At 45.1% G+C, this 57,671-nt stretch carries 51 protein-coding genes (1 of these 51 running past the window's edge); 20 read left to right on the top strand and 31 right to left on the bottom strand.

Annotated elements, in window-relative coordinates; translation table 11 throughout:
• Positions 1 to 231, bottom strand: partial view of an NADH:ubiquinone reductase (Na(+)-transporting) subunit B gene (locus R7P64_RS21280; protein WP_318118822.1) — the 5' portion only. 1,014 nt of this gene lie to the left of the window's left edge; the window shows 231 of its 1,245 coding nt (coding positions 1–231); it begins with the start codon at positions 229 to 231; its stop codon lies off the left edge, out of view.
• Between the two features lie 159 nt (positions 232 to 390).
• Between R7P64_RS21280 and R7P64_RS21275 the strand changes: the two genes are divergently transcribed.
• The 3 genes from R7P64_RS21275 to R7P64_RS21265 all read left to right on the top strand — a co-directional run bounded on the left by R7P64_RS21275 (position 391) and on the right by R7P64_RS21265 (position 3,367).
• The gene (locus R7P64_RS21275; protein ID WP_017635517.1) at positions 391 to 1,779 is read left to right on the top strand and encodes a cytochrome ubiquinol oxidase subunit I; all 1,389 of its coding nucleotides are present in this window, start codon (positions 391 to 393) and stop codon (positions 1,777 to 1,779) included.
• Positions 1,780 to 1,789: 10 nt separating this feature from the next.
• Complete coding sequence (gene cydB / locus R7P64_RS21270) at positions 1,790 to 2,788, top strand: cytochrome d ubiquinol oxidase subunit II (protein WP_005374173.1); 999 nt, start codon at positions 1,790 to 1,792, stop codon at positions 2,786 to 2,788.
• A gap of 174 nt (positions 2,789 to 2,962) precedes the next feature.
• Positions 2,963 to 3,367 (top strand): cystatin, encoded by a 405-nt coding sequence (locus tag R7P64_RS21265; protein WP_213911830.1) that lies wholly within the window; start codon positions 2,963 to 2,965, stop codon positions 3,365 to 3,367.
• 47 nt (positions 3,368 to 3,414) lie between these two features.
• Here the strand turns inward: R7P64_RS21265 and lhgO are convergent, their stop codons facing one another.
• From lhgO to R7P64_RS21250, 3 genes are all read right to left on the bottom strand, one after another.
• Positions 3,415 to 4,641: an L-2-hydroxyglutarate oxidase gene (lhgO, locus tag R7P64_RS21260; protein WP_262658180.1), complete on the bottom strand. Its 1,227-nt coding sequence runs from the start codon at positions 4,639 to 4,641 to the stop codon at positions 3,415 to 3,417.
• Positions 4,642 to 4,649: 8 nt separating this feature from the next.
• Positions 4,650 to 6,773, bottom strand: coding sequence for a TRAP transporter permease (locus R7P64_RS21255; protein WP_005374183.1), 2,124 nt, complete (start codon positions 6,771 to 6,773; stop codon positions 4,650 to 4,652).
• An 88-nt stretch (positions 6,774 to 6,861) separates the two neighbouring features.
• Positions 6,862 to 7,872, bottom strand: a complete 1,011-nt coding sequence (locus tag R7P64_RS21250) for a TAXI family TRAP transporter solute-binding subunit (protein ID WP_017635521.1) — start codon at positions 7,870 to 7,872, stop codon at positions 6,862 to 6,864.
• An 836-nt stretch (positions 7,873 to 8,708) separates the two neighbouring features.
• Between R7P64_RS21250 and brnQ the strand changes: the two genes are divergently transcribed.
• The gene (gene brnQ / locus R7P64_RS21245) at positions 8,709 to 10,019 is read left to right on the top strand and encodes a branched-chain amino acid transport system II carrier protein (protein WP_258473594.1); all 1,311 of its coding nucleotides are present in this window, start codon (positions 8,709 to 8,711) and stop codon (positions 10,017 to 10,019) included.
• A gap of 103 nt (positions 10,020 to 10,122) precedes the next feature.
• On the top strand, positions 10,123 to 11,331 hold the full coding sequence (locus R7P64_RS21240) for a GGDEF domain-containing protein (protein ID WP_054576191.1): 1,209 nt from the start codon (positions 10,123 to 10,125) through the stop codon (positions 11,329 to 11,331).
• A gap of 43 nt (positions 11,332 to 11,374) precedes the next feature.
• Here the strand turns inward: R7P64_RS21240 and R7P64_RS21235 are convergent, their stop codons facing one another.
• Positions 11,375 to 12,724 (bottom strand): sigma-54-dependent transcriptional regulator, encoded by a 1,350-nt coding sequence (locus tag R7P64_RS21235; protein WP_005384179.1) that lies wholly within the window; start codon positions 12,722 to 12,724, stop codon positions 11,375 to 11,377.
• A gap of 178 nt (positions 12,725 to 12,902) precedes the next feature.
• On the opposite strand from R7P64_RS21235, the gene R7P64_RS21230 reads away from it, so the two are divergent.
• The 3 genes from R7P64_RS21230 (at position 12,903) to R7P64_RS21220 (ending at position 17,899) form a co-directional block, all read left to right on the top strand.
• Positions 12,903 to 14,975 (top strand): sensor histidine kinase, encoded by a 2,073-nt coding sequence (locus R7P64_RS21230; protein ID WP_318118820.1) that lies wholly within the window; start codon positions 12,903 to 12,905, stop codon positions 14,973 to 14,975.
• Between the two features lie 213 nt (positions 14,976 to 15,188).
• Positions 15,189 to 16,316 carry a conjugal transfer protein TraF gene (locus tag R7P64_RS21225; protein WP_005384181.1) on the top strand — a complete coding sequence of 376 codons (1,128 nt, stop codon included), beginning with the start codon at positions 15,189 to 15,191 and terminating at the stop codon, positions 16,314 to 16,316.
• A 191-nt stretch (positions 16,317 to 16,507) separates the two neighbouring features.
• Complete coding sequence (locus R7P64_RS21220) at positions 16,508 to 17,899, top strand: glycoside hydrolase family 1 protein (protein WP_005384182.1); 1,392 nt, start codon at positions 16,508 to 16,510, stop codon at positions 17,897 to 17,899.
• A gap of 99 nt (positions 17,900 to 17,998) precedes the next feature.
• Here R7P64_RS21220 and R7P64_RS21215 read toward each other — a convergent pair whose 3' ends face one another.
• Complete coding sequence (locus R7P64_RS21215) at positions 17,999 to 20,035, bottom strand: PhoX family protein (protein ID WP_213962992.1); 2,037 nt, start codon at positions 20,033 to 20,035, stop codon at positions 17,999 to 18,001.
• A 266-nt stretch (positions 20,036 to 20,301) separates the two neighbouring features.
• Here R7P64_RS21215 and R7P64_RS21210 point away from each other — a divergent pair, with 266 nt between their 5' ends.
• A complete protein-coding gene (locus R7P64_RS21210) occupies positions 20,302 to 20,640 on the top strand; it encodes a YggL family protein (protein ID WP_005374208.1) in 339 nt (112 codons plus the stop codon).
• Positions 20,641 to 21,976: 1,336 nt separating this feature from the next.
• Positions 21,977 to 22,876, top strand: coding sequence for a LysR family transcriptional regulator (locus tag R7P64_RS21205; protein ID WP_005384184.1), 900 nt, complete (start codon positions 21,977 to 21,979; stop codon positions 22,874 to 22,876).
• Here the strand turns inward: R7P64_RS21205 and R7P64_RS21200 are convergent.
• Together R7P64_RS21200 and R7P64_RS21195 are read right to left on the bottom strand one after the other, a co-directional pair.
• A complete protein-coding gene (locus R7P64_RS21200) occupies positions 22,844 to 23,188 on the bottom strand; it encodes a DUF5329 family protein (RefSeq protein WP_234499197.1) in 345 nt (114 codons plus the stop codon). The genes R7P64_RS21205 and R7P64_RS21200 overlap by 33 nt on opposite strands.
• Before the next feature lie 130 nt (positions 23,189 to 23,318).
• A complete protein-coding gene (locus R7P64_RS21195; protein ID WP_017819715.1) occupies positions 23,319 to 24,332 on the bottom strand; it encodes an MBL fold metallo-hydrolase in 1,014 nt (337 codons plus the stop codon).
• 155 nt (positions 24,333 to 24,487) lie between these two features.
• Here R7P64_RS21195 and R7P64_RS21190 point away from each other — a divergent pair, with 155 nt between their 5' ends.
• The 3 genes from R7P64_RS21190 (at position 24,488) to R7P64_RS21180 (ending at position 26,831) form a co-directional block, all read left to right on the top strand.
• A complete protein-coding gene (locus R7P64_RS21190) occupies positions 24,488 to 25,102 on the top strand; it encodes a TetR/AcrR family transcriptional regulator (protein ID WP_021035906.1) in 615 nt (204 codons plus the stop codon).
• A gap of 329 nt (positions 25,103 to 25,431) precedes the next feature.
• On the top strand, positions 25,432 to 26,337 hold the full coding sequence (gene rimK, locus R7P64_RS21185; protein ID WP_005374224.1) for a 30S ribosomal protein S6--L-glutamate ligase: 906 nt from the start codon (positions 25,432 to 25,434) through the stop codon (positions 26,335 to 26,337).
• 65 nt (positions 26,338 to 26,402) lie between these two features.
• Positions 26,403 to 26,831, top strand: coding sequence for an ATP-dependent zinc protease (locus R7P64_RS21180; RefSeq protein ID WP_005384193.1), 429 nt, complete (start codon positions 26,403 to 26,405; stop codon positions 26,829 to 26,831).
• 66 nt (positions 26,832 to 26,897) lie between these two features.
• Here the strand turns inward: R7P64_RS21180 and R7P64_RS21175 are convergent, their stop codons facing one another.
• Entirely contained in the window at positions 26,898 to 27,623 is a 726-nt protein-coding gene (locus R7P64_RS21175; RefSeq protein ID WP_021035905.1) for an MBL fold metallo-hydrolase, read from the bottom strand.
• 323 nt (positions 27,624 to 27,946) lie between these two features.
• Between R7P64_RS21175 and speA the strand changes: the two genes are divergently transcribed.
• The 4 genes from speA to R7P64_RS21155 all read left to right on the top strand — a co-directional run bounded on the left by speA (position 27,947) and on the right by R7P64_RS21155 (position 34,870).
• Positions 27,947 to 29,857 carry an arginine decarboxylase gene (speA, locus tag R7P64_RS21170; RefSeq protein WP_031777220.1) on the top strand — a complete coding sequence of 637 codons (1,911 nt, stop codon included), beginning with the start codon at positions 27,947 to 27,949 and terminating at the stop codon, positions 29,855 to 29,857.
• A 1-nt stretch (position 29,858) separates the two neighbouring features.
• A complete protein-coding gene (gene speB / locus R7P64_RS21165; RefSeq protein WP_005374233.1) occupies positions 29,859 to 30,779 on the top strand; it encodes an agmatinase in 921 nt (306 codons plus the stop codon).
• A 409-nt stretch (positions 30,780 to 31,188) separates the two neighbouring features.
• Positions 31,189 to 32,394 (top strand): multidrug efflux MFS transporter EmrD, encoded by a 1,206-nt coding sequence (gene emrD / locus R7P64_RS21160; RefSeq protein ID WP_017635532.1) that lies wholly within the window; start codon positions 31,189 to 31,191, stop codon positions 32,392 to 32,394.
• 310 nt (positions 32,395 to 32,704) lie between these two features.
• On the top strand, positions 32,705 to 34,870 hold the full coding sequence (locus R7P64_RS21155; RefSeq protein WP_318118817.1) for a S9 family peptidase: 2,166 nt from the start codon (positions 32,705 to 32,707) through the stop codon (positions 34,868 to 34,870).
• 218 nt (positions 34,871 to 35,088) lie between these two features.
• Here the strand turns inward: R7P64_RS21155 and R7P64_RS21150 are convergent, their stop codons facing one another.
• From R7P64_RS21150 to R7P64_RS21060, 19 genes are all read right to left on the bottom strand, one after another.
• Positions 35,089 to 36,084: a porin gene (locus R7P64_RS21150; protein ID WP_054579207.1), complete on the bottom strand. Its 996-nt coding sequence runs from the start codon at positions 36,082 to 36,084 to the stop codon at positions 35,089 to 35,091.
• 215 nt (positions 36,085 to 36,299) lie between these two features.
• A complete protein-coding gene (locus tag R7P64_RS21145) occupies positions 36,300 to 37,169 on the bottom strand; it encodes a metal ABC transporter solute-binding protein, Zn/Mn family (RefSeq protein WP_054579206.1) in 870 nt (289 codons plus the stop codon).
• Between the two features lie 22 nt (positions 37,170 to 37,191).
• On the bottom strand, positions 37,192 to 38,067 hold the full coding sequence (locus R7P64_RS21140) for a metal ABC transporter permease (RefSeq protein ID WP_005374244.1): 876 nt from the start codon (positions 38,065 to 38,067) through the stop codon (positions 37,192 to 37,194).
• On the bottom strand, positions 38,067 to 38,795 hold the full coding sequence (locus R7P64_RS21135) for a metal ABC transporter ATP-binding protein (protein ID WP_017635536.1): 729 nt from the start codon (positions 38,793 to 38,795) through the stop codon (positions 38,067 to 38,069). Before R7P64_RS21135 ends, R7P64_RS21140 begins: the two co-directional genes overlap by 1 nt.
• The gene (locus R7P64_RS21130; RefSeq protein ID WP_171344285.1) at positions 38,795 to 39,721 is read right to left on the bottom strand and encodes a metal ABC transporter solute-binding protein, Zn/Mn family; all 927 of its coding nucleotides are present in this window, start codon (positions 39,719 to 39,721) and stop codon (positions 38,795 to 38,797) included. The genes R7P64_RS21135 and R7P64_RS21130 overlap by 1 nt, the downstream gene beginning before the upstream one ends.
• A 22-nt stretch (positions 39,722 to 39,743) precedes the next feature.
• Positions 39,744 to 40,295 (bottom strand): DUF6162 family protein, encoded by a 552-nt coding sequence (locus R7P64_RS21125; protein WP_047102839.1) that lies wholly within the window; start codon positions 40,293 to 40,295, stop codon positions 39,744 to 39,746.
• The gene (locus tag R7P64_RS21120) at positions 40,292 to 40,612 is read right to left on the bottom strand and encodes a hypothetical protein (RefSeq protein ID WP_005374251.1); all 321 of its coding nucleotides are present in this window, start codon (positions 40,610 to 40,612) and stop codon (positions 40,292 to 40,294) included. The genes R7P64_RS21125 and R7P64_RS21120 overlap by 4 nt, the downstream gene beginning before the upstream one ends.
• Before the next feature lie 42 nt (positions 40,613 to 40,654).
• A complete protein-coding gene (locus tag R7P64_RS21115) occupies positions 40,655 to 41,485 on the bottom strand; it encodes a DUF4198 domain-containing protein (protein WP_005374252.1) in 831 nt (276 codons plus the stop codon).
• Positions 41,486 to 41,500: 15 nt separating this feature from the next.
• On the bottom strand, positions 41,501 to 42,040 hold the full coding sequence (locus R7P64_RS21110; RefSeq protein WP_017635538.1) for a DUF2271 domain-containing protein: 540 nt from the start codon (positions 42,038 to 42,040) through the stop codon (positions 41,501 to 41,503).
• Positions 42,041 to 42,061: 21 nt separating this feature from the next.
• On the bottom strand, positions 42,062 to 42,691 hold the full coding sequence (locus tag R7P64_RS21105; RefSeq protein WP_318118814.1) for a PepSY-associated TM helix domain-containing protein: 630 nt from the start codon (positions 42,689 to 42,691) through the stop codon (positions 42,062 to 42,064).
• Positions 42,692 to 42,824: 133 nt separating this feature from the next.
• Complete coding sequence (locus R7P64_RS21100) at positions 42,825 to 43,997, bottom strand: tetratricopeptide repeat protein (protein WP_005374255.1); 1,173 nt, start codon at positions 43,995 to 43,997, stop codon at positions 42,825 to 42,827.
• The gene (locus R7P64_RS21095) at positions 43,994 to 44,614 is read right to left on the bottom strand and encodes an energy transducer TonB (protein ID WP_005374256.1); all 621 of its coding nucleotides are present in this window, start codon (positions 44,612 to 44,614) and stop codon (positions 43,994 to 43,996) included. The genes R7P64_RS21100 and R7P64_RS21095 overlap by 4 nt, the downstream gene beginning before the upstream one ends.
• Positions 44,614 to 45,018: an ExbD/TolR family protein gene (locus tag R7P64_RS21090; protein WP_005374257.1), complete on the bottom strand. Its 405-nt coding sequence runs from the start codon at positions 45,016 to 45,018 to the stop codon at positions 44,614 to 44,616. Before R7P64_RS21090 ends, R7P64_RS21095 begins: the two co-directional genes overlap by 1 nt.
• Positions 45,015 to 45,569 (bottom strand): MotA/TolQ/ExbB proton channel family protein, encoded by a 555-nt coding sequence (locus R7P64_RS21085; RefSeq protein ID WP_017635540.1) that lies wholly within the window; start codon positions 45,567 to 45,569, stop codon positions 45,015 to 45,017. The genes R7P64_RS21090 and R7P64_RS21085 overlap by 4 nt, the downstream gene beginning before the upstream one ends.
• The gene (locus R7P64_RS21080; protein WP_318118812.1) at positions 45,569 to 46,936 is read right to left on the bottom strand and encodes a MotA/TolQ/ExbB proton channel family protein; all 1,368 of its coding nucleotides are present in this window, start codon (positions 46,934 to 46,936) and stop codon (positions 45,569 to 45,571) included. Before R7P64_RS21080 ends, R7P64_RS21085 begins: the two co-directional genes overlap by 1 nt.
• A complete protein-coding gene (locus R7P64_RS21075) occupies positions 46,937 to 47,704 on the bottom strand; it encodes a DUF3450 domain-containing protein (protein ID WP_213987657.1) in 768 nt (255 codons plus the stop codon).
• 74 nt (positions 47,705 to 47,778) lie between these two features.
• The gene (locus R7P64_RS21070; protein ID WP_318123936.1) at positions 47,779 to 49,875 is read right to left on the bottom strand and encodes a TonB-dependent siderophore receptor; all 2,097 of its coding nucleotides are present in this window, start codon (positions 49,873 to 49,875) and stop codon (positions 47,779 to 47,781) included.
• 207 nt (positions 49,876 to 50,082) lie between these two features.
• Positions 50,083 to 51,456, bottom strand: coding sequence for a sensor histidine kinase (locus tag R7P64_RS21065; RefSeq protein WP_213899774.1), 1,374 nt, complete (start codon positions 51,454 to 51,456; stop codon positions 50,083 to 50,085).
• Positions 51,456 to 52,121: a response regulator transcription factor gene (locus R7P64_RS21060; protein ID WP_005386018.1), complete on the bottom strand. Its 666-nt coding sequence runs from the start codon at positions 52,119 to 52,121 to the stop codon at positions 51,456 to 51,458. The genes R7P64_RS21065 and R7P64_RS21060 overlap by 1 nt, the downstream gene beginning before the upstream one ends.
• 229 nt (positions 52,122 to 52,350) lie before the next feature.
• On the opposite strand from R7P64_RS21060, the gene R7P64_RS21055 reads away from it, so the two are divergent.
• Positions 52,351 to 53,061, top strand: coding sequence for a glycerophosphodiester phosphodiesterase family protein (locus R7P64_RS21055; RefSeq protein ID WP_005374268.1), 711 nt, complete (start codon positions 52,351 to 52,353; stop codon positions 53,059 to 53,061).
• 35 nt (positions 53,062 to 53,096) lie between these two features.
• Here the strand turns inward: R7P64_RS21055 and R7P64_RS21050 are convergent, their stop codons facing one another.
• Positions 53,097 to 53,579, bottom strand: a complete 483-nt coding sequence (locus R7P64_RS21050; protein WP_005374271.1) for a L,D-transpeptidase family protein — start codon at positions 53,577 to 53,579, stop codon at positions 53,097 to 53,099.
• 242 nt (positions 53,580 to 53,821) lie between these two features.
• Between R7P64_RS21050 and R7P64_RS21045 the strand changes: the two genes are divergently transcribed.
• Both R7P64_RS21045 and R7P64_RS21040 read left to right on the top strand, forming a co-directional pair.
• Positions 53,822 to 54,817, top strand: a complete 996-nt coding sequence (locus tag R7P64_RS21045) for a 2-hydroxyacid dehydrogenase (RefSeq protein ID WP_033906222.1) — start codon at positions 53,822 to 53,824, stop codon at positions 54,815 to 54,817.
• 85 nt (positions 54,818 to 54,902) lie between these two features.
• A complete protein-coding gene (locus R7P64_RS21040) occupies positions 54,903 to 55,259 on the top strand; it encodes a YibL family ribosome-associated protein (protein WP_005374274.1) in 357 nt (118 codons plus the stop codon).
• A gap of 163 nt (positions 55,260 to 55,422) precedes the next feature.
• Here R7P64_RS21040 and R7P64_RS21035 read toward each other — a convergent pair whose 3' ends face one another.
• Together R7P64_RS21035 and R7P64_RS21030 are read right to left on the bottom strand one after the other, a co-directional pair.
• Entirely contained in the window at positions 55,423 to 56,454 is a 1,032-nt protein-coding gene (locus R7P64_RS21035) for a hypothetical protein (RefSeq protein WP_033906221.1), read from the bottom strand.
• Between the two features lie 103 nt (positions 56,455 to 56,557).
• Positions 56,558 to 57,319 carry a cytosolic protein gene (locus R7P64_RS21030; protein ID WP_213866828.1) on the bottom strand — a complete coding sequence of 254 codons (762 nt, stop codon included), beginning with the start codon at positions 57,317 to 57,319 and terminating at the stop codon, positions 56,558 to 56,560.
• Positions 57,320 to 57,671: the final 352 nt, after the last annotated feature.

Raw genomic sequence — 57,671 nt, 5'->3', positions numbered from 1 at the left:
CTGGCCTATGTTGTACATACCCCAGAACATGGCAGGGAAGACAGCCAACCACACCATGATCATAATACGTTTTAAATCGATGCTATCTCGAACGTGAGTCATGCCCTGGTTTACCTTACCAGGCGTGTAAAAAATGGTTTCGACAGCTTCGAAAAGTGGGTAGAACTTGTGATACTTCCCACCTGGACCAAACTTAGGTGTCGCTTTCTCAAAGTAATGTTTAAGGCTCATAACACTCCTCCTTTATCTAAAAGATGGTACGCACATGTGTAAAAAGCGATCGTTTTTTAATCTCTTCGTCTTCCTTCTTCGTATTTCACCTTGTTCGCCACTCTTCTGTCTCCTCTTTAAATCCAGCGAACAGTTTATCCAACGAAAAAGGGACCGCTCATGGACACACTCGCCATTGACCTAGCTAGATTCCAATTTGCCTTTACTGTCTCTTTCCACATTATTTTTCCAGCTTTTACGATTGGTTTGGCAAGTTATCTCGCTGTATTAGAGGGCTTGTACTTAAAAACGGGCAACAAACAGTACATGCAAATCTATAAGTACTGGCTCAAAATCTTTGCCATCAGTTTTGGTATGGGTGTGGTGAGTGGCATCGTGTTGAGCTATCAATTCGGTACTAACTGGAGCGTGTTTGCCGACAAAACAGGCCCAATCCTAGGCCCGCTAATGGGTTATGAAGTTTTTACTGCGTTTTTCCTCGAAGCGGGGTTTTTAGGCGTGATGCTTTTCGGTATGGATAAGGTGGGTAAGAAGCTTCACTTCGCCGCGACTTGTATTGTTGCATTCGGGACGTTTTTGTCTGCGTTTTGGATACTTTCTGTTAATAGTTGGATGCAAACACCAGCGGGCTACAGTATCAACGAAGCCGGACAGTTTATCCCAGAAGACTGGTGGGCGATTGTCTTCAACCCTTCCTTCCCTTACCGGCTCGTTCATATGTTGCTCGCCGCTTACCTTACTACTGCTTTTGTTGTAGCCGGCGTTGCCGCTTATCACTTGCTAAAAGCAAACCATAACCCTCTAGCCAGAATTATGTTCTCGATGGCAATGTGGATGGCTGCCATCGTGACACCAATTCAAATCGTTGCTGGAGACATGCATGGTTTAAACACCCTTGAACATCAACCCGCCAAAGTCGCCGCGATGGAAGGGCACTATGAGTCTCACCAAGGCGCGCCATTGATCCTCTTCGGTATCCCTAACGATGAAGAAAAACGTATGGAATACGCACTGGAAATCCCCAAACTCGGTAGTTTGATTTTAACTCATGACCTCAACGGTGAAGTGAAGGGATTAGATGCTTTTCCAGAGGAGGAACACCCTCCTGTCTCTATCGTTTTCTGGTCTTTCCGAGTCATGGTCGCGCTTGGTTTTGGCATGCTTGTTATTGGTTTGTGGAGCCTTTGGCTAAGAAAACGTCGCAAACTTTTTGATTCGAGGGCACTTCAACGTATTTGTGTGCTGTTTGCCCCAGCGGGGTTCATTGCAGTTTTAGCAGGCTGGATAACTACCGAAGTCGGTCGACAGCCTTACACCGTATACGGTCTTTTAACCACAGCCAATTCGGCATCGCCTATTGATGCCGCCGCGGTGAGCGTCTCCCTGACGGCGTTCATCGTGGTTTACTTTGTGGTTTTTGGAGCTGGCTTCTTCTATCTCCTACGTTTGATGCGCAAGTCTCCAACTCGATATGAAGAAGGTCTAGATAGCCGACTTCCTGATGGCACGAAAACCGATGCCATCACACACTCTAACCATCTAACCTAGGAGCTTACTCATGGATTACGCATTAATTTGGTACGCTTTGATTGGGCTCGCTGTTCTGATTTATGTCGTGTTAGATGGCTTTGATCTCGGTATTGGTATCCTATTTCTCAGCGCTAATGACGATGAAGAGCGCGACATGATGATGAACAGCATCGCTCCTGTTTGGGATGGGAATGAAACTTGGCTAGTTCTTGGCGGTGGTGGGCTTTTTGCCGTGTTCCCCCTCGCCTACGCGGTCATTATGCCAGCACTCTATGCTCCTCTGATTTTAATGCTGCTCGGGTTAATTCTGCGCGGGGTTTCTTTTGAGTATCGCTTCCGAACACAACGCGGAAAGTTTTTATGGGATAGCGCTTTTTTCATTGGTTCACTCACCGCGGCATTGATGCAAGGCATTATGCTCGGAACCCTGCTCCAAGGTATAGAGGTTAGTGAACGAGCATACGCAGGTGGATGGTTTGATTGGCTTTCACCATTTAGCGTATTTTGTGGCCTGGCGCTTGTTTGTGCTTATATTCTGCTCGGTTCATGCTGGTTATTAATCAAGCTTCCAGAAGAGCTGATGGGGCGCTATTACGTGGTCGCGCGACGATGGGGACTAGCGATGGTAGCCTGTATATTCATCGCCAGTTTGTGGCTGCCATTGAGCCAAAATATCGTATTTGAACGTTGGTTCTCATTACCAAACTCGCTACTGTTTTTCATTTTACCAATTATTGCAGCGGCACTTATTTGGCAGTTATTCAAAGCCTTACTCGACCACAAAGCCGTCCGAGCCTACGTTCTTGCGATCGGCCTGTTTCTTGTGTCCGCGATGGGTTTCGGTGTCAGTACATTCCCTTACTTGGTCCCATTCGCACTCACTTATCAAGACGTCGCCGCGCCAGACAAAAGTTTGGCATTTTTACTTGCCGGTGCGGTGGTATTACTTCCTCTGATCATAGCCTACACGGCTTATTCGTACTGGGTGTTCCGCGGCAAGATGAAACGTGGAGAAGGATATCACTGATGAAACTAAAGCCCATTTTGTGGTTCATTGGCATTTGGCTGGCAAGCGTGGTCGCCTTGTTTATCATCAGTTCGTTGATACGAACTGCGATATTGTAGGCACAGAGTCTACTGCACCACATCTGAAGCCATTGAGGTCTATACTCAAGCAAGAGTAAAACAACGGAGTGTTTTTATGACCTTAAAGCGGTTTCTGGTAACTTTGATTCCTTTGACGGTTCCACTGTTTTCACCAAATGCTTTGGCCGTAGACAAGCAGATGTCATCCGCCATGAAAAGTAAAATGCGGTCTATTTGCTCCGCAACAAACGAGCAGGGCCATTGGCAACTTGCTGAGGCAACTCCTGACGCCAGACGCTCACTCAACATGGTGCTTTATCAAATGAATGCCGATGATAAATTGAAAGCAATTCATGAGGTGAGAACCAAAATGGTCGGCGGCACCCATTATGCGTTTGAGTTCGAGTTGCAAGATGGTCAAGTCTGGAATGCAATTGTATTGCACAGTGCCCGAGGCGATTACATGATCGAAAGACACGCCAAGAAAGGCGAACTCTGCCCTAAAGATGGCAACTCCTAAATCCCAGATTCAAATACAATAAAGGCGACCGTTACGTCGCCTTTGTTTTATACCGTTTTCGCCTCTATCTTTTCATTCACTTTATCGCAAATGTATTCCCCAATCGGCATTGCCGATGTCGCTGCGGGAGAGGGGGCATTGCAAACGTGTAGGCTTCTTGCGCTTTCGGCAAACAAGAAGTCATGAACCAAGGTTCCGTCGGATAACACCGCTTGCGCACGAATACCCGCAGGATATGGTTTGAGATCGTCTACCTTGATGCTTGGGCAGTATTTATTGACCAGCTTGAGATAGCCTGGCTTCCACCACGAGTTCTTAAACTCATCCAATCCGGTTTTTAGATGCTTTTGTGTCACCTTCCAGAAACCGGAGAAGCTCAGCATTTGCATGGTATCTTGCAAGCTGAAGTTAACCTTGTCGTACCCTTCCCGCTTCCAGCCTTGCACCGCATTTGGACCTACGGTCACACTGCCATCAATCATGCGAGTCAGGTGGACGCCCAAGAATGGCAAATCAGGGTCGGGAATTGGATAAATAAGATGATTCACCACTTGGTCGTGTTTGCTATCTAAGCGGTAGTATTCACCACGATAAGGGATGATCTGAAAGTCAGTTGGAATACCCATCATCTTGGTCATGCGATCCGCCATCAAGCCGCTGCAAGTAACCAAGAACTTGGTATTAAGCTGCATCGTTTGACCGTCTGAAATGCAGGTCAGTTGGACTTTCTCGTCCTTCTCTTCGGCAGCCACCACTTTGGTTCTCAAGCTGATTTGACCCCCGAGCTTTTTGAACTCTTCCGCCATCTGCTCAGTGACCAAACGATAATCGACAATGCTAGTGGTTTTGACATAAATCGCGCCCAATCCCGTGATGTTTGGCTCAGCCAGCTTAAGTTGAACTTCATCGAGTAGCTTTACGTCGATGCCGTTGACATGGCAGCGCTCATAGAGGGCATTCATGCGTTCGACTTCTTGCTCATTGGTCGCAACCAGTAACTTGCCACAGTTCTCCACCGGAATATCGTGCTGAGCACAGAACGAAATGGTTCGCTCTACCCCACGCTTACAAAAATCGGCTTTTAAGCTGCCCGGTGCGTAGTACACCCCAGCATGAATCACGCCGCTATTGTGTCCGGTTTGGTGCTTGGCAAAACCGGACTCTTTCTCAACCAATAAAATGGATTTGTCTGGGTGACGTTGCTGCAGTTGCCATGCTGTCGACACACCAACGATACCGCCACCAACAATGATGTAGTCATAGACTGATTTCATACGACCTCTTATAAAACCGATAGTTGAGATTGTTGCAATTTGAACTTGCGACCACTGTAAATGAACACCGCGACAAATACCGCGCAGCTTGCCACACGAACCAACATTGGGATGTCGTGCCAAACCAGCAATGTACCCACCACTACCAACAAGAGACGCGTCAGAATGTTTAGAGGACCTTCCAAGTAGCCTTCAATCGCACCAATCAATGCATAGGTACCGATGATGGCAAAGAAGCCTACGGTAATCACTGACGTCACATCCCAACTGACTAAGCCTGTGTAGGCAATAAGTAACGGAACAAGATACAAACCTTTAGCGATTTTCCACGCCATCAGGCCGGTACGCATTGGCGGTGTTTTCGCGATGGTTGCTGCTGCAAAAGCGGTCAAACAGACTGGAGGCGTAACGTTACTGTCTTGCGATAACCAAAAGATGATGAGGTGAGCAGCCAGCAATGCCAAGCCTACCGCTTCCATACCCAAACTTTGCTCTAGTAGGGTTTCCATAAAGTCTGCAGGTACTAACGCCACCATTTCTTTCGCAGTTTCCAACGCCATTGGTGCATTAAGCAGTTCCAACTTTTCTGGCGCTGCCAACATAAAGATGGCTTTTGCTTGTTCAGGCAATTGACCCGATACCATCAATTCAAGCAATTGGTTTTCCGCAATCAACTTGTAAAGCGCAGGGGCAGACAGTGTACCCAATACAATATACGCCGCTGTCACGGGTAAACCCATACCCAAAACAAGAGAAGCGAGCGCAATCAGAACGATCATGATGAACAAGTCACCATTCGCCCAACCGTCGATCATCAATGAGAAGGTGTTGCCGATGCCTGTTGTACTGATCACGTTGATCACCAAACCAATACCCACCAGCAATACGGCGGTTGTCGCCATGTTTTTCGCACCTTGTGAAAGTGCTTCGATGATCGCTTTTGGTCCCATCTTATGATCTTTCGAGAACCAAGAAGCCACCACTACTGAAATGATCGACAAGCCCGCAGCGTAAGTCGGTGTAAAACCTTGAACCAACAAAGTAACCAATACCGCCAGCGGGATAAGGTTGTGCCAACCGCTGATCAACACTTTCAGTAGAGATTCATCGCTGGTCGTGATTTTTTGAACGCCGCTGCGTTTGGCTTCGATACGCACAAAGAACGCCACAGACAAGAAATAGATAAGAGCAGGAATGAAAGAAACGGCAATAATATCAACATAAGGAATTTGCGTGTAAGACGCCATTATGAAAGCACCCGCGCCCATCACTGGTGGCATCAACTGACCACCTGTCGATGCCGCTGCTTCAACGCCCGCCGCGAAGCGCGAAGGAAAACCTGCTTTTTGCATCAAAGGAATACTGATAACACCGGTTGAAACCGTATTTGCCACACTAGATCCAGATACTGAGCCCATCAATCCCGAGCCAATCACTGCGATAAAACCGGGACCACCGATGATTTTACCAGCCGCAGCACGTGCCACATTGATGATGTAATCACCAACACCAGAGCGAACAAGAAACGCACCAAACAGAATGAACATGAATACGAAAGTCCAACTGATGCGCGAGATAGAGCCAAACATGCCCTCAGAAGAATAGAAGCTGCGGTAGAGCAAGGTTTCCATGCTCAAACCCGGGAAGTGGAAAATACCTGTCGCCCATTTCCCCCAAAGCACAACGTAGCTTAAACACACCACAATCAGCACTGGAATGAACCAGCCCATGGTGCGTCGGATAAGCTCAATCACAATCAGGATTGCCATGATGGCGAAGACCCAATCGCTGGTCACGAACTTCACGCCACGTTCGTACAGCGCATCTTCGGCATAGGGAATGTAGAGCAAACACGCGACCGCGCCCATAGCAATTAACACATCGATGCCGAGTGCAAGCTTACTCTGCTTGAGAGAGATATGAGCCGGATACCAAAGCGCACAAATCACCGCAAAGCCAGCAAAGTGGGTCGCGGAAATCCATAACTCTGGTAACGTCGATAAGGTATTAAACCAAATGTGCAAAGCAGACAACACCACGCCAAACACTGTGATTGTGGTGGTTACCCACGGAAAATCAGTGCGCGTGGGCAGCTCAAACTTCTGCAATTCCTTTTCTATTGAGTCGCTCATCTCATACTCCAAGCTCTGGCGGCTTTTTCCATCTTAGAAATCGGTAGGGATAAAATGCCCCGAGCCGAAACTCGGGGCGAAGTTGGCGTTATTTCGCCATTAGGTCTGATGGGATTTCGATGCCCATTTCTTTGTAGTAACGCACCGCACCTGGGTGAAGAGGCACTGGCAAGCCAGCGATCGCTTTCTCAATCGCCATTGCTTTTGTTGCTTTGTGGATGCCTTGTAGGAAAGGCAGGTTCTCGTAGATCGCTTTGGTTAGCTGGTAAACGTCTTCTTCCGAGATATCTTCACGAACTGCCAAGAAGTTAGGCTGTGCAATGGTGGTGATCGGCTTATCTAGACCCGGGTACGTGTTCGCTGGGATCTCGTACTTCGTCCATAGGTTGTAATTGCCGTTCGCCTCTTTGATTTGTTCGTCAGTAAACGAAAGAATCGAAATGTCTTTACCCAACGCAGCAAAAGCTTGAGTGACCGCACCAACAGGTACACCCGCAGGCGTGTTCATGCCGTCAATGGTGCCGTTTTGAAGTGCGCTCGCACTGCCGCCGTAACCCATGTAAGCAAGATTGAATTTATCAGGGTCGACCTTCAGACCTTTCATGATTTGGCGACCAGAGTTCTCAGTACCTGAGTTCTTCTTACCGATAGAGAACTTCTTGCCATCTAGGTTGTTCAGATCAGTCACTGTGCCCGTTTTTGCTAGGTCAGAGCGAACAATAAAGTGCTCAACGTTTTGCCACAGCATAGAGACTGAACGCAGCTGCTCTTGGCGACCGCTCTTCTCATAAGGACCTTCGCCAGACCAAGCCCATGCACCGTAAAGACCTTGCAGAATCGCGAACTGTGCTTCGTTTTCGTTCAGCAGTTTGACGTTTTCACCAGAGCCCGCAGAGCTGATTGCAGAAAGGGAGAAGTGGTGCTTTGGTGCCAATTTCACTTTGCTTAACGTCGCCAACGCTACGCCCACAGGGTAGTAAGTACCACCTGTCGATGCCGTTGCAAGAATGTAGCTACGATCTTCTGCCGCAGCGTTAGCAGCAATACCAAAAGAAGTCACAGCGACAGCCAAAGCTTTTACCAGCTTATTCATTTTCATTATTACTCTCCGTGTAGTCGTTTCACGATTGGGGATTTACATCATGTTAAATCTTTATTAACAACACATTCCCTGAAGCAATTGAAATGCCAACTTTTAACCCTTTGTATTTATTGAACTAAGTGCTGAAAGACATCAAAAATGAGCAAAATTATGCTGATTTGATAGCAAAGTAATGAGCAAGATCTTGCTCATTGAAGAGAAGAAGGTTGCACGCCTAGATCGCAAAAGGTTAAAAAAATGTGATCAAGACAAAATAAATGCACGATTCACTAATAAGCAATATTTTGCCGATGCAATTTTGGATTGAACTGCAACTAATGAGCGTCTTAACAATAAGAAGAAAAAGCGCATCATTCTAAGCTGCTCACTTTATCAGCGGAGGTTTATAGCCTAAACGACTACAAATAGCACAAAAATACAGCAAAACAAGCCATGTTAAAGAAATGAAAAGTCATTTATTCTAATTTTGAATTTAAAAACCAGTTCGATCCACCAGTTAAGAAACAAACATTGACCGTATCAACTTATTTTCTACTTCGGGGTTGTGCCAATAGCCCTATGTTCGTTAGGGTAACAACACGCCAAGGCAAACGTATTCCTTGGTATTTTTTCGTCATTAAGGATCATCCATGTCAGCAACCGCGCAATTACAATTCGCTTTAAAACGCCCATCTGGCGTTGCTGCTGCGATCCTCCTGCTCTCTCTGGAACTGATTCAGAGCTGACAGGCTATATCTAAACTTTCTGTCAGCTTGAGAAGAAGCTGACGGGAACACCACATACTCCTCCCATTCCTTTCAGTTTCTTCCAAGCGAAACATAAGAGGAATAACAATGTTAAGCGCACGCAATATCGCCGCTTTGGGCTTCATGACTTTCGCCATGTACTTAGGCGCGGGTAACCTGATCTTCCCTCCATTTTTGGGTTACCAGGCAGGTGAAAACTTTCTGAGCGGGATGTCTGGCTTCCTCTTAACGGGCGTAGGCCTGCCTGCAATGGCACTGGTGATGGTGGCTATAGTAAACGGTTCAGACAAACTAACCGCCGCCCTACCTAAACCTTTGGCAACCAGTTTTTGGGTGATGGTATTTATTGTGATTGGTCCTGCGTTCGTGATCCCACGTGCGATTACCGTAGCTTACCAATTTAGCTTTGCACCAATGTTTGGTGATGCCGCTTTGGTGCCTTTCACTATTGCCTTCTGTGCTATCACCATTCTATTTGCCCTATATCCGGGTAAGTTGGTCGACAACCTAGGCAAGATCTTAACGCCTGCATTGATGGCGATCTTAATCATCATGTCTGTGACGGCTTTGGTTTCTCCTGCAGGCGAGCTAACTGCCGCAACGGGACCATACGTATCTGGCGCATTTGCTGAAGGCTTGACCCAAGGCTACATGACCATGGATGCGCTAGGTTCTATCGGTTTTGGTTGGATCATCTTCCGTGCGATTCGCAGCATGGGTGTAGATTGCCCGAAAGCGACCGCAAAATACACGCTAATTGCAGCTTTGATGTACGCGGTTGCCATGGCATTTGTTTACATCTCATTGGCTTACATTGGTTCGACAAGCTCATACTTGGGTTCTGAGTTCAGCAATGGTGGCGACATTTTAACGGCGTTCACCTTCAGCCACTTCGGCGCATTTGGCTCACTATTACTAGGTGCCGTGATGGTATTAGCGTGTTTGACTACTGCTATCGGCGTAACCACTGCAGGCAGTGAGTTCTACGACAACACTTTCAGCAAAGTGAACTACAAAGGCTGCGTTATCACGACCATGGTATTGGCTGGTTTGATCGCCAACGTAGGTCTAGAGCAACTATTGGCGATCACATTGCCAGCGGTTGTGGCGCTTCACCCAGTCGCGATTGCGTTGATGATCATGGCACCAGTGCGCAACAAGATGTCGCAAATCATGGTGGTCGCGACCGCATTCACTGCTCTAGCGTTTGGTTGTGTTGATGCGCTGCACATCCTAGGCTACATGCCAAGTTCCACTGATGAGTGGATGGGTAATTACATGCCTCTGTACAATGACTTTGCTAGCTGGATTGTGCCTAGCGTATTTATGATGATTGTTGGTCTGCTGTTTACGACGAAAGCCAACCAAACCGAACAATTCAAGCTGGTGAATGAATAGCCGTTTAACATAAGACATCGCTCAATAAGTGAGTTACTATGTAGCTCGCTTATTGATATCAGGCAAAGGAGTTGCCTGAATGAAAGATTGATATGGGTCGCCTATGGATAATCAGTATCTAGACATCAGAACACTGAACTTTATCGTTATTCTGTTCTCTTGCATTTACTCTATTAGTCTGCTTTGTTATCAATACACTCAGGGTAGAGTCAAAGGCCTAAAAACCTTCTCGATATCACTACTGTTTATTGGTTTAGGTCCTTTTTTACTTGGCTTTAGAGGCTCTGCGCCAGACTGGCTGACCATCGTCATAGCCAACACTCTCATATTAGTCGGCTTCTTGCTTACGCTATATAGCGTAAGCATTTTTCGTCAATACCCTTTAAAATTGGCTCACTGTCTCACCTTGTTAACACCTGTTTTTAGTGGTTCATTTTACTATTTCACCTTCCATGACCCTTCTATCAAAAGCCGTATTATTTATCTGAGCATGTATATTTGTATCGTCACCTTCTTTAGTGGTGTCGCTATGCTTAAAGGTACCCAAAAGGACTTAAAGCTCCCTGTTAAAGCAATGGCTTACTCTTTCTTTGGATTTAGTTTTTTTATGGGATTTAGGGCGCTTTGGAGTACTTTTTCAGGTGAGTTACCAAGCTTTATGGTCGCAGGCCTTATCCATCAGCTGACTTTCTTATTTAGCATCTGCCTGATCGTTGCTTTGAGCTTTAGTATGCTGTGGTTAATTAACGGACGCTTGGTGCAATCCATTAATGATCTCTCTCATTTAGATGCACTCACAGGGCTATATAATCGTCGAGCCATGGAAGAAATCGTTCCAAACTTGGTTAATAAAGCACATAAAAAAAGCCAAGCAATCAGCATTATTATGACTGATGTAGACAAGTTCAAAGCGATTAATGATCACTATGGTCACACGGTTGGCGACTCCGTCATGGCAACGATCTCCACTATTTTTAAAAAGCATCTTCCTGAGTCAGCCTGCATTGTGCGATTTGGTGGTGACGAGTTCATGATTGTTTTGCTCGAAAAAGCACAGCAAGCCAAAATTTTCGCAGAGCAAATTCGCCTTGCGGTCGAAACTGAAACCGCTTTGCAATCATTTAAAACTGAAGTGACCATGAGCTTTGGTATCAGTCAGTTATCTGAGGGGCAATCACTTCAAGAGGCGCTTGCTGAAGCAGACGAAGCGCTATATAGCTCTAAACATACTGGAAGGAACCTCGTTACCTTGTTTGGAGAAGGGAAAGACCTAAATTATAAGTTTGTCCCAGCTCCAGCCAAAAGCGCATAACGTGTTTGTTATGCCAGTAATTTCGAATTAGCTAGAAATCGCACTAAGTATAGTCGGAGCGATTCAAACCAAACTTCTGCATCTTTTGGTTAAGGGTTCGACGTGGTAAATCCAACTCCTGCATCACCTCATTGATGCGTCCATGATGCCTGACTAAAGAATCATGTAGCACCTTACGTTCAAAGTTATGTAGCTGAATCGCCAACGGCACGCCCGCATGCGTCTCTTCAGTTGTTGAGGATGGTCGACTGGAGAGAATTTCCATCACGGAGACGGTTTCATCCAATGCAAAACGCATCGCGACATTCCTTAGCTCACGCACGTTACCGGGCCAAGCGTAAGCAAGAATGGCTTTTCTATCAGCTTCACTCAGTGGACGACTCTCAGGGTTACTTTTCAGAGCAAAGTGTTCGAACAAGATCAACGCGTCTTCTTCTCGCTCACGTAGCGGTGGCAAATAGATCTGCGCCACATTAAGACGATAGTACAAATCCTGACGAAACTCGTCATGATCATTGAGATCTTCTTTCGCGGCGGCGATCACTCTCAAATCAACCGAGATCTGCTGATTACCCCCAACACGCTCAACCGTATGTTCCTGCAATGAACGCAACACTTTCACCTGCATAGACAGCGGCATACTCTCGATTTCATCAAAGAATAAAGTGCCTTTATCCGCGTATTCCAACTTACCAATGCGCTTTTTACCCGCTCCGGTAAATGCCCCTGCTTCATGCCCAAACAGCTCACTTTCAAACAGGTTCTCAGGAATAGCGCCACAGTTGATTGGCACAAAATGATAGGATCTGCGTTGGCTTTCATTATGCAAACTGGTCGCCACCAGCTCTTTACCACAACCTGTTTCGCCGTAAATGATCACGTTAGTATCAATGCGTGCTAACTTGGCTACTTGTTCTCTAAGCTGTTGCATCACTCGGCTTCGGCCAATCAGCATTTCTTCTAAGCCGCTAACGCTAGATAGATACTCTTGGCGATCTTGAGTAGACGTTTGTGCGCGATAACTCTCGACCGCATCGGTCACTCGCTGGGATAGGCGCTCAGGTTGGAAAGGTTTCTCGATAAAATCAAACGCACCGTTTTGCAACGCCCCAACTGCCATATCGACATCACCATGTCCGGTGATCAAGATAACCGGCGTTGGAATGTGATTGGCAATCAGGCTTTCTAGTATCGACAAGCCGTCGGTGTCCGGCAGGCGAACATCACTGACAATCGCATCAAATTCTTGGCTAAGAATGGCGGCTTTGCCCTCCTCCCCCAAACTAAACGCGGTCACGTCGAACCCCGCGAGTTGCAGCCACTGACTGGTAGCCTGACGAACAATGTCATCGTCTTCGATAAGTGCAATTTTAGGGATGTCGTCAAAAGCCATGAGTTACTGCCTGCTTTATGGGGTGGGAAAGAAATCGATCTTTATTAACGGTAGCAAAAACCACTGAGGAGAAAAGGAGCTAGATCTCACTTCTTGCTTACAAGTCTTTAACATCCAACCAGTTAGGCGCACTCTTTAATGACTGTTGGTGAGAACGCACTAGCTGAATGGAGTCGGTATGCAGCGCAAAAGGAATGGCAAAACATGGCTTGTGGTCGCAATTGCGGCAGTGCTGATGTTGTCTTGCTATAGCGCCAGCAGAGAGGTTGCCCGTCAGTGGTTGAGTGTACAAACTCAAACCGAAGCTCAACAAAAACTACTCGACTATATTGGTGAAGTTCGCCGTGCACTCAAACGCTTCTACCACTTACCTTACCTCGTCACCAATAACCCAGAAACCATCGCGTTTGTGAAAGGAAACCGGACTTATTACGAGCCATTGCAAACCCAACTGACTCAGCTAGATAAAGCCGCCAATACGGAAGGTTGGCTAATCCTGTCTAACTCTGGCGAAGTATTGGTATCGAGTTTGATCGAAGAGCGCTTTAGCCTGTCTGACCGAAAAGCCATTGTGGAACAAATTCACAATCAAGGCGGCGGTGTTTCCTTGGTGAACAAAACCAAAGGTTCGAGCCCGTTGTATTATCTTGCAGCCCCTATCTACGACGGTCTGGATATCGCAGGCATTGTAGTGGTGCAAATCAACCTCAGCTTATTGACCGAACAGACTATTACTAGCCAAGACATCATTACGTTGCAAAATCGCCAGCAACGCTTTTTCCTATCAAGCAGCTCGCTCTATAACGCTGACTGGTTTAACGAACCGAGCAACACCGTTCAGTTAGAAACGCAGCGCTTATACGACAACACCAATATCAGTGTGTGGACGCTCAATCAGCAACGCTATTTTGCGCACACCGTAAAATTGGATGATTTGAATTGGTACGTAAGCTACCTCACCCCTTCTAAGCCGATTCAGCAAACCATCAACGTAATTGGTTGGAGCGTAGCAGCGCTACTCTTATTGGTTATATTACTCGTCATCATTGGTCTACAACGTCGCCAAAAGCACATCAATCAACAGCGAATTCAAGCCCTGTTGGAAGAGTCTCAACGCCGCTTGAAACAGATGATCAATAAAACCCACGTTGGTTTGCTATTGATTGATGAACAAGGACAACTGTTCGATCTCAACCCAATGGCGAAGCGTTTGTTCTGTTTACCAGAAAGCGTCAATCGACACGCTTTTGCTTGGGAGTTATTCGATGCAGGCAATCCTAATTCCACCACACTTAAGTTGCTCAAGGACTTACCTAAACATAAAGAGCTCGCAGAGCTCAGTACGGTCGAAACCATTGCCAGACGCAGTGACGGAAGCGTCTTCCCTGTCCTGTTCTCGCTAACCAGTTTCCCTTGGCATTGCGAGCAGTATTTCCTTGCAACGATCATCGACATCAGTAAGCGGAAAAAAGCCGAGCAATCGCTGCAACAGGTCAACCAAGAACTGGCGCAACGGGTAGAAGAGCGTACTCAAGCGCTAAAAGAAGCGCAAAACCAATTAATTGAATCGAGCAAAATGGCCGCCTTGGGTCGCATGTCGAGCGCGATTACTCATGAGCTCAATCAGCCACTGACAGGCTTGCGTACCCTGCTCACCACGAACGAACTGCTGGCGGAACGCGGCGAAACCGAGATGATGAAAGCCAACAATGTTTTGGTACAGAAGCTGATTGATCGCATGGCAAGCATGACCAGCCAGTTAAAGACGTTCGCCTACAACAAACCAGAAAGCCTACAAGCAATTTCTCTTACTTCCGCACTCGAAGAAACCCTACGCGTTTATCAAACCCAACTAGACAAAGTGGATGTGCGTGTTCGAGTTCCTCATGACTTACCTAACATCTTGGGTGAAGAACAACGACTGCTTCAGGTACTCGGTAATCTTGTCTCGAATGCGCTAGACGCAATGAACCATACCACCAACCCGCAGCTCAGCTTGATCGTCAATCCAACCGACAATCAGGTCGAACTGATCGTCAGTGATAATGGCTGCGGCGTGTCGAATGAGATGCTTGAATCCATGTTCGAGCCATTCCAAACCTCAAAGAAAATTGGGGAAGGATTGGGGCTAGGTTTAGCGATTACGGCCAACAATATGCGTGATATGCAAGGGAAAGTCAGCGCACAGCTCAACACTACTGAAGGAATGTCCTTCATCTTAGTATTTAAACTCGCTCCTCACCGAAGCTGACCCAACTTCTCCCATCTCTCAATCCTTTTCTCTCAATAAGAGAGCAATATAAATCCTGTTCAACTTTATAAAGCGAGTTGCCTAACCTACGCTTAACTTGATGAATCGCCACATACCATTCATCAGAACAATTTTTGGTGGTTGACACCAGTTTTAGCTCCCACCGTCTAATTTAATGATAAGTAATTATTTAAAAGTAAGAATGGATGCGTTATGAGAAAAATAACTTTAGCTGCAACAGGAGCGCTTTTTATATTATCACCTCACGCTTTTTCTGCACCTTACGCTGCCGACGCTCGAAGTCATGGTATGGGAAATACAGGCGTCGTTTCTGCTGACTATTTGACCGCGCCCCTACATAACCCAGCCTTGGGTGCCCTATATCGAGAAAATGATGATATCGGTCTGCTCATTCCGGCTGTCGGGGTCAATATCCACGACGAGGATGAAGCGTTGTCAGCCGTAGATGACGCCCAAGACCTTTATGATAGTATTCAGGGCATTCCTACTCCAGCGAACGAGGCCGAGCTTAATCGCCTCCTCGATCAGTTGGATAAGAGCGTCCCAGTTGTCATTAACGGAGGGCTAAGCCTCGCAATTGCTATTCCGACGCGCTACATGTCTGTAAACCTGTTTAGCACTGGTTATGTGGAGATACTTGCTGCACCCGATATCTCAGATTCAACAAACACCGCAGATCGATACCTCAATTCTGCCGTTAACCTAACTGCTTTCGGTAATGTGGAATATGGTATTGCTCTATCTCGTGCTTACACTATAGGCGAACAACAATTCGCATTTGGTATTACACCAAAATACCAACAACTTAAAACCTACACACAACGTACAACACTAGACGACTTTGATATCGAGGATTACGACAAAAGTGAAGTATCAAAGAATACTTTCAATATGGATCTTGGGGTCGCTTGGTATCACAACGCATTTAGAGCAGGCCTTTCATTAAAAGACGTCTTCGAGCAAGATATTGAAACAAAACTGGGCAACTATACCTACGAACTCACACCACAAGCGACAGTTGGCATCGGTTATGTCGGGAACTATGTAGCTCTGAGCTTAGACGCCGATCTCACCAAACAAAAGCGCTTTAAAGAGCTCGACGATGACACTCAGTTTATTCGTGTCGGTATCGAGGGGAATGCTTGGGGGTGGGCACAACTTCGCGCTGGTTATGAAATTGACCTAGAAAATAATCTCGATGACTCAGTGACAGGTGGCATTGGCATCAGTCCTTTTGATGTGATCAGTTTAGACCTCGCTGGCTCTTACGCTGGCGATAACCAGTTTGGCGCGGCGGCGAATTTAGCATTTACGTTTTGAATATGAATGCCAATCTAAATTCACTTAGGTTGGCATTGTTAACAACCATCCTATATATCAATGTTTATCATTACTGACGTTTGGTGATGAACTGATAAAAATACGATCTCGATACAAGTATCGAGGTGTCTCCTACACTATTCTCAAGCAATAAATCCACAAACATTTCCTAAATATAAAGAGTGAGAAACATGATTAAGTTTCCTGAACATTTTCTTTGGGGTGGTGCCATTGCTGCAAACCAAGTAGAAGGGGCGTACAACCTTGGGGGTAAAGGGTTATCGACATCAGACATGCTGCCAAACGGTATTTTGAGTCCGCATCAAACCCGTGAAGAGCGTACACCGGGTATCAAAGACGTGGCGATCGACTTCTACAATCGCTACCCAGAAGACATCGCGCTGTTCAAAGAGATGGGCTTTAACTGTCTGCGTCTCTCTTTGGCATGGAGCCGCATCTTCCCGAACGGGGACGAACTAGAACCTAACGAAGAAGGTTTGGCGTTCTACGATAAAATTTTTGACGAACTTGCCGAGCACAACATCCAACCTTTCGTGACCTTATCTCACTACGAAATGCCTTACGCACTGGTTGAAAACTATGGCGGTTGGGGCGATCGTCGCGTCATCGAATTCTTCGAACGTTATGCTCGCACAGTGCTGGAACGCTACAAAGACAAAGTGAAGCTGTGGTTAACCTTCAACGAAATCAATATGTCTCTACACGCACCATTTACTGGTGTTGGTTTGCAAGAAGGCGCCAGTGAACAAGAGATTTACCAAGCGATTCACCACCAGCTAGTCGCAAACGCAAAAGCGGTAAAACTGTGTCAGCAAATCGTACCTAACGGCAAAATTGGTAACATGCTGCTTGGCGCAATCAACTACCCATACACCTGTAACCCTGATGACGTGCTTGCTGCAATGCATGAAAACAACAAGTGGTTGTTCTTCGGTGATGTACAAACACGTGGTCAGTACCCTGGCTACATGAAGCGTTACTTCCGTGAAAACGGCATCGAAATTCAGATGGAAGCAGGCGACTTAGAAGAAATTGCATCGGCAAGTGTCGATTTCATCTCATTCAGCTACTACGCAAGTGGCTGTGCAAGTGCGGATCCGAAACAGAAGGAAGTGGGTAACATTGTCGATAGCGTACCAAACCCATACCTTGAAAAGAGCCAGTGGGGTTGGTTGATCGATCCAAAAGGCCTGCGCATTCTGCTGAACTTCCTTCACGATCGCTACCAAAAACCACTGTTTGTCGTAGAAAACGGCTTAGGTGCACGTGATGAAATCGATGAAAACGGTGAGATTCAAGATGATTACCGCATCGCTTACTTGAACGACCACCTTGTGCAAGCACACGAAGCGATTCTGGATGGCGTTGAGTTGATGGGCTTTACCAGCTGGGGGCCAATCGATTTGGTCGCGAATTCAACCGCTGAGATGAGCAAACGTTACGGCTTTATCTATGTCGATCGTCATGATGATGGGCAAGGAACGCTAGAACGTAAACGTAAGAAAAGCTTTTTCTGGTATCAAGACGTGATTCGTACTTCAGGCGGTTCATTGAAAAGCTAAGCCTGTTGTCTAGGTATAAAGTGCAACTAGGCATTCGCCTAAACCATCAAGCCCTGCAATTGCAGGGCTTGAATTTTAAGGTGTTTATTCATTTAGAGATTAAACTGCAATCTCTCCACCGTCTTCACGGCGAATAACCACTGTCGCCGCTCGTGGGCGCACAGAAACACCAGCAGGCGTTTCTTCGGCTGCATCTTCACTGTATGGCCAGTTACCTGGGTGCTGAATATTCACAAACAATGATTTGTAATCAGGGCTGATGGTAAAGCCTGTTACTTCACAACCATTTGGTCCGACAAAGAAGCGTTTCAATTCAGCTTGATTATCCGCACCAATCACAGCTTGATCACCATTCTCATCTGTTAGCTTAGATGGAACAACAGCCAACATTTGATCATTGGTGTAAGACGTGACTTCATCTGCGCCGTTATCAGTCTGAATCCACAAAATACCACGGCCATCAAACGCTAATCCGTCTGGGCTCGCAAACTGGTTTAGCTCATTCAAGCCAGAACGGTTGGTATCTGCATCACCATTTGCTGGCGAACCAAACACAAAGATATCCCAAGTAAAGTCAGTTGCTGAAGCTCCTTCATCCCAACGAATAACATGACCAAACTTATTATTCAAACGTGGATTCGCAGGATTGGTTTCATCTGTACGGCGCGTATTGTTCGTCAATGTTAAATATACTGAACCCGTGAATGGATCAACCGTACACCACTCTGGTCGATCCATTGGTGTTGCCCCAACTAAATCCGCCGCGCCAGCAGTATTGATGATAATTTCAGCCAGTGAGTTAAAGTGATCCGCTAACGTACCACCAGCGGTTGTTACGCTATCAAGCGTTAATGGTAACCAAGTACCTGTGCTGTCTTCATTGAAGCGCGCCACATACAGTGTGCCTTCGTCCATGTACTTGTCACCCATCGCCAAGCGGTTATCAGGGTTAGCATCTGCTGGATCCCACGCTGCCGCAGATTCAAATTTGTATAGGTATTCAAAGCGAGAATCGTGACCAGAATAAAATACCACTGGTTTGCCTTCTTCAAGCTTACCGAAAGTACAGCCCTCGTGACGGAAACGACCTAGCGCAGTACGTTTCTTCGCACGTGAGTTTTGCGTGTAAGGGTCAATCTCGACAATGTAACCGTGACCATTGGCTTCATTACGGTAATCATCCATCGCACTTGCTCCTGTTGGAGCCACATTAAAGCGAGAGAACTCATCAAGACGCTCTTCTGCATTTCCTGCTAATGTCTCCCACAAGTAGCGTGTGCTTTGGTCATCAACACCAATGCGATCTTGCTCTTCTGTACGAGTCCCGGCGTTAACAAAGTAACCAGGCCAGTTCTCTTCACACGTTAAGTACGTGCCCCACGGCGTGTAGCCGTTGCCACAGTTGTTTAACGTACCACGCGCTTGGCTGCCATCTGGTGAGAAACGAGTGACAGTTAAAGATGTGTAGGCCACCGGGCCAGACAAATCCATGACTGTCGCACCAGTATAACGACGGTTTAGTGGGTCGGTATCAACCAACTTCCACATGTTGTCTTCCAGTTGAATGCGAACCACTGACACACCGTGCGCGTTAATCTCTTTACGCACTTCATCTACAATGGTACGTACGCCATTTTCAACCGTCGGACCATTTGGATGCAGTGCTGATGTGTCGATGTACTCGTGGTTAATACATAGCAAGCCATCTGTAGTACTATCGTTCAATGGGAAAAAATGCATGCCGTCATGGTGCATGCCTAGCGCATTTAACTGATCGGTACTGGTGTTGGTACCATCATTTTGCCATGCGCTGCCTTGCGCATTAAGTGGTGTTCCCCAAGGTACTAGTACTTGTGCGGTGTAGCCTTGTGGAATTGAAACTGCGTCAGTGAGTGAGCCAGGGATAGATTCAAAGTTAAGAACGGCTTTAGATGCGCCCGAACCACTGCTTACTGTACTCCCTGAGTCAGACGAGTTACAACCAGCCAATCCGAAAGCACCAAACGCTGTCATCGCACTGATACCTAAACCACCTTTCAGAATGCTGCGTCGAGATAGGCTCGCTTCTAATACTTCTTCAAATGGTTTGTTTTCACTTTGGTTATAACGCGTCGCGTCAAAGGTTTCCTTGCTCATTTTTACTTTCCCGATCTTATAGTTTAATTAATAAATAAGTGATTAGTTGAACGGCAAGAAGTTTGGATAAGAAAAATGACAAAAGTGCTTAAAACATATGAAACTTGTGTTTCAACAATACTGCAAACCAACCAACACAGCTAACGAAGCAATTAAATTCTGGTCACATAATCACCAACTGTATCGCTTCATTCTGATTTTACTTGGGCTAAAGTGTGATAGAAGGTATAAGGTGTACGAAATCAAATCATCTACGAGAGATAATCATGAAATTAGACAAGATCGATAACAAGAGCCGTCGTATCCGTAAAAAGCTGTTCTTAGGTGAGTTCGCAATCCTAGGTTTCGAGATCAGCTGTGAAACAGACATTAACGACTTCGACCGTTACGATGCATTCGTTGATGACTTTATCGACTACATTGACGAGCTTGGTCTTTGCTTCGGTGGCGGTGGTCTAGAACTGTTTGAAGGCTTCCTATGTTCTACTGACCGTTACGGCAGTGCGACTGAAGAACAGAAAGCGCAAGTTATTAAATGGTTAGAAGCACGTCCAGAAGTGAAAAGCGCGCAAGCGGGCGAACTAGTTGACGCCAACTACCTGTAACTAAAGGGCAACCTGTAATACGCAGAGCTCAGTAAATGGTAGAGAAAGCTGGTCTTAAGACTGGCTTTTTTATTTTTTGAAGAATGCGATAGTAAAAATAGGGGTTTGGGAAGTTGCGCGGAGTGAATGTGATTGTGGTGTTTTTGAGCTGGCAATCAACGGGAAACTGTGTTCCACAGCCAGCTCGTGCCTTTAGGTATAATTAACTATGATTTTTTAGCTGGGGCGTCTTTCGTGTCTTTCCAGTATTGAATACGCACACGATGTAGCTGAGCTCTTCTAGTCTTTTTCATAGTAAAGTCCCTCATCTTATATAAGTAACGCTCCTCATGGAGCTTATTGTCTAAGGTCGTATCCCCTTCAATCTATAAGGGAATCAATCATTTAACCGTGACCAATTTCACAACATAATGATAATTACCGATTTCTTGCAGCCTGTTTTTACTGGCAAACGGCATATTATCTATCTGACACAGTTAACTTACTCACCAGATATGACAGAAAAATGGCAATCAAGTTCCCTACTTATACTGTCATTGAATCTTAATAAGGATTAACAAGGTGGGCATTTCAGATTTACCATACTGTTTATAAAAACCGCAAGATTTTTTATTTCTTTTCAAACAAATCTCTACTCAAGATCAATTCACTTTCATCTTTATCGCCTCCCTTTTAACGCATTGTGATCCAGTTCAATCCACAGAACTCGGAACAAAAAGCGCACATTAATACATTCACCACCAAACCTGTGCGAGATCTCTTACAAGAGTTGTAAGCAAATAGATTAATCACCTCTAAGAGCAATGCCAGAAAAAACATTAAGCATATGATTTAAAAGTAATATTTAAATTCACTTAAAATAATAAGTAAAAATAATTTAGAAAAGTTAATTGAGTCAAATCAGCAAAACATCAATACTCAACTTGTCGACAGGATGTTGGCGGGAACAGGAAAAAAGCCTAAAGGATTGGGTATCTTCAGGATGAAGATTTGATAGCTTAGGATGAGTTGTCAGCAAGGATGTAGTTAAGCTCTAGGATAGAGTTCGCCCGTCAGGATGATAGGCAAGAATGGACACCGCTAGGAAGGCGATGAACAAGGAACTCGGTTAAAGGACTTAGCCACAATCAAGGATAGATGCAGGGAGCACCTATTAGTAGCTGGATTGCTGCGAAAAAGAATAAGCCCCGTCTGGGAAACCAGGCGGGGTTTTATTTTGTCTGTAATGTATTGATAAAGATTCATCTTTATCGTTTAAGTCTTCTCTGTTTTCATAAAACACCGTGCTATCATTTTCTTTACGTCTCCCAACGAAGCTCTCAGAAAATCACACACTATGCTTAATCCTGTTTGGTTACATACATTTAAGACATTGATTGAAGTCGGTCATTTTACGCAAACGGCAGAAAAACTTTTTATGACTCAGCCTGGCGTCAGCCAACACATCAAAAAATTAGAGCAAAGTTGTCAGCATGCCTTGATCAAGCGCGAAAACAAAAGCTTCGAATTAACCGAGCAAGGCAGGATTGTCTACGCATATGCGCTCGAGTTAGAAGATAGAGAGAAGAAGCTGCTCGAAGAGCTCAGTTTTGATGATGCGTTTTCAGGCCACTGTAAACTGGCTTGTTCTGGTGCAATGGCGTTAATGTTGTATGGGCCCATTTTGGAGAAGCAAAAACAGCACCCGAGCTTATCGTTACATTTAGAAGCCGCGCCAAATCAATCTATTCTCAACGCCATAACGCAAGGGCACATCGATATTGGTATCGTGACTGATGTTCCCAACAAAGGTCTGTTTCACAGTGAGCGAATTGGTAAAGAGAGGTTGTGCTTGGTTCTGCCAAAGCATTATCAAAATAAGCAGATAACGCCACAACTCTTGCATGACTGTGGTGTCATTAGCCACCCTGATGCCGAGCATTACATGACGCTGTTTTTTGACCAGTGTGAAGAACCACAGCTCCAAGAAATTAAGATGAGCGATTTACCATTATCCGGCTACGTAAATCAATTGAGCCAAATTTTGCTACCTGTCAGCAAAGGACTTGGCTTCACCGTGCTGCCTCAAAGTGCGGTCGACAATTTTCCGCTAAAAGACACGTTACACATTGCTCAATTGAAAAACACTGTATGTGAAGAGCTATTTCTGGTTCGTAAGCGCAGTCGTGCTCTACCTCTGCGCTATCAGACCATCAAAGAAGTGTTATTGGATGTGATCGGTGGTGCGCATCAATGATGTTAGCCACTCTTCGCTGGTAATGCGTTCCTCTTGGCAATCCCCCCAATATGGTTTGCCAGATAACCAACTTTTCGACGCAACTTCTTTTATAAACACATCCACGGAATCAACGTCATCTTTGGCGTAATCCCATTTATTGCGCATGTGTTCTGCTGCTTCTTGATTAGTGTACGACTTGCCGTTGCGGATAAAAGTGCAAGAGGATTGCTCAACTCGTTTTATCAACGTCGAGATATCTTGCTCTACCCCTGCTAGTGCAAAGGTAGGCAGAATGCTTAATGTAAGTAACAACGTCCACTTTGCTTTCATCGCACCTTTATCCTTATCCCTGGCCACGTAACTACTAACTACTAACTACTAACTACTAACTACTAACTACTAATAGTAACTACTGATAAGTGACTTAACTATTCTGGTGTTTGGCTGCTTAGCTCAGCAATTATTGCCACCATGCCCGAGCAGGCTGAGGCTCCGCAATCGCCAAGCGTTGACCAATCTCAGGGCTAACTAACGTTACACCGCGCTCTTCACTGATGTCTAACGCGCGTTGCATCGGTTCATTCCAATCGTGCATCGATAAATCAAACGTGCTGTTATGGATCGGCATCATAACTTTGCCCTGCACATCGATGTGTGCTTGAACGCTTTGCTCTGGGAACATGTGAATGTCTGACCAGAGTTCATTGTACGCACCTGTTTCAATCATGGTGAAGTCAAATGGACCGTACTTTTCGCCAATCTCTTTAAAGCCATTGAAGTAACCAGAGTCACCACTGAAGAACACTTTGTGTTGTTGTGCATTGATAACCCAACTGCCCCACAGCGTCGTATCGCGGTCTGTCAAACCTCGACCGGAGAAATGCTGAGTCGGAGTCAATGTATATTCAATGCCGTCGACAGAATGTGACTCCCACCAATCTAGCTCGATCACTTTCTCCTTCGGCACCCCCCAGTTAACCAGTAATTGCCCCACTTTTAACGGCACCAAGAAAGTGCCCACCTTGTCGCCTAGCACTTTAATAGAAGCTTTATCTAGGTGATCGTAATGGTCATGACTGATCACCACCACATCGATAGTTGGCAAATCTTCTATCGTGATGGGAGTTTTGTGAAAACGTTTTGGCCCAGCCCATTTCACAGGAGACGCGCGATCACTGAATACAGGGTCGGTCATCACCAGTTTTCCATCGAGCTTCATTAATACGCTTGAGTGACCCAGACGATAGATGACGTCATCGTGCTCTTCTAACAGCTGCTGCGCTGTGATCGCATGCACTGGAATTTCAATCGTTGGTGTTGGGTTAAGGCGCTCAGTCGTAAAATACGCTTTCATGATTTCGAACATGTCGCCCAAACCGCTTTTGTATTCCAACTCTGTATTTGCAAATTTGTCCGGGTATGTTGGCGCTTTTTCAGTATCAACATTAGAACAAGAAATCATGGATGTACCCATCGCGAACGCTCCTACTGTGGCTAGCAAAGTTTTTTTCATAAAAAGTTAACCCGAACAAAAGTAAACTACACGGTGCAGTTTACATTCTAATTATCAAAAGTAAACTACTTAGTGTAAAATAGATCAAGAAATGATCTTCTTAACTTAGCAAGCTTATGAATGTAAAAAGAAAAAGTCGTAGCGAAACCAAAAGAGAAGCCATCTTGTGCGCGGCAAGGCAAGCGTTTCAAGAGTTTGGAGTGCAAAACACCAGCATGGATAAGCTCTCTTCAATCGCACAAGTCTCTAAGCGCACGGTCTATAATCACTTCCCTTCTAAGGAAGCGATCGTGACGGAGTTGCTGACTGAGCTTTGGCGTTCGTCAATGATGGAAAGCGATATTAAACGCTTGGCCACTCTGCCACTTAAAGATCAATTGATTGAATTACTCTACAGCGAGATCATTGTGGTGACGGAACCAAACTATATTGAGCTGGCAAAAGTGGCATTTGGGCACTTCTTATTTAAGCCGGAAGATCTCAAAGAACAAGCAGAACAAATGTCGAAACAGGAAACCGCCCTGTACCGCTGGCTTACGGAGAAATCGAACAGTGGCGCTTTGCAAATTGATGATGTACATATAGCAAGCACTCAATTGCACAACTTACTTAAAGGCAGTGCATTCTGGCCGCAGTTAATGGGAATTCGCCCCTCTTTGTCGAATGAAGAATCTAGGCTGTTAGCTACCCAAACGGCGGAACTTTTTTTAAGTCACTATCAAAACAGCTAAAAACAGCGGTCAAATTGGCCGCTTTTTTAAGCGATAATTCGTGACAAAGCGATGAAATTTTTGCTCAATTTTATTTATCTCACCCTTGACAGTCTCATACCGCAAGGCGTGAGCGTTCGATAAAATATTTTTGTCGTGTCGACGATGCTTTTTCGTTTTCATCTCACAAAAAAACGCCCTAAGGTGCGCACCTCTGACGACGTGGTTGTTCAACCACAATTCTAAATCGTTGAAGTAAGTAGGTTATGTCATAACATGATCACCTGCCTACTGCATTCTATGCTCTATACTTATATTTTAATTTGGTACTGACTTACTAAGGAATTGCCATGCGTATTGCTATTCTCTCTCGTAATGAGAATTTATATTCAACCATGCGCCTAAAACAGGCGGGTGAAGAACGTGGGCATCAAATCGATGTGATCGACACGCTTCACTGTTATATGGACATTACGAGCAACAACCCTAAGATCCGCTACAAGGGTGAAGAATTACCGCAATACGATGCTGTTATTCCGCGTATTGGGGCATCTATTACGTTTTACGGCACTGCTGTTGTACGTCAGTTTGAAATGATGGGTACATTTTGTGTCAACGAATCTGTCGCGATCAGCCGCTCTCGTGACAAGTTGCGCTCATTGCAATTGCTATCACGTAAAGGCATCGGTTTGCCACGCACTGGCTTTGCTCACCATCCTGACAACATTCAGGACGTGATCAAAAACGTTGGTGGCGCACCTCTAGTGATTAAATTGCTAGAAGGCACTCAAGGCATTGGTGTTGTACTTGCTGAAACAAATAAAGCGGCAGAAAGTGTGATTGAAGCTTTCATGGGTTTGAAAGCTAACATCATGGTGCAAGAATTTATCGAAGAAGCAAAAGGCGCGGACATCCGCTGTTTTGTTGTCGGAAATAAGGTGATTGCCGCAATGAAGCGCCAAGCAAAGGAAGGCGAGTTCCGTTCTAACCTTCACCGTGGTGGCTCTGCACAACTCGTGCGTTTGAGCAAAGAAGAGCGTGCGACCGCTGTAAATGCAGCGAAAGTGATGGGCTTGAACCTTTGTGGTGTGGATATCCTTCAATCTAAAAATGGCCCAGTGGTAATGGAAGTGAACTCTTCCCCTGGTCTAGAAGGCATCGAACTAGCAACTGGTAAAAACATTGCAGGTATGATCTTCGATTTTATCGAGAAAAACGCTAAGCCAAATTCAAACCGTACTCGCGGTAAAGGTTGATTTTTGTTTAACGCACAAGAGAGCCAAAAGCCGGCTCTCTTGTTACTCGTCGCTAGGATGACACTATGAATCAGAAAATGATCATTGGGAATGCCGAAGCTATTTGCTTGCCAGAGTTAGGGATTACTCACCTTGAAGCGCGTATTGATACAGGCGCTCAAACCTCTTCATTACATGTAGACAATATTGATTGCTTTGAAAAAGATGGTCAGTCTTATGTTGCATTCGATCTGCACCCAGATGTATACCATTTAGAACAAGTGGTTCGCTGCACAGCGAAACTAAAAGCAAACCGTAAGGTTAAATCTTCTAACGGTACTTTTGAGCACCGCTGCGTGATCACAACGATGCTGCGTATGGGCGACCAACAATGGCCAATCGACATTACGTTGACTAACCGTGAAAAAATGACTTACATGATGTTGTTAGGTCGTCAGGGCATGGCAGACAAAGTGCTCGTTGATCCTAGCCAATCTCACTTATTGGCATCTTAACCCCGTAGCTTCAGATGAGTGATCGAACGTTTTTGTTGAGCATCACTCGTCTGGCTTTATCTTCGCCTACTTCCTACGAAATAACGCAAACAACAATCCCTTCGCTTTAACTTTTGTCACTCGCCAGTGCGTCATTGGCTTAGTCGGCGCTGTATTCAAAATGTGCTGATACGCTTTTTCATCCAAAGTCACCTCTCCCCCATGTGCCAAAAGCAAACATTGCGGATTCATCTCAAACACACGCTTTAATGATTGCCGATATTGATTCGGATGAAATATGGGAAACGGCGCAATCAGATGCTTTTTCACCTGCACCATTAAATCCGCCACATACAACACATCTTGTTCAGAATGATAAACCGACAGATCTCGGTCGGTATGCCCTAGCGTTTCTAGCACCTGCCAATCATCAAATCCAGGAATAAACTGTCCATCAATAAGTTCAATATCTGGCTTTAGCTTGCGGGAATACCACAGGTTTTGCTTTGGTTTACGCATCCGATTCGCCATCCAGCGTGCTAACATCAAATCGGTCAAATGCATTAGCCAACCGTCTACACCGCTATACCACTGGTTCTCTCGCTTTGCGGCCAATAGCTTGCATCCTGTTAAATCACGTAGTTTGTGCGCACCACCAGCATGGTCTGGATGCATGTGGGTCACAACAACCAACTTTAGGTCAGAAAAAGGACGATGGAGTTGATGTTCAATAAAGTCTTTAAGATGAGGGATGTCTGCTCGACTGGCACCATCAAGCAACAATAATTTATCGGAATATTCGGCGAGATACATGGTCTGAATGTACCCCTGAATTCTGTGCAGCTGCAAAATATGTCCTTATTTTAGTGAGATGCTTCATGACCGAATCCTTACTGGTCAGACCAACTATAACAGCAGAATGGACGCTTCGGTAAACAAATATTCACACGTAGCGACGACAACAAATCATAATCGAGATGATAGATTTTAATCATTAGACTCAAGGGCCCTTTTATCCGTTAATGCGCGCACACGGAGTTCGTGTCAGGGTATGAGGTAAATACCTCATGATTTGCTTTTTTGTACTTTTCCTTCTAATTAATTAAGGAGTTAAGTACATTTTTGTGAGAATCGAGTTGGAAAAAGCAACTAAATTAGACCGCATCCGCGCGGACTACAACGTTCACTACTGGAGCCAAGGTTTCTACGGCATTGATGACCAAGGCGAAGTATATGTATCACCACGTAGTGATCGTGCACATCAAATCCCTTTCAGTGCGATTGTAAATGAGCTAGAAGCGAAGCAGTTAAATCTGCCTGTATTAGTACGCTTCCCGCAAATTGTGCACCAACGTGTGCATGGTATTTGCCACGCATTCAACCAAGCAATTGAAGAATACCAATATCCAAACAAATACTTGTTGGTGTACCCAATTAAAGTAAACCAACAACGTGAAGTGGTGGATGAAATTCTAGCGAGCCAAGCTCAACTAGAAACCAAGCAGCTTGGTCTTGAAGCGGGTAGCAAGCCAGAATTGTTGGCGGTACTTGCATTGGCTCAACAAGGTAGCTCCGTGATCGTGTGTAATGGCTACAAAGACCGTGAGTATGTGCGTCTTGCACTGATCGGTGAAAAGCTAGGCCACAAAGTATTCATCGTACTAGAGAAGCTTTCTGAGCTGGATCTGGTACTAGAAGAAGCGAAAAGTTTGGGCGTAAAACCGCGCCTTGGTTTACGCATTCGCCTCGCCTCTCAAGGCGCAGGGAAATGGCAAGCAAGTGGCGGTGAAAAATCGAAGTTTGGTTTATCAGCATCGCAAGTGCTTAGCGTTATTGAACGTCTTAAACGCGAAGGCAACCTAGACGCGATGCAACTGGTTCACTTCCACCTTGGTTCACAGATGGCAAACATCCGTGATGTACGCAATGGTGTGAACGAGTCTGCACGTTTCTACTGCGAACTACGCGCACTCGGTGCAAACATCGAGTACTTCGATGTGGGCGGCGGCTTGGCAGTGGATTATGACGGCACACGCAGCCAATCATCGAATTCGATGAACTACGGCCTTGCAGAATACGCACGTAATATCGTCAACACAGTGGGCGATGTGTGTCTGCAATACGAACAACCAATGCCAGTGATCATTTCGGAATCGGGTCGCTCGCTAACAGCGCACCACGCTGTATTGATTTCTAACGTAATTGGTACCGAATCGTACCTACCGGAAGAAGTACATGAGCGTGATGATGACGCTCCGCTTTTGCTACAAAACATGTGGCGAAACTGGGAAAACTTACAAGATGGTACAGACGCTCGTGCGTTAATTGAGATTTACAATGATACCCAAAGTGATTTGGCAGAAGTGCACTCTCAATTTGCTACAGGCGTGCTTAACTTGGAACAACGTGCGTGGGCAGAACAATTGTCACTGCGCATTTACTTCGAATTAAGCCGCAAGATGAGCACTAAGAATCGCTTCCACCGTCCGATTCTGGACGAGTTGAGCGAACGTCTTGCAGATAAGTTCTTCGTGAACTTCTCTCTCTTCCAATCTCTACCAGATGCTTGGGGTATTGATCAGGTGTTCCCTGTTCTGCCACTTTCTGGTCTTGGCGAGGCGGAAGAGCGTCGTGCAGTGATGTTGGACATCACATGTGACTCTGATGGCGCGATCGATCACTACGTTGATGGTCAAGGCATCGAGAGCACGCTACCTGTACCAGCTTGGAGCAAAGACAAACCGTACTTAATGGGCTTTTTCCTAGTAGGCGCATACCAAGAAATCCTTGGTGACATGCACAACCTATTTGGTGATACCCACAGTGCTGTAGTCAATGTTGATGAACACGGTCAATTTGAGATCAGTTACATCAACGAAGGTGATAGTGTAGAAGACATGATGCGCTACGTTCATATCGACGTGGATGCGATTCGTGACAATTATAAACAATTGGTTTCACAGCGAGTTGAAGCCAATGAACAAGCACAAATCCTAGCAGAACTAGAACAAGGTCTAGCAGGATACACCTATTTAGAGGACTTCTGATATGAATGATTTGTTTACTAAAACTGATTATTCGCTTTACTCCAACTCTATGTCGTTTTTACGTCTGCCGTACATTCGTAACCCGGTATCGGCAGACGCAGACGTTGTGGTGTTGGGAGTCCCTCTGGACATGGCAACATCTGGTCGTCCAGGTGCGCGTATGGGTCCAGATGCAATTCGCCGTGCCTCAGTCAACTTGGCATGGGAAGGTAAGAAGTTCCCGTGGAGCTTCAACGTATTGGATAAACTGAAAGTGATCGACGCGGGCGACCTTGTGTTCGATTGCGGTGATGCGGAAGATTTCACTTACCGTCTAGAGGCGGCAACCAGTGAAATTCTAAAAAGCGGTAAAACCATGTTGGGATTGGGCGGTGACCACTTCATCACACTGCCTATCCTGCGTGCCTACGCGAAGCATCATGGTCAAATGGCTCTGATTCACTTTGATGCTCATACGGATACCTACGCAAATGGCAGTTCATACGACCACGGTACGATGTTCTACCATGCGCCGAAAGAAGGTTTGATCTCAGCAAAGAACTCAATACAAATCGGCATTCGTACGGAGTACAAACAGCAAGATCACGGCTTCAATGTGATTAATGCGATGCAAGCGAATGACATGTCGGTGAACGAGATCCTAGAAGAAATTCGTCGCACCGTCGCAGACAAGCCAGTATATGTCACTTTTGACATCGACTGCTTAGACCCGGCCTTCGCACCGGGAACTGGTACACCAGTTTGTGGTGGCTTGAACTCAGACAAAGCGCTGAAAATTATTCGTGGTTTAGCCGGCATGAATATCGTGGGTATGGATGTTGTCGAAGTATCGCCTCCATACGACCACAGTGATGTTACCGCACTAGCGGGAGCAACCATCGCACTAGAAATGCTTTACGCATACGCATCTGAGCGCGAATAGACATAATCATTTCTAAGGGAGCTTCGGCTCCCTTTTCTTTCTGATGCCTTCCTCTACCTTTTATTCACTCGTTTCATCTTGAACTCAGATCAACCGAGCAGACGCTTTATTTTTGCACTTTAACCATTAAAACCAGTTACCTATAAGGCTCATTCTATTCACGAAAAGTAAAAGATTTAACTTAATTAGACAAAGAAATGCATCTCTTTTTGAAAACAAAATCGGATTAGTTTTTCTAATTGAAATCATAGATTTTTATCTTGCTCAACTTCACACTTTTCGATTGCTAATTATACAAGCAAGCACTATTATCTCGCGCAAATACCCCCGCAACACAAGAATTCAGTTGGCACTCTATAAAAGAGCGCTAAGGGTTTTTACGTCTTAAATTTTTTGGAGAGATACGCAAATGTCTGCTTCGTTTCCATTAGCGAAACTTACCTTTTTAATCGCTATATTGACTGCCGTGGGTCAAATGACCCAGACAATGTACGTGCCTTCAATCGGTCATATGGCGGGCGAGTTTTTGGTATCTGCGTCATCACTTCAAGCTGTGATGGCTTGTTACCTAATCCCATATGGCTTGTCGCAATTTGCGTATGGCACACTATCGGACCGCTTGGGACGCAAACCGATCATCATCGTCGGGCTGCTTATCTACATCGTGGGTACACTGGTAGCATTATTTGCACATCAATTTGAATGGTTCTTGATTGGTAGCTTTATCCAAGGCTTAGGTATTGGCTGCGGCGGTGCGATGTCACGCACTCTGACTCGCGATTGCTTTGAAGGCTCTGATCTACACAGAGCAAACAGCTTAATTAGCATGTGTGTGATTTTCTCACCATTAATGGCACCAGTATTAGGCGGTTACCTAACAGAAGCTTTCGGATGGCGGTCGAGCTACTTGTTCTTAGCGCTATTTGCTATCGCGGTTGTGATCACCATGATGACAAGCATGATGGAGACGCTACCAAAAGAGAAACGCAAATTCGAACCAGTAGCCAAAAGCTACAAACACGTTTTGTCTGACCGTCGCTTTCAAGGCTTTTTGATTTGCCTGGTTGCAACATTCGCTGGTGTGGGTGTATTCGAAGCGGCAGCTGGGGTGTTGTTAGGTGGGGTATTAGAATTACCAGCAACAACGGTAAGTTTGCTGTTTATATTGCCGATCCCAGGTTACTTGGTGGGTGCAGGCTTATCTAGCTACATCGCAAGACGTCGCTCTGAGCGTCGTGCTTTAAATGTAGGCTTGGTCTCTATTTTTGTGGGCTCTGCTATTGTGCTCATCCCAGGCTTGTTTGGTTTAACCACTGCATTAACGCTGGTTGGAGGCGCAACCGTGTACTTTTTGGGTGCAGGTATTCTCTTCCCAGCAGCAACAACTGGAGCGATTGCGCCATTCCCATACCATGCAGGAACAGCAGGCGCGACATTGGGTGGCATGCAAAACTTGGGGGCAGGTGTCGCAACTTTGCTCGCGTCACTATTTCCAGCGCATAACCAGATGCCTTTGGGCATTTTGATGATGGCAATGTCGGTAATTGCAATGCTTGGGTTAATGTGGGTGAATCGAGCACACAATCACTCAAACGAAGTACCGCAAGTTATCTGATCATTATCAGCTTACTTTCAAAGTCCAAAAGGGACACACTCAACAAGTGTGTCCCTTTTTTCATATCACACTATATCGATTTCCCGATGAGAATGATTTAACTTTCGAATTGATATTTGTTAAAAATAACAGCTGCTTACACAATGTGTTTTCAGCTCCCTTCAAATTGAGTATCCAACTCGAAATATTGAGGATTCTCACTTTTTCGGTATACCCCATAACAAAGAATGGACAACTGAAAACCACTAACAAAATGAAAGCCCAGCCCTCAGGATGAGGCCACTTGGGTGTACAATAAGGATAAAATCAGATGCGTTTCACTTTAACTACGTTGGCCGTCTCGGTCGCGCTTGTCGCCGGATGCAGCAATCAAGGAATCCCCAGCATGACTCAATACTCCCAAACACAGATCGTTGCTCAACAAACTCAAGCTCCGGTTGCGAAAAAAGTCCCTCACGCGATGACTATTCATGGCGATACCCGCGTTGATAACTACTACTGGATGCGTGACGACGAACGTAAAGACCCTGAAATTTTACAGCACCTAGAGAAAGAAAATCAGTACGCAGAAACCGTTCTAAAGCACACTGAAACACTTCAAGATACGCTATTTGAAGAAATTAAAGGGCGCATCGCAAAAGACGACAACTCAGTACCGGTTCGTAAAGGCAACTATTTCTACTCCAGTGAAGTGACCGGAGATAACGAGTACGAAGTCCATTTGCGAGCTAAAGACTTTGCAGGCAAAGACAAACAAATCATTTTAGATGTCAATGAACTAGCAAAAGAACATGAATTTTTCAGTATCGGCGGCCTATACGTTAGTCCGAATGAAAACTTATTGGCGTATGGCGAAGACACATTAAGCCGCCGCGTGTACACCCTTAAGATCAAAGACCTGACAACAGGCAATTACCTACAAGATGAAATCGAAGGGGCCTCAAGCGCTGTCGCATGGCAGAACGATAACAACGCCTTTTACTACATCAAAAAAGATCCACAGACCTTATTGGGCTACCAAGTTTATCGTCATGTATTGGGCACACCACAAAGCAGCGATGAGCTGATTTTTGAGGAAACCGACAGCGCCTATTACACCTCACTAAGCAAAAGCAAAGATGGCGAAGATATTTATATCTGGCATTCGAGTACAGAAACCAGTGGGGTCTCTATCATTGATGCGAACAACCCTAAAGCAAAGGCGAAACCGTTCTATCCTCGTGAAGATGGCATTGAATACAGTATTTCTAAGCTAGGCGATTGGTACTACATTTATACTAACTATCAAGCCGTCAACTTCCGTTTGATGAAAGTTCATCAAAATGACATGCATGACCGCTCTAAATGGCAAGATGTGATTGCCGCAGACGACAACAATCAACTTGTCGACTTCGAGTTATTCGATGATCACATCGTCTATGAGCAGCGCTCTAACGGCCTAGCAAGCGTCACTGTACGTCAGCTTTCAACAGGAAAAGAATTCCCCCTCACATTTAATGACGATGCGTTTGCTGCCTATTTGACAGGTAACCTAGAGCTGGATAACGAGAAAGTTCGTATTTATTACAGCAGTTTAACCACTCCAGGAACCTACTACGATTTCGATCTAAAAACGGGCGGGTCAGAAATCATGAAGCAAACACCTGTACTTGGTGATTTTAATCCTGACAATTACCAATCAGAACGCATCATGGTCACAGCCCGTGACGGTAAAGAAGTACCCGTTTCTTTGGTGTATCGTAAAGACTTATTTAAGAAAGATGGTACGAATCCACTCTACCAATATGGTTATGGATCTTATGGCGCAACCATTGAGCCAACTTTCCGCTCGACACGTTTGAGTCTATTGGATCGCGGCTTTGTTTACGCCATTGCTCATATTCGTGGATCTGAAATGCTTGGCCGCCCTTGGTATGAAGACGGTAAAAAACTAACCAAGCAAAATACATTCAACGACTTTATTGATGTGACTAAAGGTTTGGTTGAACAAGGCTATGGCGCGAAAGATAAAGTCTTCGCTGTTGGTGGCTCTGCAGGAGGCCTCTTAATGGGGGCTATCATCAACCAAGCACCAGAACTGTATCGCGGTATCGGCGCTCATGTTCCGTTTGTGGACGTGGTAACCACTATGCTCGATGAATCAATTCCATTGACCACCAACGAGTATGATGAATGGGGTAACCCAAATAACAAAACATACTATGACTGTATGTTGAGTTACTCGCCTTACGACAACATCAAGGCGCAAAACTACCCGAATATGTTGGTAACGACTGGCTTGCACGACTCTCAAGTACAGTACTTTGAACCAATGAAGTGGGTCGCCAAACTTCGTGAAATGAAGACAGACGATAACGTCTTGTTGTTCAAAACCGATATGGAAGCCGGACACGGCGGCGCATCTGGTCGATTTAAGCGCTTAAAAGAAGATGCGCTAGAGTATGCCTTCTTCCTCGATTTACTCGATAAAAAATAAGCGTATTAATAGAAATGCATCTCTTCTAACAACAAAAATGCCCGCAAGTTGCGGGCATTTTTTATAGACGCACTCTCTAAACAAAGAGTGGGGTTACCTAAGCACAGAATGACTAGCCTCTCTTATAGCCAAAGGATAGCAGAAAGAAAAACGCCTACTCACAACGAGTAGGCGTTAACACAATAAATGTGTTTAGGCAGTAGAAACTGGCCTATTTATTAGAAGTAGTAACGAGCACCTAGAGTCCAGTAGTCGTTCTCTTCATTGTTGTAGTCGTTACCTAGATCAAACTGGTAAGCTGCAAACGTTACGAAAGCAGGAGTTACAGCGTACTCTGCTTGTAGCGCAGTTTCGCTTGAAACTGTCTTATTGTCTTCTTCGTCTTCTACGCCTTCGTAGTTAACGCTGAATGTCCAATCGTTTACGCCGTATGCCAAAAGAGCTTCAAGTTGAGAAGTGTCTTTACGCATTTGGTAGAAGTACTCGTTCATACCGTATACTACTGCTGCGTATAGACCTGAACCGTACTGACCGTAGTTTACAGAGAATAGGTGTGATTCAGCTGTTTTAGTTCCTAGGTTCTGCTCCTTAATATCACCACCGCTGTATACGTAACCCAAGCCAAAGCCAGCTACAGAGCCGCTCAATGCAATTTGACCACGTTGCTCGTAAGTTACGGCGTCTGAAGTTTGCTCACCTTGCCAACCTAGACCTAGGTTGAAAGCAAAACCTTCACCAAATTCAAAACCTTTACGGTAGCTAAGCATTTTATCAGCACGAGCTGAGCCTAGGTTGCCGTGGTTGTCGTACAAAAAGTCGTTCGCAAACGCGATTGGTAGATCCGCAACGCCAGCGACATCGTAGTAAGGTGACCATTGAGTACCTGCTACTAAACGGCCAAACTGCTCATGAGTAGCACCGATGTAACCTAGACGAGTTTTGAACGATTGCTCGCCACCGTTTAGGTAGTTAAGCGCCCATTCACCTTTAGCGTCGATAGTAATACCGTTGCCAATGTCTTTCTTACCCGCAACGTTAATACGTGGAGACACTTGGTGAACTTTTACATCTTCTTCGAAATACTCACCCACGCCAACTGAAACGTGACCGCCGATCGATAAAGATGTACCATCGCTGTTGTAAACTTCTGCTGCGAAGGCCTGTGAACCACATGCTAGTGCCGCCACTGCAACGGCTAGAGTTTTCATTTTCATTGTTAACATCCGTATAGTTGTTTGTACCGGTTCGCTTAGAAACAGATTAAATCCGAATCAATCGCAACGAACACATAACAAAGTAGTAATGAAATAGAAATGAAACAAACACTTTCTTATGCAACCAGTGGTATTAATGCTCACATTTTGAACTGAGTCACAAAAAAATAGGGAACTTTTCATTCCCCATCATAAAATCTGTGGCTTTTTACGTGTCACATCTCCCAACGTGCGAGTGGCTTCTCAGTTTTGATACCCTTACTGCCCCAGCGGTCAATAACATCAATTTGCAGTATGCGGCTCGGTTTAATAAGCGATGTCAAGGTTTTCGACGGTCGTTTATCCGTCACTAACCATAGCGTTTTATCTTGTTCAAACTGAGCTTTTAAAGATAATTTGTCTTCTTCTGTCCACTCAAATTCCGGCTTAAATTCGCGCCCAACCACAAACAATTGGTTGCCAGAGGCAAAGTCCTCTAGTGACTCACTCATCAGTACCACTGAATCGATGCCTTTATCGAAGATCTCTGCCTGTTGTTGGTTGATCAGTTCACGCACATTGAGCATAAGAGCCTGTTGATTCGTTTGAATCGTCTTTTGGTGTTCAGGATATACACGTTGTAGATCCTCTCCAACAATACCCGCCATTCGGATTAAGTTTGTAGGGTTAAGCCACGCGTACTTCGATGTTGACCCGTTTTCCAATGTCAGTACTGCAACTCCTTGAGCTCTAGGAGAAATGGCCTGCGATGCATCGATTTCAATCAAGTGAATGTTGCCCTGTCGAGCGTAAACATAAGTCGGGTCTTGTTTCCAAATCGCACCAAGAGTAACAGCAACCGTCGCGGCTTGACCCGCTTGCTTAACTTGCTCTGTACCTTTATTTGCGAACCAGTTCTCAAGACGCTCAACGCCGTAACGCTTTGGAGGCAGATACTGAGTCTCTATCCCTGTACCTTTCATGAGTTGCTCAGACAACATGTACGTGACGGGAGTGCTGGTTAAAATGTCTTTGGCGCTTGCCAACGATGGAAGTGTTGTCGCTATAACCAAACCAAAAGTTATCGCTAATTTTTTTATCTTCATGTTCATTACTTTATAAAAAGGGTTACGCTTTTTGGATAATTCGGTAAACCGTTGCTGTTAGGAAAAATGCCGCAGAAACAATGATGATGGATGCGCCTGATGGCACTGGTAGCTCAAGCTCCATCGGCAGTATGGTTCCTATTAAACACGCAATGGTTGCCAATAAAGAAGAAAGGAGAACGAAACTGCCCATGCGTTTAGTCAATAACCTAGCCGTTGCACCAGGGATCAGTAGCAATGCACCAACCAATACCGCGCCAATAATCTTTACCGCGGCAATGGTGACCAAGGTGATCATCATGACAAATAAGTAATCATAAAAGCTGGTATTAAAGCCGCGTACACGTGCAATATCCGGGCTGATACAAGTCAGCAAAATGCGGTTAAACGTTGGAATAAGAAGCAGTAATATGATCAAACAACTGATCGCTAAAATAAGGATATCGTTGTCCGTCACAGTCAAGATCGAGCCAAACAACACGTTCTCCAACATGTGAATGTTGATCTTGCGAGCAACGTACATTAACAGCGCAGCACCAACCGCTAACGCTAGTGCAAGAAAAACCCCAACCAGTGTGTCGTAAGGTACATTCGTACGATTACGAACAAAGTGAAGCAACAGCGCAAAAATCATACAAAAGCTAAACAATCCGATGATCGGATTCTCTGGCGGCTCACCGAGCAACACACCAATCGCGATTCCGGTAAGCGCAGCGTGCCCAACCGCTTCAGAGAAAAAAGCCAGTCGCTTGGCGATGACTAATGTACCAAGACCACCAAGTAATGGCCCTAATATCAGCGCTGCCACAATTGCGTTCACCATGAAGGCATAAGAAAAGCTATCGCTTAACCATCCAGCTTCAACGCCGCTAACCGCTAACTCTCGCAACCAATCCATTATGCAGCCTCCACTTTTGCTGTGTAGTGCTTGAATAATGTTTCTATACGATCAGGGCTTAGCACATCTGAATGGTGACCTGACGCCACAATTTGACGATTTACGACATGGACCTGCGCATCTAAACGGCGCACTGCGGTCACGTCATGGTGTACTGCCAGCACCGTTTTGCCTTCTCCAACGACTTCATGAATCAAACCTTCAAGATATCGAACACCTTGCTCATCCATGCCAGTTGTAGGTTCGTCTAAAACCAATAAATTGGGCTCATCCAGTAAAGCTTGCGCAAACAAAACACGCTGTTGCTCTCCGCCAGAGAGTTGCCCCATACGACGGTCGCTACGCGTTGCCATGCCCACACGATCAAGCTGGGCCAGAGCATGTTGAGTTTGTTTCGTTTTACGTCGCCAAAATAGAGGGATACGGGTTTGGTTAAGCAGTACAAAATCCATCACGGTTAACGGGAGGCTTGCTTCAAACATCGCTTTTTGTGGCACATACCCTATCTTCCCCGATGCAGCTGATGGTTCTGGCCAATTGAGTGCAATGTTTCCCGAAAATGGCGTAAGTCCAAGTACCGAACGAAGCAAAGAAGTTTTCCCACCACCATTCGGTCCCATAATCACGTGACATTTCGCGTTCTCGAATTCGGCGCTGATGTTCTGCAAAATGATATTGTCGGCGTATTTTAGGCCCACGTTACTTAAGGAAACGGAAGGTCCAGTCATTACGCCTTTTCCCCTGCTCGCTTACTCGCCACAAATTTCATGGCTTCGATTAGTGTTTCCACATTATCTCGCATCTCAACCTCAACTTTATCGGCCTCATACTCACCGTGAGTCATGTGAGAAAAGCGATAAAGCTGCACCCCAGTCGCCTCTTCGATGGTATCAACAAAGCGATTCGGCATATTGAGCTCATAAAACAGAACATCAATGCCCGATTCACGAATTTTCTCTATCGTTTCCTGTAGCTGACTTGCACTTGGTTCTACACCATGAGCAGGCTCAATGACAGCGGCAACGTCAACACCAAACTCCTGAAGGATATATCCGTAAGCATTGTGGGTTGTCGCCACCTTCATACCAGCCGTGTCCAACTCACCAAGAGACAACATTGCATCACGCTTCATCAGGCGAAATGTTTTCGCGTATTTACGGGCATTTTGGCGATAGAACGCAGCATTGTCTGGGTCCAATTGGCTTAGCTCACTCGCGATGGTGTAAACCTTTTGAATGGTTGTTGATAGACCGACAAAGGTGTGAGGGTTCACTGCTCCTTGACCAACAGACTGCCCCATAGCGGGCAATAAAGGCACTTCTTTGTTCGCTTCGATAACCACGAGATCATCACGCTGAGAAGCCTTGATCACTTTCAGTGCAAAATCGTCATGACCAATACCATTGATCACTATTACGTCCATTTCATTTAAGCGTTTAAGATCATTAGGTTGTGGTAAATAGTTGTGAGGATTAAAACCAGCATCAACCAAAGGAATGATGTCCGCCTTCTCACCCACAACGGCTTTAACATAGCTGTAATAAGGTTGTAGCGTAATACCAATACTGAGTTTTTCGGCAGCAAAGCCTGTAGAAGACACCGCCAATAACGCGGTGGCTGTAAGAATACGACGTAAAAGAGAGCGTTTGATCATAGTACTTATCAATTATGTTGTCTTAATGGGCGTGAGAGTGGGAAGAAGAGCCTGACAGAACGATTTGTTTCCAGCCGAAATCGTGGCGTTTAGCTAGATCGCTTAGTCCCTCCACATTTAACGAACGGCTAGAATCATTAAACCAAATATCAGCTTGAGAACTGCGGCTATCCAACAGCATGGAAGCAGAGCCTTGGGCACTGGTCTTCACGCCAATGTAGACACCGTCATCAATTCGTTGCCACTGATGAGAACCTTTACGCTTCCAGTTTTGGTCTTTCACGAATGGAGCAATCCAAAGCGCCTCCATGTCAGAGACCTCAGGCCAAGTTCCAGTTTCTAGCTGCAAATCACGAATCTCTTCATGAGCGAGCTTAAGCTCAGCGATCAACCCCAACTCATTTTGATGTAAATCCGTGATTAACACTTGATGAGACTGCATGTCTGGCTTTTCAGTCGCGACCTGATGGTAGGGCATAAGTATGGCTGCTGAACTGAGAATTGCTGCGATTGTCAGTGCGACCCACTTTCCTTCTCGGTTACCATCATCAGGGCGAACTTTCTGTACACTCATTTCTCTTTCAGCTCAACGATATCCACTTCCACCGGGCTTTCATGTCCGGCATCAAATACCAAATAGAAATCTGTTTCAGGGTGAGTAAATTCTGCGATGGAACGCTTATCTGTTTTTTCTTTGGCGATCAGATTGTCGTCGTAATCGTACATTTCGACATCGTAGTCGACCGCTGTCGATCCATCCGAGTAGCCCGCTTCACAAATCACTTTATCTTGCGCCAAGTGACAGCTCATCAGAGGAAAATGTGCAGCAGCGTGAAAGGACGCAAATCCAGAAAAAAGCAAAACAGCTTTTAGAAGAGAAGTGTTATTCATGATAATTCCAAAATGGCCCAGCAATTGCTGAGCCTAATTCGATTAGTTAAGTTGAGTTTCAAACGTAAGATGAACATTGGCACTCGCTTTATCCGCCAATGGATTATCTTTTAATTCACCTTTGTAGTTCGCTTTCATTAAGTAGCGCCCAGCGACTTCTGGCGTGAAGATCACTTTGCCATCTTTATCGCTCACCACATCGATTTGTTCTTGATGGTTTCGGTACATGGTACCTTCACGTGTAATCTCAGCAGTAACGCCCTCTTGTGGCTCTCCGTTAAAGAAAAACTGGAAAGTCACAGGCTCACCTTCAATGATGTCCGATGGATGCGTGATCGGTTTCATCTCCAGCATTTTGCCTTCAATCTCCAACGCTTTGTCCGTTGGCATACCAACCGTAATGTAGCTTTCTGCTCGGGTGTAACTTAGTTGAGTAACCACATCACGCGCTTGCTCAGGAAGCACGTCACCACGCTCAGCTTTGTTTGCTCGCGCCCATTTCACCGTATCACGACGGCCCGCTTTGTATTGTGTGTAGTAGCTCGGCTGATTATTAATCGCGACTTTGTGCGTGCCTTCTTCTGTAAAAAAGAAATCAAACATAGAGCGACGCTTGCCACGAACAACAAAGTTAGGACGCTCAGAGCGGCCATCCGGCATCACCACAAATGCCTGATCACTACCCGCAGGCTTATCAAAAACAAACGTTCCGTGAGAGGCAGTAACATCAAATGTCAGCCAGTCACCGCCTTCTTTAGAAACCGTAAAGTGAGAGGGCAGAACCCAACGTGGATGTGCTTGTGCGGTGGTGGTTACAGCCAATCCCATTGCCATTACACTCGCCAATGCCACTGCTTTCATTTTGGTTTTCATTGTTGTGTCCTTTAATCACTTAACTTGATAATTGACGGTGATGACACCCGTCTCTTGTGTTGGTTTAAGCTCATAGCGCACGTCACTGTCCGCTAGCGTTATTTTTTGACGTAAGTAGTTTCGCCCACCGTGTTCACGAACGACCTCGACGTACAACGTGTAATTTCCTTGTTCCAAACGCTCCCCTGCGTCATTGGTTCCATCCCAGACAAAGCGGTATTGACCAGCAGGACGTGTTGCAGAAGTCACCGCATCAACAAGTTCACGATCATAACGACCCGCTTTTCTCCACCAGCTGCGTAGATCTTTTAACCATTCGTCTTTCCCTACCCATAACTGGATGGTTTTAACCGGTTTACGCTGATCGTTTTCAACCCAAACCGCCACATAAGGGCGTGCATACATTGAGGTATCTATCTTTGGAAGTTCGAGTTCGAAGTCGACCTTCGCGTTATCTGGTAGAGGCGCCGCGGAAAGAGAGAAAGGAGTAAAAGCCGCGATCAAAGCGGCTTTACAAAAGTGATTACGGCGGAAAAATCTTCCTGTGTTCAACATAAGTGTTCTCTAAAAAAGCTGTTATGGAACAGCAACAAAATAAATTACGAGCGACAGTAACGTACCAAAGCTCATCCATTGCATTGACGTTCTGAGCGTCTTCTTCTTAGGCAGTAACAAGCACACGCCTGTAAGAACAAAAAACACCATCAAAAGCGCAGTGACGTCGATAAACCACTTCCAAATCCCACCACTGTTGCGTCCTTTATGTAGATCGTTCAGCAGCGCAACAATACCGTAGTGCGTCGTTTCGACGTCTGCTGCACCAGTAGTCATATCAATAAAGACCGTAGCGTTATAACCCGGGCCTTTAAAATCCATAGAAAGCTCTCCGAGTAACAACTCACCTTGCTCAACTTCGGTATACACATCTAGTACGGAGGGAGTGCCGCGAAGCTCGGTTTCTTTAGTCAAGAAAGCCACCAGCCCTTCACGATTAGGTTGAAAGGTATCTGAATGTGAGAATAAAACTGAGTGCGGAACCGTCAGAGTATGTTGTTGAATGATAGGTTCACTGCGTTCAAACAATTCGGGGCGATTGAGGGTAATACCAGTTACTGCAAAAAACAGCGTAACTAAGAGAAGAGCCATCGAAATATAGATATGTAGGCGGCGAGCCCAAGTTTGAACACCTTTGCTTTTAAGCAACATAGAAACAATCATCACCAATAAATGTGGGGCATAATTTAGGTGATAATCATTCGTATTGGCATTTAATTTACATTGTTTACTTTAAACAAAAAAATACCCGAGACTGAGCTCGGGTATTTAATAAAAATGTTCGCTATGAGTTCTGCGTCGATTCTACTTTGCGTAGCTGAGATAGATACTTAACCCAACTTTTTGCCTGATTCGATGGCTTAATCTCATTCGCTCTTTTGGCATTAGCGAGCGCATCGTCAAACCGCTTAAGTTTGTAGTAAGCGCGAGTTTTGATAAGTGCAACATCCGCTTTACGACCTCTGACATTATCGAGCGCGGCAATGGCATCTTTATAATGGCCTTCTTGCACCAGCAGTTGAGAATAGTTCCAGTAATACTGCCTATCTAGCTGAGCTGCAATACGCCAGCTATCAATAGACTCTTCCCACTCTTTTGCCATTTGCCAATACGTTGCTTGCTGAGCTTTTAGCTTACTATTCGAGTTTACATCCTCTAGCTCGTTCATCACCAATGCAGCTCTCTCAGGAATACCTCGTTTCGCGTACAATTGTGCCAGCAGCTTTAAGTCATCTTGGCTAAGTTGTAACCCTTTCAGTTTTGCCAACGCCAAAGAGTCTAGGGCACGTTTGTTGTCATCAACCCGTAGATATAGAGCAACAAGCTGACGCCACCATTCAATTCGTTCAGGTTCAATCACGATTAAGCGTTTGATGGTCGAGATTGCCGGCTTCCACTTTTTCAGTTCTAGCTCAGCAGAAAGCTTTATCGACAATGCGCCAAGCTTGTCTGGCTGACCAAATTTCTCATAACGAGCCATTGCTGAAAGCACTTTTTGCCACTGACTCAGTTGATAATGAGATTGGGAAATACGCAGCCATAACTCATGCGCTTTTTGACCTTTAGGAATGTTTTTGCTCAAGGCATAGTAATGAGGTAACGCCTTAGAAAAACGTTGCTCGTTCAGCAGTATATCAGCCAACATTTTTCGGGTTTGCCATGCTTGCTCATCTTGTAGCAAACCACTATTGACTGCCAACTCAAGTTGCTTAATCGCCGCTTGAGTTTGTTCGTTCTGCCAGTAAAAAATACCCAACATTCGAGCGACATAAGCTTGGTCATATCCACGAGAAAGCTCCATAGCTTCAAGAGATGAAATCGCTTCTTTCAGTTTCTCTTCTTGAGCCAAATTATGTGCTCGTTGAACTCTCGCTGCGGTGTATTGGCTTAACTCACTGGCAATGGTTGAGAGTGCACTCAGGCTTAATACCGTACCGATTAAGAATTTTTTCATCATTTGGCTAACTTGAACTCCACTTTAGCGGTTTGTCCGAACTGCTCAATTGACACACCATCCTCAACTTTTGGCTGATACTTCCATTTTTTAAGCGCACGGATTGCTTCCCTTTCAAACATGCGCTCGGGCTCAGCCTCGATCACTTCAATATCTTTTGGTCGTCCAGTTGCATCGATCGTGAAACGCATAATGACATAACCTTCCACTCTACGTTTCAGCGCCTTACTTGGATAGCGAGGATCAACACGATACAACGGCAGTGCTTGCTGGTTGCCCATTGTTCCCTTCAAGTTTGGGGCGCTAATCGCGATGCCTTCAAGGGCTGTGTTTAAACCTAAAGCACTGACTGGCGTCATCTGACTCATTGGTTCCATTTGAGTGTCAGCTTGAGACAGATCCATTGGCTCCGGCGCTTGAGGTGGTTCTGGTTGCTCCGGCACTGAACGTTGACGACGCTGCACGTCTGCTTCATTCTCTACCATCACCATATCAAAACGAACGGCTTCTGAAGCTTCTGGTGCACGCTGGTTGCCTTTATCAACCATCCACGCCATAAAGCTAAACAAGCTCACAGAAATTAACAGTGATGCTGGTAGTGCAAGTAACAGCCTGCCCATTAAGGTTTCTCCGCCGCCAATGCAATGTTCTTCACACCTGCTGCCTTTGCAGCGTCCATCACTTTCACGACAGTGCCATTGTAAGCATGCTCGTCAGCTTGGATAACTAACGAAGCATCAGGCTGATCAAGTAACAGGTGCTCAATAGAGGCCTCAACACGCTCAATATCAACCACTCGTTTGTCAATGTACACATCATTCGCTGCCGTTACTGCGATAAAAATGCCCGCGTCTTTTTGACTTACTACATTAGAAGCCTGAGGGCGATTCACTTCTACACCGGATTCACGTACAAACGAACTGGTCACAATGAAGAAGATCAACATGATGAAGACGATATCAAGCATCGAGGTTAAATCGACTTGAGCTTCATCTTGTTGGTTAGGTCTGCGTCCGAGTCTCACTTTTGACTCCTTAAAGATTGTTCTAACTGGATAGCTTTTCGTTCACACACTTTGCTAAGGCGAGCATGAATAAACATGCCCGCAAGCGCTGCTACCATACCCGCCATGGTTGGCAGCGTAGCAAGTGAGATACCAGAAGCCATCAATTTCGGATTACTGCTGCCTTGCGATGCCATTACGTCAAACACCGTAATCATGCCTGTCACCGTCCCTAACAACCCTAGCATTGGGCAAACCGCCACAAGTAGCTTAATAGTCGATAGGTTTTGGCGCAGTTCGATTTGCGCTTTTGCAATCCATCCTTCACGGATTTGATGCGCGTACCAAGAGTGGTGCTCTGATCTTGCTTGCCACTGCTCACAAAGCTGTTTTTTTACCCCAGGGAAAACCGTTGTGAGATAAATAACTCGCTCCATAACCAACAGCCAGCACACCGCCACGACGGCGGCCAGCCACCATAGGATTTGACCACCTTGCTGCATAAAGCTCATCAAGGTTGTGGCCCAATCCTCACTGATCAAACCCAATGTGCTGAGTAGGATCTGCTCCATTACGCTGCGTTCTCCGCTAAGGTGTTAGAGTGACTTTTGTTACTCGGCATATCACGCTCAGCTTGTTCTGCAACTAAACCGATGCCTTGTTTTTCTAAGATACTGCGAATATTTTCTGCTTGAGAGCTCAATACGTTGTGCGCTAATAACAAAGGCATGGCTGAAACAAGGCCAAGTACGGTAGTCACAAGTGCCATCGAAATGCCACCCGCCATTACTTTCGGATCACCATTACCAAATTGAGTGATGACTTGGAAGGTTTCGATCATACCCGTTACCGTGCCTAGTAGGCCAAGCATAGGAGCTAGAGCAGCAAGAAGCTTAAGCATCGACAACCCTTTTTCTAGGTGGGTTTGCTCATCAACAACAGCTTCCAAAAGACGTAGTTCTAACGCTTCTACGCTGCGATGCTTGTCTTTCTGGTATACCGCAAGCACGCGACCCAAAGGGTTGTTTCCTGGCTGAGCTGGGGTTTTCAGCTGCTTCATGATTTTCTGGCGCGAAATCATCAGTGATGCACCACGTACGAGCGCAATCAATAGGCCGATAGCCAATAAACCAAGGATGATTTTACCGACAACGCCACCCGCATTTAGGCGATCAGCCAAAGTCGGTGAGTTTGCAAGCTGTTCAAGAAGAATGCCACGTGACGGATCAATGACAAGTGCATCAATGTCACCAGAGGAAATAGTATTCGCTGTTGGACCGTTCTCAGGCTGACGAAGATAGTTTACCGCGTCTCCGCGTTGACCATTCCACTTAACGTAGCCAGTCTCATCTAGCAGCGCCATAGAACCAAGACGAACACCATTAACCGTTTGTTCACGACCTTCGCCATTTAGCAGTGTGAAAGAGACGTTTGCCATTTCACCGCTTGCTTTGATTTGTTCTTCCATGCTGCGCCACATCGCCTGAAGTTGGGTCAACGTTGGCAGTGATTTAGCCGCAACAATAGCATCGATATCTTTCTGATATGAGTTTGCATCTACACCGGTTACTGAGCTTTTTAGCTCAGACTCTAGCTCTTTTGCGTTCTGGCGAACGACGCCAAATAACTCACCTAGGCTCCCGGTTTCTAGACGCAACTTTTCTTCTAGCTGTGCCAGTTCTGCTTCATTTTCACCGAAGGTAACACTTAATGAGTCCGCTTCTGCTTGAAGAGCAGCCCGCTCTGCCACCAATTTATTCCTTATAGCCTGTAGCTCTTGCTCTGTTTGCTTAAAACCTGATTCACGCGCGACATTGTGCGATTGCTGTTGACGATTTTCTTGCTGCGCCTTTTGTAACAACGCATCACTAGCAAAAGTTGTATGAGGCATTAATGCGGCTGTCGAGATTAATGCAACCGATAACCATTTTTTCATCATTTATTTGCCCTCCGCAGCGGTTAACGACACTGGCAGAGTTAACATACTCGGCGCGATCTGTTTATTCGCCATAGCGAACGCTTTGTCTAGCTCTGATTTTTGCTCAGAACCCACTTGTTGCCATGCTTGTTGTTGCTGTGACCAGCTCCAAAATGTGTCACCAGATAAGCTACGCGCTACCAAAGACAAACGCCCTAAATAGAGAATGTCCGCCTCCACAGCTTCATTGTCACCCAGGTTAATCTTGCCTTGGTAAACGCCAAGCTTGGTGCCGTAATCCATTTCAATTTGGTACGCTTCTAAAATACGACGAAACTTCTCTGCATCTGCAACGTCTGCACGCGTCATCATGGAATCCAGCTTTGCAATTCGCTCCTCACGTTGCGCTTTGCGTATAGGTTTGTCGTTAGCAACGAGCGCTTTTAAGCCTTCAAGCATGTGATACATCAAAGGCACGACACCTTGACGAGTTTGAGCAATCTGCTCAATTTGCTCGTTCAAGCTATCAACTTCTTGATTTTGGCTCTCAACAAGGCTTGCAAGATGATCGCGATAAATCTTCAAGTTACCGACTTCCTCTTGCAGCTGCTCAATTTCAGCTTCTAGAGTAAGTGATTTTTCTGCGCTTGCATCAATACGTTTTTGGCTTACCGCCGACGACTGGTTTGTTTTACTCTGCACAGCTTGTGCATCGTTTAAGTTCGCCGCGTGAGCGGGAATCAAAACCGATGATATCAACAGAGCGATACTTGATTTCATTAGATTCATACGAGTTATATTTCTGTGTTCCAAAAACGACCAAAGGGGAAGACTACCCTTCCCCTTTAATAATCAAATTGTTATCAGTACTTGAACTGGATTGTTGCCATGTAGTTGCGGCTTTCTCCAACCACAACCCCACTCGCACCTTTTTGCTCGCCATTCGTGCTACCACCACCTGCGAAGTAGTCGGTATCGAATAAGTTTTCGACATTGAATCGAGCAATGATATCCAAGTTTTCATCGTACTTATGTTTGTATGACACACCCATATCAACGCGAGCGTAGCCATCTTTCTTGAAGGTGTTCTTTGCATCACCGTAGCGATCACCTTCATAAATCAAACCAAGGTTTAAGTTAGTGTTGTCTTGAACCTTGTAGCTAGACCATAGACTTGCCGAGAACTCTGGCACGTCTACAGGGCGGTTACCTTCATATCTTTCTGCCTTCTTAAGCTCTGCATCCAAATACATTGCAGAAGCGGTTAGCGACAACTCTGGGGTCACAAAACCTTGAGCCATTAACTCAGCGCCTTTGTGAACTTGCTCACCACCTTGCGTTTTCTTGTGTAGGAGATTGCCGCCCGCGTCTTTGCCGCTTTCAACATCCAGCGAGATGTTCTCTAACGTGATATCAAACACAGCACCAGATACAAATAAACGCTGATCAAACAGTTCCCACTTCGTACCGATTTCATAAGAGATACCACGCTCTGCGTCTAGCTTCTCGCCATCGTTCACGTAAGTTTTGCCACGACCACTGCTGACTTCACCTTGCGGCATAAAGCTTTCAGAGTACTGAACGTAAACCGAGCCATTCGTCGCTGGGTGGAAAATTACACCAAATTTTGGAGAAACCTGGTTTTCGGTCAGGTCATCATCACGCTTTTCGTCATAACGAACACCTGCAAGCACTTGCCAGTAATCATTAATCGTCATCATATTTTGCGCGTAGATACCCCAAGTATCGTGCTCGCTTGTGGACTGTTTAACTTTCCCAGAGTAGCCAGGACGAGGCACTGTCTGACCGGCTTCTATACTTATAGGGTTGTAATACTTTTGGAAACGGTCATAGGTATACTCTAGATAGTTCGCACCTACCAAAAACGTGTTATCTGTACCAAACAGAGAAAAGTCCGTCGTCACATCTATATATGCAGTATCAAACACCCAATTATCTTTGCGTTCGTTACCAGAATGGTCGATCTTAGTATCTTGGTCATAAGTTTCGAAACCTGGGTAAGACTCCACATCAAAACGCTTAAAGTCTTGACGGTTGTAACCTGCTTTTACGTTCACGTTATCCGTGACTTGCGCATTAATATCGACACCGTAGTTTTCTACTTCGTTATCAATTTCAGACCACTGCGCATCCCAAATGTACTTATCACCGCGAACCGCTTTGCCATCAACAATGTATGCGCCAGAGTCTACGCTACCATCGTCTTTCGTGCGATCGTAATGAGCCGATACCATAAAGTTGTCGGTGATGTCGTACTCAACCACTAGGCCCGCTACCGTACGATCTGTTTTAGGCTCAGTGCCATCACCGTACCTGCGCCAAGAGCCGTAGCTTTCTTTGGCAAAAATTGCGCGCGCTCGCAGTGTCTCTGCATCATTTAGCGCGCCACTCACATCAAGCACAGTGCGTGAGTGATCATTCGAACCTAGATCTTGACTCAAACTTGCTTGTGTTTGAGTTGTTGGTTTTTTCGAAACCATGTTTACCAAGCCACCCGGCTCAGATTTACCGTATAGCAGACCTGATGGACCTTTAAGCACTTCAACACGCTCTAAAAGCTCAATTGGCTGACGGTAGTGTGACCAGTGTTGACGACCATCACGAAGAAAACCGTCTGAACTGCTAAGTTCAAAACCACGTAGAGAGAAACGTTCGCGGTTACGGCTTGTACCACCCGCGCTAACACTTGCATCGTTACGTAGCACTTCACCAAGTGTACTTGCACGCTGCTCATCAATTACCGTTTCATCGATAACCGCTACTTGTCCCGGCGTTTCCAGCTGCGTCATTTCCATGCGCATTGCTGTACTGTTTGTATCTGCCTTGTAGCCGAACTCTCGACCTTCTACAACTACATGTTCGTCTGTTTGAACTTCCGCCACTGCAGGTGTTGCTAACACTGCACCGATCACTAACGCCAAATGGCTCTTAGTAAACATATCCTTTCACTCCGATTATTATTTTTCGGGTCACATACTTGTTGAATGCGATTCCCTCTTAATTATTTCGCGGGTGAATATAAGTGATAAGTATTACCATTTGCATTAAATTTACATTCTTTGCATTTGCAAACTTTTGTAAAGTACTCTCTGATGATGCGCCATGATAATGTGATGTTAGTCACAAAAATTACGACTTAATCATACTTATTGCTTGAACACTAAAGTAACCCTCAGACCACCTTGCTCACGGTTTTTCGCCGTAACTGCTCCACCCATAATACGCATGGATTCTTTGACAATCGCAAGACCTAAACCGTAGCCACCAAGCTTTTTATCTCTAGAAGCATCTAAGCGTGTAAACGGATCAAAAATATCGACCAGCTTGTTATCTGGAATACCAGGCCCATCATCAGATACTGACATGATGGTGAACTGCTGCCCTTCTTTGACATAATTTTCCAGAGAAACTTCTATCTGAGATGCTTGTCCTGAATATTTAATGGCATTACCAATAAGATTGTTCAAACAACGAATGACCAGCGTTTCTTCACAAATGGCTTTAGCACATACAGCTTCTGAGCGGAAAGACAACGTCTGTTCTGACTTCAAATCTATTTTGCAACGTTCTACTTGCGGGGAGAGCAAAACTTCTAAATCACAGCGTTTCGTGGCTTTGTCGAAGCGCGCATTTTCCAAGCGACTGAACTCCAATATATCGCTGATCAAATGGTTTAGCTCTTTTGCTTCATCTTCTAGCCTTGTCACTAGGCTTTGCTCGCTTTCTCCAACACGCTTTCGCAAAAGATGCAGAACCAAGTTCTGCCTCGCTAACGGCGTTCTCAATTCGTGAGAGACATCTCTTATAAGCAGTCGCTGCTTTTCAGCGAGAGAATGAATCTGTTGCGTCATGTGATCGAAGTCTTGCGCTAACTCGTTAAACTCACGCGTGCTCGACTTCAGCTCTTTCACGACACTGACATTAAAATCGCCATTAGATAGCTTTTTGCTTGCTTCTCTCAATCGAGCCAATGGTTGCTGTAAGTTACGTGCCATTAGCAGCGAAAAGAGCGCCAAAATAACCACTGCAATCACGACTTTGAGAATAGAGAAATACAGAATGAAGTCATTTGCAGGGTGCAGTCGATGTGGCAATTGAATCACTAAAGTATTGCCATGAACTAAAGGAATATTGATGATGGGGCGATTCACTTTCCCCTCAAGTTGATCATCAATGCTTCTCTTAAATTGAAGTTTGAACTCGAAGTGCGGATGCATCAGACGGTGCGTAACTGGTTGCTGATGTTCATTCAACACAAATAAATAAAAGTTTTGCGCATTTGCCCAGTCAGCAAGTTCGTCCATGTCTCCGTGCTCAATCAATACATTGGCTTGATGTGCAAGGTCTAGCATTTCTTCTCGCACACTATCGGGCACTTTCAACATGGCTTTCACCAGAGCTTGTTCCGCTAAGGATTGCACGACCAAAATACTAATGACAATTGCGGTCATGCAACTAAATAACTTGAACGCTAAGCTATCTTTACGTTTTGCAATAAAAGGTGGACACCGGAGCTTCATTAACGGTTTACAGCCTCTAAATAACTGTAACCTTTGCCACGGAAGGTTTTGATATGTTGCTTGGAAAGCCCCGCTTCAACTAACTTGCGACGTATGTTACTGATGTGCATATCAAGGTTGCGATCAAAAGGACTCAGCTCTTTCTTTAACACTTCAGTTTGAAGCTCTGCTTTTGAAATCACGACTCCTTGGTTTTTTACCAAGTAGCTCAATAGTTCAGCTTCCGTACTTGTGAGGGGTAAGCTATTAAGCTGGTCACTGATCGTTTGAACGGTACTACACATCGTCTGACGTTGACGTTCCAAGCCAACACGACGAAGAATCGCTTTGATGCGCATTAGAAGCTCAGCGACATTAAAGGGCTTTCCGATATACTGATCGGCCCCCGCTTGGTAACCATCAAGCATCGAGTTTTCATCGTTGAGAGCGGTAAGCATTAGGATAGGTGTCGCGAAGCGCTGACAGATCCTACGAGCAACTTGCATACCGTTAAGGTTTGGTAACATGACATCAAGCAATACAAGATCTACAGGCGTTTTTTCCATATATTGCAGCGCACTTTCACCGCAATGTACAGAAGAGACGATGTAGCCCTCCTCTTGCAAAACCGCTTCTAACAGCTCACACAAAGGAACGTCATCATCGACTATCAAAACTCGTGACATTACCACTCACCATTCAAATAAAAATGGTTCGCATTTTATTACTCATTTACCAATTAAACAACTAACACTCTAATGCTTTAAGTCCACAGGACTCAGTCCAAGAAGCAGCAACGTGCCATTAGAGTTTAATGTTCACTTTTACTAAAGGTTCCTAACAATATGCACCTAGATATATCTTCATAGAAAAAACGAGTACAATCTGGCAACCGCAAAGCAAAAGATAAAGCGAATGGAAACGTTATTAATTGGTCACCGTGGCGTGGCAGGTTCATACCCTGAGAATACAAAAATAAGCATTCAGGCAGCCATTGACCTGGGGTTGAAGTGGGTGGAAGTGGATATACAGCCTACCAAAGATAATGTTTTAGTGGTTTGCCATGATCATACCGTCAATCGATGCAGCAATGGACAAGGGCGTGTTGATGAGCTCACCCTGGAAGAGTTAAAAGCATTAGATTTCGGTAGTTGGTTTAGCACAGACTTTTCAGGCGAGAAGATCGTGACACTAGATGAACTGCTCACTTTAGCTACTGAGAATAAGCTTAACTTGAATATCGAAGTTAAAGTAGACAACCATCCAGCGGAAGAAGTGGCGCAGACTCTCGCCAATGCGTTAACAAAAAGTCCAATGCCGCAAGAGAATGTACTCCTATCGAGCTTTAGTCATGACGTCATTAGAGCGATGCACAAATACTGCAGTGGCTACCGATTGGGTGTGTTAAGTGAATTCTTTACGAGAAAAGATAAACGCCTTTTGGAAGAAGTTAGTGCCTATAGCTGCAACCTAAATATTAACTGGGTTCGTACTCGCCAGATAAACAAACTCCAACAAGCCGGTTACAAAGTGATGTGCTATACGGTGAACAATCCAAATAAACTGAAATACCTGCCTCAGTTAGACGGTATTTTTAGTGATCATCCACAGCGCTTTATGCCATAGCCTATAAGAGCCAGAACATTAAAGGGGACCTTTTGTTACCACTCAATCTGAATTGGTGTCCCCATCTCGACAAGCTGGATAAATTCGTCCATCTCCTCGTTGGTAATCGCAATACACCCATTAGTCCAATCAAAACTTTGGATGTAAATCGGCAACTGACTCTCACCGTTTTTTAAGCCATGAATTTTGATGTTCCCTCCAGGGGACACACCTCGGCGCTTCGCTTCCAACGTATCAATCGCATCAGGGTAACTGATATGCACAGAACGATAAAAAGCAGAGTCCTCTATAACATAATCTAGAGTGTATTCGCCCTCTGGTGTGCGATTGTCTCCCTCTTCTTGTTTATGTCCTTGAGGGTTCGCTCCTAAAGCAATTCGGTATTCTTTTAGCACTGCTCCTTGTTCCATCAAATACATTCGACGCTTAGACTTGTCGACTTTAACAAGGTCAACAGCTGCGTGAGTGCCCGAAGCAAACACACAACACAAGAACATAGAGAACCATTTTACTGACATTGTCGTAACGCCTAAGCTAATAAAGTGAACAAGAAAAGAGCGATAATGCTAGTCAGTTAATGCTCGTAAAGCAAACAGTATCTAATGCGGAACCGTAAGATAGCACTCGCTGAAAGGCGTACTTCTTGTTGTTGTTTGATACAACAAAAGTCAAAGAGAAGATTTCTCTATTCATTGCGGCTAAGTTGCATTACTTTATAAGCATATTTATTTATAAAGTCCGCACTTTTTGAGAGGGAACCATGATTAACATTGCTTTTTTTAGTGCAAAATCCTACGACGAAGCCTCTTTTAATAAAATTAAAAATAACCGCGATTTTGAATTTCACTATCACGACTTCCGACTAACCGAAAAAACAGCCAAGATGGCGCACGGCAGTGATGTCGTATGTGCGTTTGTTAATGATGATCTTTCAGCTCCTGTCCTTAAACAGCTTTCTCTGGGCGGGACCAAGCTTATTGCTATGCGCTGCGCGGGATTTGATAAAGTTGATCAACAAGCAGCCAAAGAACTAGGTTTACAAGTGGTTCGAGTTCCTGCTTACTCACCAGAGGCAGTGGCAGAGCACACGGTTGGTTTAATGATGTGCCTAAACCGCCGTCTTCACAAGGCCTACCAACGGACACGTGACGCCAACTTCTCGCTAGAAGGTCTTGTTGGCTTTAACTTTTTCGGAAAAACCGTTGGTGTTATTGGTACGGGTAAGATTGGTATCGCGACGATGCGTATCTTCAAAGGGCTTGGCATGGAGCTGCTTTGCTACGACCCCTACGAAAACCCATTAGCGCTAGAAATGGGAGCCCGTTACTGTTCGCTTGAAGAAATCTACGCTAATGCGGATGTTATCTCTCTCCATTGCCCAATGAGTGAAGAAAACTATCACTTACTGAACGAAAAAGCCTTCGCGCAAATGAAAGATGGCGTGATGATCATTAACACCAGTCGAGGCGAGTTGCTAGATTCACTAGCAGCGATAGAAGCGTTGAAACAAGGTAAGATTGGTGCGCTTGGCCTAGACGTGTATGACAATGAAAAAGACTTATTCTTCCAAGATAAATCTAACGATGTCATTGTAGATGATGTTTTCCGCCGTTTATCGGCTTGTCATAACGTGCTGTTTACTGGCCACCAAGCATTCTTGACTCACGAAGCACTTAATAATATTGCCTCTGTGACGCTTGATAACGTCGAAGCCTTTTTCTCTGGTAACGTATCGGGCAATGAACTGATTAACTAAAGCCAGACAATCGAGAAGTATAGTAGAGCGTGTGATCTCAGCTATGCTATACTTCTCGACTATTTAAAATTTGAGCCAAATTACCATGAGCATAAAAACTGATATTCAAAAGCTGCACAACCGTTTAGATACATGCCAACGTAAACTTGATGCGGCACGTTCTCGTGGTGATCACGAAATGATTACAAAGTTCACGGATGAAGTAGAACAGCTTACCAAAAAGCTTAACCAGTTAAAGCACAAGCAAAACTATGAGCTGAACAAAGAACGTAAAAGCTTACTTGATATGCCTTTCTCTCGTGAAATCACCAAAGCAGAACAAGCGGACATCGGCAAACTGAAAAAACGCGTACGCGGCTTAGTAATCGTTCACCCATTAACAAAAGTTGGTAAAGAACTTCGCCTTGATGTGATGACAGGCTTTGCGCCAAAAGAGTTTTAAAACTCGCATTAACATTTATGGAGCCTAAGCATTTGCTTGGGCTTTTTATTTTGTACTGCTTCATTAGATTTCATCGACATATCAATCCATAAGCTATTAAAAAGGCCAGCGACAAAAGCCACTGACCTATTTCGACCAATATCGTACGCATTACATCTCAACGTTACGACAGTTGCTGCAACTTGTGCTCCACAACAGGATCATTCGGAACCAACTGCTGAGCGACTTCCAAAAGCTGTACTGCATCTTTCGGGTTGTCATACTCATGCTTAAGTGCAATATCAACAAGTGGCTGAATATCGATTTGCGCTTGATGCTCCTTCACATGTTCTTTCTTTTCTTCAATTAGTACATTATGAGCGGTACTCAGTAAGTTTAAACGATGCTGTGAGCTCGCATTCGCCTTGTTAAGGCACTGATAGTAATCTTCTTTTAAGCGCAGCGTTTTGGTCTGATGACGAAACTGCGCTATATCTATCTTCTGATAACGTATAAAGTCTACGGCCACTTGCTTATAAAAACCGAATTTATTCAAATACGTCGCGTGGGTACCATGTCCCATCCCGAAGACTCTTAAGTGAGTGAGCTCTGGGTAGCGTTTGGCGTGAAGGCGGTCGATTTCATTAGTTGGATCATAAATGATGTAGCCTTTTGCATCGCCAAGGTCAAGGTCATGATACTTTCCTTCCCAATCAAATTGTTGGGCTAGTTCAGTACTTGGCCTATCATCCCATGGCACCAAAACTTTGTTTTTTGTGCTGACCGGGTGAAACATCAATACTTGATCCAATTTTAATAGATTAGAAAATGCACCAATAGCAAAACCACCGCGGCTAAGTCCATAGCCTAAACGACATTCAAAGGGCTCAAGTAAAGTCGACAGTTGCTCTAGAAAGAAAATCAAATTACGGCTGCGAAACCAGTTACTTTTCCCAAGATGCTGAAATGAAATAATATTTACTTTTTGTTTCTGGGCTAAGCGATAACCCCAAGGCGCAAAGTCTGAGTGTAAGTCCTGTACTTGTAGATTCGTACCAGCAGGGGAAAAGGTGAACAACAACGGTTTATTGCGGTCGATAAACTCATACTTAACAAATACATCATCAAGTAAGTCCTCCCCGGACATCGGTAGCCTGGTTTGCTGTTCTTCACGAGAAAGAGCCAGCCATTCATCCAACCAGTACAGTAACTTCATTAATCCTCCATCTAAATTGCGCCTAGCAATTGTGTTAAAAATCTAGTTTTTAGTGTGTGATCATCTCCCCCTGGTTACAGGGGACTCTGATATCAGTCCTCTTTTAAAACAAAGCGTGAATTTGCTTATTAAATTGGTCAATATCTAAGGTTTGATGGCGAACAAACTCCTGCGCCACCAGATTAAAAAATTCTAATTTATCTAATTGTGTGGATTGAGTGCCGTGCCCCATACCGACGACTTTTAAATGGGTAAGCTCTGGATAACGTTCAGCATGAAGACGATCAATGCGATTGGATGGGTCATAAATAATATAACCTTTGGCATTGCCCAAATCTCGATCATGGTAGCCGCTTTCCCAAGCAAACTGCTGAGCAAGCTCAGTACTCGGCCGATCATCCCAAGGCACTAACGCTTTATTTTTAGTGCTAACAGGATAAAACAACAAAAGATGTTCTAGTTTCAGCAAGTTAGCGAACGCGCCAATTGCAAAGCCACCTCGACTTTGCCCATAACCCAAACGACATTTGAAGGGATGAAGCAACTCAGATAGCTGCTCCAGAAAGAAAATCAAATTCCGACTACGGAACCAATTACTTTGTCCTAAATGTTGAAAGGCAATAATGTTTACTTTTTGTTGTATTCCGAGCTCGTAGCCCCAAGGAGAAAAATCCGGAGTTAAATCTTGTACCTGCACATCAGTACCGGAAGGAGAAAATGTGAACAACAATGGCTTGTTAAGATCGACGAGTTCATACTTCACAAACACATCATCAAGTAAATCGTAGCCAGAGATAGGTAAAGCCATCTCTTGTTCTTGTTGAGTAAGAGCTTGCCATTCATCTAACCAGTAAAGTAGCTTCATTTTTTCTCCAAGTACATTTGCAGTATTTAGACTGGGACTCTATCAAAATGCGTTTAAGCATCCCACGTTGAGACTTAACAAAGCTCTATTTGAAGCCCAAATGACACGTATGGAAATGTCTTCGATTGAAGGTATTACTGCGTAAACTAAACCCAATGTAGGTACGCAAAAACTTGGAGAAAGAGCTAGAGAAAAACCAATTAGAAGTTTCGATAACAGCGGTTAAAAAACAGCAGATACAAAAAAACCGCTGTAAGAACAGCGGTTTTTTTTAAAAGTGGCGGAGAGATAGGGATTTGAACCCTAGATACGCTATTAACGTATGCCGGTTTTCAAGACCGGTGCTTTCAAC

The organism is Vibrio sp. 2304, assembly GCF_033339475.1.
GTDB lineage: Bacteria > Pseudomonadota > Gammaproteobacteria > Enterobacterales > Vibrionaceae > Vibrio > Vibrio alginolyticus.
The sequence above is the reverse complement of the archived record's forward strand: the minus strand, read 5'-3'. Positions and strand labels throughout refer to the sequence as shown.

Coding starts and splice junctions, on each gene's coding strand:
- R7P64_RS21275 (WP_017635517.1), top strand. CDS start 391: ATGGACACACTCGCCATTGACCTAGCTAGATTCCAATTTGCCTTTACT.
- cydB (WP_005374173.1), top strand. CDS start 1,790: ATGGATTACGCATTAATTTGGTACGCTTTGATTGGGCTCGCTGTTCTG.
- R7P64_RS21265 (WP_213911830.1), top strand. CDS start 2,963: ATGACCTTAAAGCGGTTTCTGGTAACTTTGATTCCTTTGACGGTTCCA.
- lhgO (WP_262658180.1), bottom strand. CDS start 4,641: ATGAAATCAGTCTATGACTACATCATTGTTGGTGGCGGTATCGTTGGT.
- R7P64_RS21255 (WP_005374183.1), bottom strand. CDS start 6,773: ATGAGCGACTCAATAGAAAAGGAATTGCAGAAGTTTGAGCTGCCCACG.
- R7P64_RS21250 (WP_017635521.1), bottom strand. CDS start 7,872: ATGAAAATGAATAAGCTGGTAAAAGCTTTGGCTGTCGCTGTGACTTCT.
- brnQ (WP_258473594.1), top strand. CDS start 8,709: ATGTTAAGCGCACGCAATATCGCCGCTTTGGGCTTCATGACTTTCGCC.
- R7P64_RS21240 (WP_054576191.1), top strand. CDS start 10,123: ATGGATAATCAGTATCTAGACATCAGAACACTGAACTTTATCGTTATT.
- R7P64_RS21235 (WP_005384179.1), bottom strand. CDS start 12,724: ATGGCTTTTGACGACATCCCTAAAATTGCACTTATCGAAGACGATGAC.
- R7P64_RS21230 (WP_318118820.1), top strand. CDS start 12,903: ATGCAGCGCAAAAGGAATGGCAAAACATGGCTTGTGGTCGCAATTGCG.
- R7P64_RS21225 (WP_005384181.1), top strand. CDS start 15,189: ATGAGAAAAATAACTTTAGCTGCAACAGGAGCGCTTTTTATATTATCA.
- R7P64_RS21220 (WP_005384182.1), top strand. CDS start 16,508: ATGATTAAGTTTCCTGAACATTTTCTTTGGGGTGGTGCCATTGCTGCA.
- R7P64_RS21215 (WP_213962992.1), bottom strand. CDS start 20,035: ATGAGCAAGGAAACCTTTGACGCGACGCGTTATAACCAAAGTGAAAAC.
- R7P64_RS21210 (WP_005374208.1), top strand. CDS start 20,302: ATGAAATTAGACAAGATCGATAACAAGAGCCGTCGTATCCGTAAAAAG.
- R7P64_RS21205 (WP_005384184.1), top strand. CDS start 21,977: ATGCTTAATCCTGTTTGGTTACATACATTTAAGACATTGATTGAAGTC.
- R7P64_RS21200 (WP_234499197.1), bottom strand. CDS start 23,188: ATGAAAGCAAAGTGGACGTTGTTACTTACATTAAGCATTCTGCCTACC.
- R7P64_RS21195 (WP_017819715.1), bottom strand. CDS start 24,332: ATGGGTACATCCATGATTTCTTGTTCTAATGTTGATACTGAAAAAGCG.
- R7P64_RS21190 (WP_021035906.1), top strand. CDS start 24,488: ATGAATGTAAAAAGAAAAAGTCGTAGCGAAACCAAAAGAGAAGCCATC.
- rimK (WP_005374224.1), top strand. CDS start 25,432: ATGCGTATTGCTATTCTCTCTCGTAATGAGAATTTATATTCAACCATG.
- R7P64_RS21180 (WP_005384193.1), top strand. CDS start 26,403: ATGAATCAGAAAATGATCATTGGGAATGCCGAAGCTATTTGCTTGCCA.
- R7P64_RS21175 (WP_021035905.1), bottom strand. CDS start 27,623: ATGTATCTCGCCGAATATTCCGATAAATTATTGTTGCTTGATGGTGCC.
- speB (WP_005374233.1), top strand. CDS start 29,859: ATGAATGATTTGTTTACTAAAACTGATTATTCGCTTTACTCCAACTCT.
- emrD (WP_017635532.1), top strand. CDS start 31,189: ATGTCTGCTTCGTTTCCATTAGCGAAACTTACCTTTTTAATCGCTATA.
- R7P64_RS21155 (WP_318118817.1), top strand. CDS start 32,705: ATGCGTTTCACTTTAACTACGTTGGCCGTCTCGGTCGCGCTTGTCGCC.
- R7P64_RS21150 (WP_054579207.1), bottom strand. CDS start 36,084: ATGAAAATGAAAACTCTAGCCGTTGCAGTGGCGGCACTAGCATGTGGT.
- R7P64_RS21145 (WP_054579206.1), bottom strand. CDS start 37,169: ATGAAGATAAAAAAATTAGCGATAACTTTTGGTTTGGTTATAGCGACA.
- R7P64_RS21140 (WP_005374244.1), bottom strand. CDS start 38,067: ATGGATTGGTTGCGAGAGTTAGCGGTTAGCGGCGTTGAAGCTGGATGG.
- R7P64_RS21135 (WP_017635536.1), bottom strand. CDS start 38,795: ATGACTGGACCTTCCGTTTCCTTAAGTAACGTGGGCCTAAAATACGCC.
- R7P64_RS21130 (WP_171344285.1), bottom strand. CDS start 39,721: ATGATCAAACGCTCTCTTTTACGTCGTATTCTTACAGCCACCGCGTTA.
- R7P64_RS21125 (WP_047102839.1), bottom strand. CDS start 40,295: ATGAGTGTACAGAAAGTTCGCCCTGATGATGGTAACCGAGAAGGAAAG.
- R7P64_RS21120 (WP_005374251.1), bottom strand. CDS start 40,612: ATGAATAACACTTCTCTTCTAAAAGCTGTTTTGCTTTTTTCTGGATTT.
- R7P64_RS21115 (WP_005374252.1), bottom strand. CDS start 41,485: ATGAAAACCAAAATGAAAGCAGTGGCATTGGCGAGTGTAATGGCAATG.
- R7P64_RS21110 (WP_017635538.1), bottom strand. CDS start 42,040: ATGTTGAACACAGGAAGATTTTTCCGCCGTAATCACTTTTGTAAAGCC.
- R7P64_RS21105 (WP_318118814.1), bottom strand. CDS start 42,691: ATGTTGCTTAAAAGCAAAGGTGTTCAAACTTGGGCTCGCCGCCTACAT.
- R7P64_RS21100 (WP_005374255.1), bottom strand. CDS start 43,997: ATGATGAAAAAATTCTTAATCGGTACGGTATTAAGCCTGAGTGCACTC.
- R7P64_RS21095 (WP_005374256.1), bottom strand. CDS start 44,614: ATGGGCAGGCTGTTACTTGCACTACCAGCATCACTGTTAATTTCTGTG.
- R7P64_RS21085 (WP_017635540.1), bottom strand. CDS start 45,569: ATGGAGCAGATCCTACTCAGCACATTGGGTTTGATCAGTGAGGATTGG.
- R7P64_RS21080 (WP_318118812.1), bottom strand. CDS start 46,936: ATGATGAAAAAATGGTTATCGGTTGCATTAATCTCGACAGCCGCATTA.
- R7P64_RS21075 (WP_213987657.1), bottom strand. CDS start 47,704: ATGAATCTAATGAAATCAAGTATCGCTCTGTTGATATCATCGGTTTTG.
- R7P64_RS21070 (WP_318123936.1), bottom strand. CDS start 49,875: ATGTTTACTAAGAGCCATTTGGCGTTAGTGATCGGTGCAGTGTTAGCA.
- R7P64_RS21065 (WP_213899774.1), bottom strand. CDS start 51,456: ATGAAGCTCCGGTGTCCACCTTTTATTGCAAAACGTAAAGATAGCTTA.
- R7P64_RS21060 (WP_005386018.1), bottom strand. CDS start 52,121: ATGTCACGAGTTTTGATAGTCGATGATGACGTTCCTTTGTGTGAGCTG.
- R7P64_RS21055 (WP_005374268.1), top strand. CDS start 52,351: ATGGAAACGTTATTAATTGGTCACCGTGGCGTGGCAGGTTCATACCCT.
- R7P64_RS21050 (WP_005374271.1), bottom strand. CDS start 53,579: ATGTCAGTAAAATGGTTCTCTATGTTCTTGTGTTGTGTGTTTGCTTCG.
- R7P64_RS21045 (WP_033906222.1), top strand. CDS start 53,822: ATGATTAACATTGCTTTTTTTAGTGCAAAATCCTACGACGAAGCCTCT.
- R7P64_RS21040 (WP_005374274.1), top strand. CDS start 54,903: ATGAGCATAAAAACTGATATTCAAAAGCTGCACAACCGTTTAGATACA.
- R7P64_RS21035 (WP_033906221.1), bottom strand. CDS start 56,454: ATGAAGTTACTGTACTGGTTGGATGAATGGCTGGCTCTTTCTCGTGAA.
- R7P64_RS21030 (WP_213866828.1), bottom strand. CDS start 57,319: ATGAAGCTACTTTACTGGTTAGATGAATGGCAAGCTCTTACTCAACAA.